Origin of the sequence: Limnothrix sp. FACHB-1083 (genome assembly GCF_014696485.1) — a bacterium.
GTDB lineage: Bacteria > Cyanobacteriota > Cyanobacteriia > CACIAM-69d > CACIAM-69d > CACIAM-69d.
The window spans coordinates 173,014-230,684 of sequence record NZ_JACJQD010000005.1 but is presented as its reverse complement, the minus strand read 5'-3'; the positions used below and the strand labels follow the sequence as shown (position 1 = coordinate 230,684).

Sequence of the window (57,671 nt, the reverse complement as noted above, 5' to 3'; positions counted from 1 at the left end):
AGATGCCTAGGATCTGGATGAATGCAAATCAAGTCATAACCTTCATGATTAGGAGGTGCTTTATAAGTCAAAATATTCCTACGCATTAAGTAGCCCATGACAAGATATTCAGAACTTGCTGAAACTACTGGTAGGCGAAGTGGAGATTTTTTATTCATTTCATTTTGATCTACTAATGTACATTGAGACATAGATACCTTTGGAAAATCTTGAAAGATATCTGAATAAGATTGACCAAATTGTTACTAAAAAGCTTGATTTTTAGGCAGAAAATAAAACTTCCTGTCTTGAATGTACTGTACTTGATATAATCGGATCTTGAATTAAGTTTTCTAGCAGAGAAATGTCTTCGCCCCTTAAATAATAATAACTTTGCGGAGGACGGAAATCATGCCATACTTTTCTAACTTCTTCTAGAGTTAGCTTATATGAAAAGGTTTTGATATGTTCAAGCCAAATTCCATAGCCCAAGGAAGACTTGTGGTAATAATTCTGAAACTCCTCAAATGAAACTCCTGCAGAATCCTGAACTTCTCTCCATAATTCTGTGATGCTTCCAGAGGTTATATTTTTCACTGCGAACAGTGCAGACAGCCTCTTCTTGGGAGCACATTCATAAATTAGCACAAAGTCACCCGGCTTAATTCTGGGCTTTACTTTCCGTAGTTCAACTGTTTTAATTCCATCCATCATGAGCTGAACGTACTTAGTATGAACTGAAATCAGTAACGTAGTTGGGTTGTTAATCATTTACTAGAAGCATTCCATTCATATAGATCTCTGAAAACTGTCTCGGGCTAATTTTATATGGGGATTGAAGAGGAGCCTGATTTTGAAGAATGTCGCGAACATGAGCTAAATGAATTGGATTCTGAAAGATTTCAGTATTACTGAACTTGATTGCCATGATTTTGCGAGATCCGTCAGGAGCCTTGGAAATTTCAATCAACTGACTGAGTTCATAGATTCCTAATCTTGAAAAACGATTGTATAGTCGCTCCGGGTAATCTACTAAGATTTCATCAATTTGTGAGCAAGCACGAATTGCTTGAGTTGATACATACTCACGATGTCGTCCTTTGCTGACGTACCACAGGATCCTTCCGCAAATATTGGGTTTCAATCCCCCTGTGGGAAGCTGACTGCGATAGTAAACTGATTCTGTGTTAAGAAACACTTCTGGATTGGAGGCTCCAAATAGGGTCTGATTCGCTAATTTATAATCAAATAGTTCCTTAGCCCACTTGGGAGTAATTGGAATAATAAAACTGGGCTGCTCTGCATCTAGTATTTTGAGTGGCCAGAGTAGTTTTTCTACATCTGAAATACTAATTGAGTCATTCAGAAAATTAGAATCAGACATTTTGGTAAGCAACATTGGCAATAATTTGTAGCTTCTATGAAGACTAGAAAGTTCTGCTAGTGCTCTTGACGCATTCTCTAATTCTGCTGAACATTGATAGTGTATTTTCACCCATTCTGAAGAATTGGGCAAAGCAATAAAATTGCTGTCTTGAAGTGCCAATCCAACATCTTCAGAGATGTGTGAATCCATGACTTTTGTGATAGCAATTTTATCTTGAACTGCTTGGGTAACAAACTGAAATAGGACATGTCGTAGGATGGTGTTAGAATAACTACTCTTCGTAGCCCTCAAGCATCTAATAACAGCTTCCTTTGACGAAGACATATCAGAAATGACAAGAGCTATTGGCCTTTTGTTGTGTGTAATTAGTTGTGATCTTAGGAGTCCTTGTGCAGAGTCATATAGGTATTTTCTAAAATTCTCCTCTGGTTCCGTTGAGTCTGATGAAGAAAAGATGCTCAGTAATAATGCTAGATCTGAAACTTCGGAAATCGTTTGGCTCTTAAACTCTAAACCAGCTAAGTGAACAGGCTGATATTGAACTTGTTTTAAAATATCATCTAGCCGAATCAACAGCTCTGAAGGCTTTAGAACAAGGATGCCAGAAATTTTTTGAATGGCTTCTTGGAGACTTAATAGATCTTTATTTAAAGTCAAAAATATTGGAACTCCTGCATTGACGCAACGAGTGATGTGCCGTAGGCATGACGCGATTTCTGGAATCGCACAATTTGTGAATGATAAAGACTCAAGAGTTGAAAGTACCTCGCCATCTTGAACGAGGGTGGACTTGATGAGATTGAACTTATCTACTGCCAACCTCTTTTTAACCTTCTCTTGCTGAGTTTTGAAGTCGCGATTGATCTCAGTGAATATTTCTTCAGTTACTCCAAGTACTACTTCTTCGTTAAGCCAATCAAGTTCAAGCAGTTCAACTTCACGATTAGATGATTCTCTGTTGCTTTTTTCTTCTCTTGAAGACAGCTCATAGAAAATCTGTGAATCAATTGCTACCCTTAAGCTTACTGAAAGATCCTCCTTTTTGAGATCAAATAACAATGGGTGATGATGATCAAGCCACCAATTAACTAAAGTGGATCCAGATTTTTTTCGCCCAGGCTTTTCAGAAATCGCCACATAGCCTAAGCGGGGCCACATCTGACTAATTGGATAATCTTTTCTACAAGACAGTTGAATTCCATACGCAATATCTTTGGTTTTTTCAATGAGGTAATCATTGAGTCTTTTTGCAATTCCTAAGCCTCTGAAGTTTTTATCAACGCATAAATGCATAATTCTGACATGACGATTACGCTTAGCAAGGTTATACATCAAATAGCCAACGCATTGACCGTCTTGGGTAACAGCAACTATTATTCCTAGACTCATTGCTTGCTCTATAAAAACTGACTCCGGCAAGAACCCAAGTGTTTGTTTATTGGCATCACCTAACGCGATAATGTCTTTCAGGTAAGGAGATTGTTCGTTAACACTCTGTATTGAAATGTTATTCATGATTTTTTGATTTGATCATACCTGCTCTGATTCTAGAACAGTTATCTGAATTATGCCAATCCTCCAGATGCACCATTCGGGCTAACCCAGATTTGAGTCTGTGATGCCGTTGCGATGAGTAGGCGAAGTGCAGCGGAAGTGTCTCCTGCATTTCGCTTTTGCTAGGAGTGTTGTGCAGCGGGGGGGCACTATTGGGGCATGTTACGCTTGAGGCGGAGCCTGAAATCTCGAAAATTCTCCGTAATTACTCGGATGACAAATCCAGTGCCATAATATTCTGAACATGACCAGATTCAACGATGACAACCCCCTAGGGGGCTAAACCCCACTGAACCCCCCGTTAACTCTGTAATAACGTGGATGGTCAGTTCCGTTGTTCCGTTGCAATCCAGTTCCTTTCCTTCTCTGGTGGTTCCCGAATTCGGCTTTTGCGGAGGGACGCATCTGGATTCTGCCCTGCCATGATCGCGCTCCCGCTTGTATCCCTTGTCGTAGTAGAGGTTGGCTATGGAGAATCAACCGTCTCCCAGCACAGATCGATCGGTCTCGGGACAGCCAGCAGCCTGGCCCCGGTCGATCGGCCTTAAGCCCCTGGGTCAATACCTTGTGGAGGCGGGTTTGCTCGCGCCCGCTCAAGTCACTGTTGCTCTGAATGATCAGAGTGTGACGGGGTTGCGGTTTGGGGAAATTTTGTCGAAACGGGGTTGGGTTCGCGAGCAAACCATCGAATATTTCATGGACAAAGTGATCGAGCCGGAACGTCGATCGCTCCGTCAGTCCATGGCTGTGGCAACCCAGCGCACCAGTGCCGCCCGGGCCGCCGCACCCGCCAGTCCCCACCGCAAAGGATTTGTGCGATCGGCCTCGACCTCGGTGGAACCTAACAAGCGGCCCCCGGCTCCCCCATCCGCCAGAATGCCGATTGCTGTGTCTGATCCGGCGGGCAGTTTCCGCACCGATGATGCTAGTTTGCGCCACCGCAAGCATTACGGCCCCACCAGCGCAAAAACCACGGCGGGCTTAACTCCACCACCGCCGCCGCCGCCTTCCTTTCCACCACCGCCGCCCCCACCCGATCGCCCCCGCGATGGTGAGGAGTCCCCGGAAATTACCACCTGTAATGGTGTGTCTGCGTCCGACGATTTTCGAGACGCGGCTGAGAACTTGGTCTGGATTGGCTAGCAAGTCGCTCAAGGTGAGTTAGAGCGCGACTAGGAATCATGAGGGCGTTTGGGTAGTGCCCTAATTTAGGCACGATCAGCTCGTGAAAGCCTTGCAATGTCAGCGCTCACTCGCTGTCAATTATCACCTCACAGGCACTCCCCAACTTCAGGCCATCCGCCCCAGCAGAGCGGGGCCTTTTTCCTATTTGGGTTAGCTTCCCAATTTGAAAGCCTCTAAGAACAGGCCGTAAACCATTCCTAATTTCAGTAAATTCAAAACCGACAGCCACAGGGGCGATCGCCCGCTGAAATCTGTAGCCCGAGCATTCCAGCGGCGATAGACCACAATGCTCACCACCTCGCAGAACACCGCCAAAATGCCCGCCATGGACAAGTCCCAGGCAGCCTCCTGGCCCGCTGTGGTGATCAAGGCGGAAGCCCCAAAGAACCCCACCAACACCGCCAAACACTGTACAGAAGTGCGCCGCCAAGGATTTTGGAGCCATCCTCCTAATCCCCGGGCGATCGCGCCTAGGAGGTTGTTGAGCCTGGTATCTTGCACGGTTTCAACGCCAGCTTCAATAGTGTTAACGCCGGTTCAATTCAATATTGCATCTCAATATCGCATTCCAATATCGCATCTCAGCATCGCCTCAACAGCGCCTTAACATCGAATCGCCACCAACTCGCCATCGAATTGCCACCAAGTCGCTACTAAATCAAGACTCAAACAAGACCCGCTAGCCGTCAGGTTCCCAGCTTGGCGGCTGCCAACAGCCTGCAATCATGAGCTGGCCAACCCTACCCCAAACAAATCTGGGGCCGATCCTGGACTGATTCCCAACCCATCCTGAGCAGTGCCGAAAAGAGCTGAGATCTAGGAATGGGATTTGGGAATGATGATCGGGAACCGCTTGGGGAATCGCATTTTCGGCTGAACTCTCAGTCAAAGCTAGTTAAATCCTGCTAAAAAGTTCCGGCGAATTTTTGCTTAGTCTTCTCCGGATGATCCACCGCGATCGCACCAAAACGCCGCTAAAATGACGGCAGTTTTGCGCACCCATCCCCGATGATTGCGCTACGGCAGTTGCACCTAGTGGTTTTCCCCGCCGATGCGGCCGGGTCGCTGTGCTCTGCTTTCCATGGTCAGAACGGTCAGATTGGTGTCTGGGCAGCCACCCCACACCGCACTCCCAGCGGTTCTCAGAGCCTCATCAAGTGGAGATCGCCCTGCCAGAGCCACCTGAGTGCCCCTGCCCGATCGCCCATTCAGTGCGCTACTCTCTCATCAACTCTCCGCCCTTGACCCCCTTTTGAGGAATTCCGTGTCCACTCGCCATTCCAACCGCGCCTCCTCACCCTTGACCGATCGACATCCCCAAACCAACGCTACCGATATGTCTCGCTCCCCAGCGCCGCAACCCAAGCCTCGGGCCAATCGCTTCCGCTGGTTCTGGTTGTTGTTTAGCCTCTTGGGCGTGGCCACCATCTCCGCAACCACGGGGGCGTTGCTGGCCGTTTCCCTCAGTTCCCCCAGCCTCAGTCAGCGGGAATTGAGCAAAGAGGAAAAGGCGGTTTTTGGGAACAATCAACCCATTTCCAGCCTGGGTCTGCAACTGCCGCAGCTCACCCGGCCGGTCAATATTTTGGTGCTGGGGATTAAGGTCATTACCTCCGACGTGGATGATAGCCTGAGTCGCAAGTATGGCTACCATGCGCTGGTGAACTCCTTTGAGGGTCTGTCGGACACGATGTTTTTGGTGCGGTTTGACCCCAGCCAGAAAAAACTATCGGTGCTGTCGATTCCTCGGGATACGCGGGCTTGGGTGGATGGCCTGGGGATGACCAAAATTAATGCTGCTAACAGTCGTGGGGGGCCGGCCCTGAGCGCCAAGGCGGTGAGCGAGCTGTTGGGGGGTGTACCGATCGACCGCTACATGCGGATTAATGTCCAAGGGGTGGAAAAGCTGCTGGATGCTTTGGGGGGCTTAACGGTCTATGTTCCCCGTGACATGAAGTATCAAGACGACAGCCAACACCTTTACATCAATCTGAAACAGGGACGGCAACACCTGAATGGGGAACAGGCGCTGGCGTTTTTGCGGTTCCGTCACGATGAGTATGGAGACATTGGCCGGGTCCAGCGCCAGCAGATGGCCATGCGCAGCCTGAAGGAACAGGCCCTGAACCCCACCACGCTGCTGAAGTTACCGGATATTTTGTCGGTGATTCGGGAGAATTTGGACACTAACCTCAGCATGGAGGAGATTGTGGCGCTGGCGGGCTTTGCCACCCAGGTCGATCGCCAAAATGTGCAAATGCTGGTGACTCCGGGGGATTACGGAGATATTGCCCGTTACGGCACGAGCTATTGGTTGCCCTACCCGAATCAGATTCGGGACATGATGGCTAAGCATTTTGAACATGGGGTCGGTTCCGGCGACAGTCGATCGATGTCGCAGGTGCGTGTGGCGGTGCAGGATGCCAGCGGCAATCCGGAGGCCGCTAGGGCGGTGGCGCGGCAATTAGAAGCGATGGGCTATCGCCAAACGTTTGTGGCACGGTCTTGGAAGGAAACGATCAGCACGACGCGGGTGATTGCCCAAAATGGGGATGCGGATACGGCGGAACAGGTGAAGGCAGCGATCGGGCGGGGTGATGTGCGGGTGGATAGCTCGGGCATTTTGGGATCCGACGTGACGATTCAAATCGGCAGCGACTGGCAAGGCACGGGTTCCAACGCAAATCCTTAAGCGTCCGTTCGCGGGGCCTCGCAATTGCGGCCGCTGCAATGGCCCTTAAAATGGCCTTTTTTCCATGGGTTTTGTCATGGCTGATGTGCGATCGCCCCTAGACCACTCACCACACCAGGAAGCTCAAGCCAATCGGGGGGATTTTCCAAGATCTTCCAGGTTGCGATGGCACTGGGAATCCCATTGGTGGTGGATCCTGGGGGCGATCGTGCTGGTGGGGGCGATCGTTCGATTTTGGCACTTGGGCCACCTGAACACCTTGGTGTTTGATGAGGTTTACTTTGCCCAGTTCGCCCGCGATTACTTGGTGGGCAAACCCGTTGAAGATGGCCATCCCCCCCTCAGTAAGTATCTGATTGCGATCGGGATTGCCATCAGTGAGCATTTTCAGTGGGGGCGCGACAACACCAACCAAGCAACCGGTTCCCTGCTAGCCACGGTCAGCTATCGCTGGCTGAATGCGTTGGTGGGATCTTTGATGCCGTTGGTGGTGGCCTGGTTGGCTTGGTTAATTTCCGGGCGGCGGCTGTTGGCCCTGGTGGCGGCGGGGGCGATCGCCCTGGATGGGCTGTTTTTGGTGGAATCCCGCTATGGGTTAAACAATGTTTACCTGGTGATCTTTGGCCTGTTGGGTCACTGTGGCTGGCTGATGGCGGCGCGGGCCATGGCCGGGCGATCGCGCTACCACTGGCAGGTGTGGGCCTGGCTGGCGGTGGCGGGCTTGGGGTTTGGTTGCACAGCCAGCGTGAAGTGGAATGGCTTGGCCTTTTTGGTGGGGGCTTGGGGCAGTTGGGCCCTGTGGCGAGTTTGGCATTGGCTCGATCGCCCTGGTTTCACGACCCGGCAATCAACCGAGCCGATCGAGAATGCCGAACCACCCGAGAGCATTGAAAACAGCCCCAGTTCCCGCACGGGGCGATCGGCTGCAAATCCCTTAACACTCCTTCAGCGCTTCAGCCCGATCCAAATGGGATTGATGTTGGGGCTGCTGCCGTTGGTGATTTATTGGCTGCTGTGGATTCCCCATGCCCAAATGAATCCCGGCAAAAGTATTTGGGAATTTAACCAAGACTTGTTGCGCTACCACCATCGGGTTGGGGGTGATGATGCCCATCCCTACTGTTCCCGTTGGTTCACTTGGCCCCTGCTGTTGCGCCCGATCGCCTATTTCTACGCCCGCACCAGCGGCCCCAACGCCCCGATCGATTATCAAAACCCGATCCCCAAGGATCTCCCGGCCGGCACGCCAACGGTTTATGACGTACATGCCCTGGGAAATCCACTGCTCTGGTGGCTGACGGCGGGGGCGTTGGTTGTGGCCCTGTGGTGGTTGGGGCGGTACTGGTGGCGATCGATCGCGCAACCGGCCGCTTTGGCGAACCCCTTGGTCAGCACCGATTATTTGGAAAGTCCCGTGGTGCGGTTGGGATCCCACCGCTGGCAATTGCGACTGATGTGGGAACGATCGGGCGCGATCGGGGCCGCCGCGCGATCGCCTGAAGTTTTGATGTTGACCTATTGCCTGGTGAACTACGGGGCGAACTGGCTGCCCTGGGCCAAGGTCTCTCGTTGCACCTTTCTCTACCACTACATGGGAGCGTTTGTGTTTTCGAGCTTGGTCTTGGCTTGGCTGCTCGATCGGCTCTGGCAATCCCGCTCCGATCGCCCCCTCTCGCTCGCCGCCATGATTTTGATTGGGCTGTCCTTTCTGTTTTGGCTGCCCGTTTATTTGGGCTGGCCCCTCACCCCCTTTGACTGGCAACTGCGGATTTGGGGAATTGAGGGTGTGCGCTGGTTGCCTTACTGGATTTAACGATCTTCGGGTGGGCCGCAGCGGGTCGATCGGGTCGATCATGATCAACCGTCGCGCCGCAGGAAGTCACAAGCTGCGCCTGGGTGTATCACCCCACAAGTTCCCCCGAGAATGCCAGAATCAAACCACCGTCCTCAACGATTCTGATGCCCGCGCGAAGGCTGCAACCCAGACTCGTTCAAGTCTCGGCACGTTTTTCATTTTTCATCGGAGCACTTTCGTCGGCTGCTGCAATTTGCTGCGCCGGTTTCTCTCAGCCGCAACAAATTGCAACATGGAAACCCAAGCGAGGCCTGGTTTTCCATTCCTGATCCTGACCACGCCCCACCCGCACCGTTAGACACCCTATGAAACTCGTGCAACCCATCCAGTCGATCCCGAAGCGGTTCCGACAACTACGCTTGCGCTGGTTGGTCGTGCCGCTCGTCCTGCAAGTGGCCGGGGCCGTTGGACTCACGGGATGGCTCTCACTGCGAAATGGCCAGCGGGCCGTGAATGACCTCGCGGCCAGGCTCAGTGGCGAAATTGCGGCCAAGGTGGAACAGCATGTGCAGGGGTATTTGGGCACATCCGAGCTGTTTTTGCGCATTGATGCTGCATCCGTGGCGGCGGGTAACCTCAACCTCAACGACTTCGCCGCCCTTCAGCGCTACTTTTGGCATCAGGTACACATCACACCGGAGGTCTCCACCCTCTACTACGGCAACGCGGAGGGCAATTTTTTGCAGGTTGAGCGCGGCAACCCTTCCACGGTCTCCGTGCGAACAACGGCAACGGCTCCCAACTGGAGAATTTACACCCTGAACAAGCAGGGCCAGCGCGATCGCTTCGTTAGCTCCCGGCCCTACGACCCCCGTAAACGCCCTTGGTATCGGGCTGCTGTGGCTCGGGGGGGCTTGGCCTGGTCGCCCATTTATGTGTTCACGGAGCCGCCGGTTTTGGGCATTACTCCGGCCTTGCCCGTTTACACCAGCAACCCCAGTACGGTGACCGCCAGTGGCACACCGCTGACCACGGAAACACTCAAGGGTGTGCTGGCGATCGACCTTCCCTTGGAGCAGCTTTCCACCTTTTTACGGGGTCTGAAGGTAGGGCGAACCGGAGAAATGTTCATTGTGGAGCGGTTGACCGGGGCCCTGGTGGCCACGTCATCTGAGGAACCCCTGTTTTTGCGGGATGCCCAAAACCAACCCCAGCGGCTGAAACCGGAGGAGAGCCGCGATCCTCGAATTCGGGCAGCGGGTGAGTTTTTGCGGGAGCGCTTTGGCACCTATCGCCAGGTCAGCAAGCGATATCAGGGCATTGTGCGACCGAAGGGGAGCGATCGTGTCTTCATCGATGTGTTGCCCCTGGAAAATGACTATGGACTTGACTGGGTGACTGTGACGGTTGTCCCCGAGCGGGATTTCACATCCCAAATTCAGGAAAATACCCGCATCACCGCTCTGCTCTGTTTGGGCGCTTTAGGCTTGGCCGTCTTAATGGCGATCGCCACCACGCGCTGGATTGTGGATCCCGTCAGTCGCATCAGCCGGGCCGCCGAGGCGATCGCTGAGGGTAATTTAAATCAGACCGCCGCCGCCAGCCCAATTCTGGAGGTCGATCGCCTGGCCGAGTCCTTTAACCGCATGGCCTTTCAGTTGCGGCAGGCCTTTGCCGCCTGGGAGGAAGCCAACCAAAATCTAGAGCTGAAGGTGCAACAACGCACCGCCGCCCTCACCCTTTCGGAAGCCAAGCTGCAAGAAAAGGAACGATATTTGCGGCTAATTCTCGACAGCATTCCCCAACATGTGTTTTGGAAAGATACCGATCTGGTCTTTCAGGGTTGCAACAAAAACTGGGCAGAAGCGGCGGGGCTGGAAAACCCTGAAGCGGTGATTGGGCTAACGGATTTTGACCTGGTGCGAGATCCAGAGGCAGCGGAGGCCTTTCGGGAGCAAGATCGCCGGGTGATTGAGAGCGATCGCCCCGTTTGGCACGCGATCGCCCCCAAGCAAAAACCGGGAGCCACGGGCGAAACCATTTGGCTAGATATCAGCAAAATTCCGATTCACGACAATCAACGCCGCGTGATTGGGTTGTTGGGGGTGGTGGAAGATATCACCTTACGCAAACAGGCCGAAGAAGCCCTGCGCCGGGAACAGGAAAAATCAGAGCGATTGCTGTTGAACATCCTGCCCCGCACCGTGGCCGATCGCCTAAAGCAAAATGTGCAGCCCGATGGATCCACGGAATCGGAACCGATCGCCCAACATTTTGAAGAAGTCAGCATTCTGTTTGCGGACATCGTGGGTTTCACGCCCCTTTCGTCCCAACTGCCCCCGATCGATCTGGTGACCTGGTTGAACCGCATCTTTTCCCAGTTTGACCACCTGGCAGAACGCCATCACCTGGAAAAAATCAAAACCCTCGGAGATGCCTACATGGTGGCGGCTGGGTTGCCCCTGCCCATGGAAGATCCCACTGCAGCCATGGCCAACATGGCGCTGGATATGCAGCGGGTGATTCACGGCTTTCAGGATGAGTTTCAGCAAACCTTGGGGCGATCGCTGGAAATTCGCATTGGCATGAACACCGGGCCCGTAATTGCCGGTGTAATTGGCATTCGTAAGTTTATCTATGACCTTTGGGGCGATACGGTCAACATTGCCAGTCGCATGGAGTCCCAGGGCTTGGCCAGCCGAATTCAGGTGACCGAAACGGTGTATCAGGCCCTACGCGATCGCTATGAGTTTGAATCCCGAGGCGAGATTGATGTGAAGGGCCGCGGCCCCATGCGCACCTATTGGCTCACGGGTCGCCAAACCACCGCTGTTGTGGATGTGGTGGCCGCTGCGATCGACGCTGGCCCAGAGTTTTAACGCACGCCCGCTTCAGAAAATCCTCATTAGAACATCCTCATTATTTGTTGATTAACCCCTGGTGATCGCTCCTCTGGGCCCGATCGAGGCCGAATTGGTGATCCTGACTTTCCCCCAACGGCCGCGAAGTAATCAGTTGGCGGATTCGATCGCTCGATCGAGTCCTTCCGTTGGCACTCACAGTCTTCCGTTGGAGAAGTTGGTTATGGCTTGCAAATGGACTTGCGCAGTGATGGGTTCGATCGCCCTTTTGGTCACCACCGCCACCCTGGCCCCCTTGCCCGCCCGGGCAGAAATGCCGGAAGTGGTGTGGATGGTGGGGCCCGCTGAGAATGTGGAAATTGTGACCGGCGAGATTCAAGATTTGGTGGGCGATCGGGTGCGACTGTTGCTGACCGATGGTTCCACTCGCTTGGTGGGCATTACCCAGCTCGATCGCACCCGACTGGGCCTCGATCCGGGAGATCAAATCACCTTGGCCTTGGTCGATGGTCGTTTCTTTGCCCAAGCCGTTGCCCTGGGAAACGATGCCCTCGTGATTCGCAATGGCTCCATTCAACTGGCCAATGCTGACAGCGCCTACGTCAGCACCAGTCAAGCCAGCGTGACCACGACCACCACCGTGCAACAACGCACCGTACAACGCAGCGGCCAACAAACCACTGTTCAACAAACCACCGTCACCCCCGATCGCCCCGCACAACCAATTCGCGGCATGTGGTAACTGCTGATTTGCTGATGAACCCATTGACGGGTCGATTTTTCCGTTCCTTGCTGTCCCAGGTTGCCTAGCTCAAAAGAACAGCACAACCCTAGAACCCCACACCTGCAAACCCATAAAAAACCAGCAACGCCCACGGATCAGCGGACTGATCGCGGGCGTTGCTGGATTTTTTTGAATTGGAAGCACCCAGGGCCGCACAAGGGCATCGCGCAAGAAGCGATCGCGCTTAGGCCCGTCGTTAGTCGGCTATTGAGCTTTTTGCTAATGAGAGATTGATGTGTCAACTGTGATGCACTCGATCGTCCACTGGCGCTGCGATGTAGGAGTCGATCGCCAAGGGAAGGTCAACAGTCATCACCCACCAATCAATAACAAATCACCAATTAATCCACGTTTCCGTGCATCCATCCCCCAAGACGATTTGCACCTTAACTTTGCCCGAATTGCAGAGCAGCCACGACCTCAAACGTCTGATTTCAGGCTCCACACAACGCGGGTTTCAGTTTTGTTGCCATGGACTTAGCGGGCCGCTGCGGCCACCATTCCCAAAGCAGGCACATCCCCTTCTTGATCGCCCCAGAGCCGAAGACTCGGGAACAGGAAGTGGTTTTCTTCAACGTATTGCGCTCCGAACAACCCTTTTTCGGCCCAAAAGTAGCGATCCGTGGTGTGTTCGTTGCGCTTCACCAACACCAAAGCGGGGGGATGAATTCCCTCTGCCTTAATGAATTTGCGAGCGGCCGTGACCGGCTTATCTTCGCCACATTCGATGCTATACTGTGGCACATTCTCAAGAATCCGTCGCCCTTCTTGCCGCCGACGGCTCTTGCGCTTGCGTCTCCTTGCCAACCTCCTTACCTCCCGTGCCAAGATAAGTGTAGTGACGGTTACAAAAGCCGTGCAAAGTATATCGCCTTTGCGCCAAAATTTCAACTTGTTTTAATTGATCGACATGAATTCAATTACAATGTTTTATTCTGTCGATTTCTTAGCAGTTTGATTGTGAGTGCTGGTCCATCCAGAAACCTAGAGACCGCCTGGATTTTGCACAATTGCCGCCCCAGGTTCTTGCGATCCCTCGCGGCTTTTTAATGGTTTTTAATCAGTTTAGATGGAGCAATTTGAATAGAAGCGGTTTGAGATAGCTCCAGCTTAAGGAGTTCTCAAGCCTTGGGGAGAGCAACGCCGTAATTCTTCACAAAGCCGGCGATCGCCCCATGCGGGAAACCGGGCGCGGCCGCTCCCCAGTCCCTGGCAACCGCGAATGTTCCCCGATGGAGGCCCCCAGGGGGGAGTGGCGAGCAATGGCGAGTTCAACCTTTTTGGCCCTGTGCCAAGCGCAGTTGGCCTTGATGGCGGAAACGCTGCACCTGGGACGGGGTGTGGTGTATTTGGCGCAGGATTGGTCAGGAACGGCGGAACCGGCTTGGATGCCGGTGTTGGAATATCCGGCTCGGGCCAAGACGCAGTTTTTGGGGGAAGCGGGAACGGGCCGATCGCGCAGTCGGGGCCGATCGCGGTTGCTGTCGGGGTCGGGCCCTTGGGCAGCGGCTCCGGCGGAGATCCCCTCTGCGATCGCGCCCGAGGCCGAGGTTAGTCACCAAGCGGGCGATCGGCCGGACGTGCTGGACTTCTCGATCGCGCCGGAAGCAATTCCCCCGGCGGCCAACCAGATCACGGATGCTGACCATTCAGCCTCTGCCCGTTCCACCAATTCCCATTCAGCCGTTGACCCCGCGTTGAATCCCCTATTCAATCCCCAACCCCACCCGGGCCGATTGGTGCTGCCCTTGGCCCGAGGGGGGATGATGTTGGGGCTGTTGGTGCTCGATCGCCCTAAACCTTGGACTCCCAAGGATCGCCAGCAGGCGGGGCGGGTGGCGGTGACCTTGGCGGCGGCCTGCGAACTCGATCGCCGCAATCAACTGTTGGAGGCGGCCTATCGCCAACAACAGACCACGCAACAGCGCCAGGCGGAATTACTACACAATTGGCTGCACCAGTTTCGCAATCCCCTGACGGCCATTCGGACATTCGGCAAGTTGGTGCTGAAGCGGTTGGGGGGCGAGGATCGATCACGCCCACATCTGGAAAGCTTGCTGCGGGAGGGCGATCGACTCCAAGGGATGTTGACGGACTTTAGCCAAGTGATTGATACGCCGGACTGGACAGGGGCAGCGGCCCCCAGTGCCGACCAGCCCTCACCGTCGGAGTTACCCGCCCCCGCCGAAAACAAAGCGGCCCTGCTGTTGCCGGGAGTGACGATCGCCCCTTGGCCAGTCGAGGCCTTGGTGATGGATGCGATTGCGGCGGCGGAAGCGGTGGCGATCGAACGCGGGCGATCGTTTCAAATGTCGTTACCCGCCGATTTGCCGCCGGTTTTGGCCGATGGCACGGCTTGGCGAGAGGTGTTTAGCAATTTGCTGGATAACGCCATCAAATACGCCTGCGATCGGGGTCGGGTGCAGGTGTTGGCCCGGGTTGCCGCTTGGCAAGATGCGCCCGCGGCCGGTTGGGGTCTGGCGCTGGTGGTCAGCAATCAGGGCAACAATATCCCGCCAGCGGATTTGGAGCGGCTGTTTCAGCGCGGTTTTCGGGGAATTCAGGCCGCCAGCCCGATTCCAGGCACGGGGTTGGGTTTGGCGATCGCCCGTCAGTTGATGACGCAGATGGGCGGCCGCTTGGAACTGTTTAGCCCCCCGATCGCCCTACCTGCTCGGTTGCGGTTGCGGGAAACTCCCGATCGACTCCTTCCCCCGATCGCTCAGGGAACGATGGCCGTGGCTTGGTTGCCCCTGGCGGAAACGAATTCACCGCCTCCTGAATTCACCTCCGAGTGAATCCCTGAATTAATAGCTGAATCCACGGCTGAATCCACCGCTAAACCGACTGGTTAATGGGCCGAATGCCCGCCGCACTGAATTGGGTGACCCAAAATTCTAAATCCGGATCCGGCAGGGCCGATCGCGCGGCAGCTTGGATTTCCTGGGCTTGGCTGGCGGATTCGGCCAGGGCAAAAACCGAGGGGCCTGAACCGGACATCATCGCTCCCAGCGGGGCCAAGCGATCGAGCAAGTCCCGCAACTGCGCAATTTGGGGATGGGCCGGCAACACCACCCGTTCCAAATCATTACGCAACAGGGGCCGCAACCCCGAAAGACCAGCTCGATCGCCCGCAGCCAAGGATTGGAGCGATCGCACGAGGGGCCCAGACTTGGCCGCCGTATGCCGAGCCGCTTGGGCCTCTGGAGTGCGGGCATATTCCGCCCCAAACTGAGCGCGATAGGTTTGATAGGCCCAGGGGGTGGAAACGCCCAAACTGCGGTACTTTGCCAACACCAACCACACCTGATCCACCCCCGCGAGGGGATCCAGCACCTCACCGCGTCCCGTGGCCAACGCCGTTCCTCCGCCCACACAGAAGGGCACATCGGATCCCAATTCGGCCGCCAACTCCTGCAACTCCCCTTGGGTGAGGCCCAAGCCCCAGGCCAAGTCCAGCCCCACCAACACCGCCGCGCCATTGCCCGATCCCCCAGCCAAGCCAGCGGCCACGGGAATTCGCTTTTCAATTTCGATCGACACGCCCCCACATTTGGCGAAGGCTTCGGGAAACCGCTCGCTCATCAGGGCTGCGGCCCGATAGGCTAAATTGCTGGCATCGTTAGGCACACCCTCGGCGGCGCACTCCACTTGGATTACGCCCTGCATTCCCGATCGCACATGGACGAGATCCGCCAAGTCAATGCTCTGGAACACGGTGGCCAACTCATGGAAACCATCGGGACGATCGCCCACAATTTCCAAATAGAGATTAATTTTGGCGGGCGATCGCAGCGAATAGGATTTCATCGGCACGCAAGCATCAGGACAAAAGCGTCCCCATTGTCTCAGAAGGGGCCCACGAGACCATCGATGGTTGATTAACCTGGCCTAGCTTTGGGGCGATTGGCGTGATCGGGGCGATCGGCGCGGCTTGCTCAACTGCTCCACACTCAGCAGCGTCACCCCAAGGGTCACCAACCCAATGCCCAGCCATTGCCCCCCGGCCAGCGATTCTTGGATCAAAATCCAGGCCGCCAGGGCCGTCAAAGCATTGCCCGAGGCGCTGAGAATGGCCGTCCAAGCAGCTCCCACCCGTTGCACCGCCAAGTTATTCAGCAGGTAGCCCCCTAAGGTCAACAGACCCAAAATGACTCCACCCAACAGCAGGCCGCCCCAAGTCCCCGGCAACACCTGCACCGTCACCGCCTCCGGCCGCGCAATGAGTCCAAAGCAAGCCAACACAAACACCCACAGGAAGGAAACCAGGGTGAACGGCACGGGATGCAAGGTTTTGGTTCCCCATTGCACCGTGAGTAGATAGCCTGCGAAGGCTGCGCCGGCCGCTAGCCCGCTGGAGAGACCCACCCAGTTATCGCCTGCGGTCGGGCCCCCCTCGGGCAGGGCCAAGCCGCCCCCCAGCAGAATCAGGGCCGTGAGAAACAAGCGCAGGGCCGTGGGGCGATCGCCCAATAGCCACCAGGACAGGGGCAGGGTAAAGACGGGGTAGAGAAAAAAGAGGGTGACCGCCAAGCCCGTCGGCAAATTCCCGATCGCCACATAGAGCAGCACTTGGGACACAAACATGAAAAAGCCGTTCAGCAAGATCATTTGCCAAGACCGGCGATCGCGGCTTTGGCACAGGTGGCGAATTTCCTGCCAAGTGGCGGGATAAAGCCAAGTGGCCAGCGCTGGAAACACCAGGACGATCGCCAGGGTGCGCAACAGCAAAATCAGCAAAGAATTGCCCAGCCCCGGCGCAATGATGCCGGGTAGGGTCACCACCCCTAACAGGGTTTCCGGAGCATTGCCCGTAAACAACAGCTTCAGGGCCACATTGAACAGGGCCAACAACAGGGCCGCCACCAGGGCCAACAGCCAGCCCGGTTGCCGCAGGGTCTGAGGATGGGGGACGGAGGGTTTCACGGCCACAAGGGGGGGAGGGAACAACACAGGAGCCGGATCGGACAAGGGGGCGATCGGGGAAGCGGGCCGATCGGGCGCGGTTGATTCAGGATCAGGAACCCCAAGCTCAGACCCAAGGGAATCGGATGCGAGAGCATTGGGTGCGATCGAGGTTTCCCAACGAGCCATCACCTGCTTCAACAACAATTCCCCCTGCTGTTGTCGCCGGGCCAATCGGCTGAGTCGTTGGGCCAGCGCCTGTTCATAGGCCGCTAAGTCTTGATGGAGATGGGTGAAAACTTGGGCCAGGGTTTGATCCAGCGCCATCAATTGTCGCTCAATCGCGGTGCTACTGAGACGACCATGGATCACCACGGGCGAGCCGATCGCCTCGCCGGAATCCCTGGGCCGCAATTCCTGAGCCAAGGCCTGAAACCGTTGGTCGATCGCCCTTTTCAGGTGGGATCCCATGTGTTGAGCCAGTTGTTTTGCCCACTGTTGGGCCCAAGCTTGGCTGGTGGGATCCAACAGAGATTGTCCCGGAGCGGGCTGTGCTCGCAGTTGTTGGCGATAGCGAGCTAGGCGATCGAGATCCAACAGTAATTGGGTTTTCTCGGCGCTCAGGCGATCGAGGTCTTGGGCAAGCTGGTCAAGTTGCGATCGCTGAAAAATTTGCAGTTGCTCAATCACTGCCGACCAATCCGGTGCTGATTCTGGGGCGATCGGGGCCAGGCTCGATCGATCACCACGGGCATCTTTTGCCGCCGACCCAGGGAGATGCGAATTGGAATCGAGGCCCATGGGGTCGATCGTGGGTTCTTCAATGGGCAATGTTGGTTGCTCCGATGGGCCCATGGAGATGGCTCAGGTCAGTGGCTCAGGTCAGTGGCTTTGCGGTTGAACAGCTCCGCATTTTGCGCCTCTAGCATTGCTCAATCATGATGGCTCAATCCTGGGCCAATTGGGCATGGTCGTCTTGGGCCTGGCCCAGCGGGACAGCCTTAAGCGGGCCCGGTGGTGGCCGATGTTCCGAAATGTTGGAAGCTGGCCGATCGCCCGATCGGTTTGATCGCCCCTGAATCCACCACCCAGGCGATCGGCTGCTGGGTTAACGCCTCTGAAAACGCCTCAGGATCCGCCTCTGGAGCCACCATTTCCCCCACAATGGCCGCCGAACCGCCCAAGGACTGCACCAAATCAGCAGCCAAATCCGGCGGTAAACACAGGACTAATTCAAAATCTTCGCCCCCGTAGAGCGTCCAATGGCGGGCCCGCGCCAGCCCCACCGCCGCCACCAACCCTGCCGGCATTGGCAGCCGATCGCCCCACAGTTTCGCCCGCAGGCCGCTGGCTTGGGCCAATTGCACCACCGCATCGGCCAACCCATCACTGGAGTCCATGGCAGCCAGGGGGCGATCGGCCAGCCAGGGGCGCAGTTGATTCAGTTGATCCAACTGAGCAATTACGTCCAAGCGGGGGGTTGGGTATTGGTGGGCCCGAATCCAGGTCGATCTCGCTGCGGCCGAAGGTTCCGCAGCCTCTGGGGGCCAATCAGCTAACAGCAGGGCCAACCCCGCACGGGAAGCCCCATGTTCACCCGTCACGACGATCGCATCTCCCGGTTGGGCCGCGTGGCGCTGGAGGGATCGATCGGGCAAAACCGACCCGATCGCCGTGATGGCCAGTGTGGCCACAGTCGATCGGGTCACATCCCCCCCCACAATTGCCCCGCCAAATTGGGCTAAGCAATCGGCCATCCCCCCATAGAGAGACTCCACCCAGTCGATCGCACAATTCCCCGGCAGAGACAGCCCCACGGTGATTGCCCGAGGCGTTGCCCCCATGGCCGCCAAATCGGACAAATTAGCCGCCACCGCTCGCCACCCGATCGACCTAGGAGGGGTGGTGCGATCGCTAAAATGCACCCCGTCCACCAGCACATCAGTTGTGACCACGAGCGATCGACCCTCGGGCCAGTCCAACAGGGCCGCGTCATCACCCACCACCGAGCGATCGCAAAAGGCAAACAACCGCGCCAGTAACCCCGCTTCCCCCACATCCGCCAACCGCAACGATTCCACCGCGTCCATAAGCTCTCGCACTGACTCTAAACGCACCCAACCCAACCATAATGACCCCGCAACCTAGGCAACCCAAGCAACCCAGCTAACCGGAATGGTTCCCAACGCCCAAAGCAAAGTCCCCCTTGGCATCCAGGCCAAGCGGGGACTCAATCCTTGGGGAGGGGTTCGCTGCAAGACAGGTTCTGAGCAAACGGCATCACTCAGAACCCGCCGCACCTAACTGGGCTGCACCAGATTTTCCAACCCATCCACCACCGTTGCCTTCACCACCTGGTCACCGGGGCGAATCTTATCCAACACCGCCTTGGCATCGCTAATCGAGTAGCCAAATACCGCATAGCGACCATCCAGCAGGTTGGCCCCGGCGGGGGTCAGTTCCGGTTCAAACAGGAAGAAAAACACCTGAGACGAACCGCCATCGGGATCCGGTTCTGGTCGGGCCATGGCCAGGGCCCCATAGGACGAGAAGGGCAGCACGGGCAAATCGCCATAGCGGCCCGCATCTTCGAGCGTGATGCCGTAGGTGGGTTCTTTGTCGCCGCTGGCCAGAATTTCTAGGGGAATGGCGCGATATTCGTTGTTTTTGGGATCAATGAAGCCTTCAGCGGGGCCAGCCGGATCGCCAAATTGCAACACGTAGGAATCTTCGGCACGGGTGAAGGGCAACCCGTCATAGAACCCTCGCTGCACCAAGTCCACAAAGTTGCCGGCCGTGACGGGGGCGCTGTAGCCATCCACCACCACAGTGACGCTGCCTTTGCTGGTTTCAATCTCGATCGTGGCGCGGCCCTTCAGTTGGGGCAGGTTGGCATATTGAGCAGGCACTTCAAAGGGGAAACCCTGCACCATATCCGCTTCGATCGCTCCCACTGCGTCCAGAATCTCCCGGCGCAGTTCCCAAACCGTGGACTTATTTTTGGTTTCCACGGCGGCCTGGGCCTTGGCGATCGTCTCGCTAATCTGATCAAGCTTTTGGGCTGCGGCTTCCTGGCGATCGGGACGAACAGCCGCCAAAATCTGGTTGCGCTTGTAGGTCACCGTCCGATCGGCCGTTTTCAAGCTGGTGGCCACGGGACTCCAACGCTTAGCCCGCAAGGATCCAGCGATCGATTCCACCTCCGACTGCACCTTGCGAATCGGCACATTGTCGATCGGCAAGGAATAGCGCAGCAGGGCCTTGCCGTCAGTGATAGCATTCCCGGCCGGCAGTGCTGCCCAAGCGGGAGCCGCCCCGATCGTCCACAGCACCATCACCAGGCTCAGGGCGATCGCCCAACCGCCCATCCACCCTTGCTCCCGTCGTTGCAGTTGTCGATCGACCACCGCTGTCCAGGTTTCGATCGTCTTCGCCCACCCGGAGCGGGTTTGCCCTGCCTTAAGTCGCCTTGGAATAGCCATGATCGAAGATAAATCGAGGTCAATCGAAGTGAATAAAAAATATGGCTGCTTGACGGCTGGCTGACGGCTGGCTGACCACTGGCTACACCGGCAATTGCGCCAGCCCACCCGCAAGCCAGCCCCCAGGTACTCGCAAGGAAGCCCTAAACCCTAGCCCGCAAGCCCTCAAACCATCGCAACAGCCCCAGCGCGATCGCCCGTTTCCATGGGCGCATCGGGAGACTGCCAATCTTCCAATCTTGCCATAGCCCGGTCGATTCCAGATTCCTAGGCCCAATACCCAACGGCCCCAAAAAGCGGTAGAGTGTATCCCGTCCTATGCCCGCCTGCGGTGCTTTGTAAACCAGCTTCCGATGATTTCCAGTAACGATTTCCGCCCCGGTGTCACGATCGAGCTAGACAATGGTGTCTGGCGAGTTGTTGAGTTTTTGCACGTCAAACCCGGCAAAGGCGCAGCGTTTGTTCGCACGAAGCTGAAAAACGTGCAGACCGGTAGCGTGGTTGAGCGCACCTTCCGCGCAGGGGAAACGGTTCCACAAGCGACCCTGGAAAAAAGCGACATGCAGCACACCTACATGGACGGTGAGCAGTATGTGTTCATGGACATGAAGACCTACGAGGAAATGAACATTTCCGCCGCCCAAATTGGCGATCGGGTCAAATACCTGAAAGAAGGGATGGAAGCCCAGGTGGTGACCTGGAACGGCAAGGTGATTGAAGTGGACTTGCCCAACACCGTGGTTCTGGAAGTGGTGGAAACGGATCCCGGCGTGAAGGGCGACACTGCCACCGGGGGCCAAAAGCCCGCCAAACTGGAAACCGGTGCAACGGTCATGGTTCCCCTGTTCATTTCCGTGGGCGAAAAATTGCGGATTGACACCCGCGAAGACAAGTACCTTGGCCGCGAAAATTAATTTCCTTCTGAAGCTCCTGGCGATTGGGCCCTGGAACGCCACGACCGATCGCCAGGGGCTAGGCAATTAGTGTTACAACCGATACTGAATCAGCCCCTACCCTTGGTCTGGGCAACCCTTGGGAATCTCCAGGCGATCGTCCTCAGACCAGGTAGCTCTCTAAACTAAATCCTGACTAAATCCTGCATTTTGCATTGCCTTGGTTTGCATTGCTTTAGATTGCCTAGATTGCCTCTTTTTCAACTCGGAGCCTGGGCCCAAGGCCCCATGGACGGCTCTTTTTTGAATCCCTTTAACGCTTTAACATTCTGCGATTAGGAGCGAGACGACCCGTGCCGCTGGACTTTGACGAATTGCGGGAACTGCTGCTGGTTCTGAACCAGACGGATATTGCCGAAGTGACGCTCAAGCAAGGTGACTATGAGCTGACGGTGCGAAAGGCAGTGGCGGCGGCAGCAGCAGGCACGGCGATCGCCCCGGTGGCCATGGCAGCGGCCCCGATCGCCCCGGTCGCGGCCCCGGTGACCACGGCCGCCCCCCTGGAGCCAGCAGCGCCGCCCGCCTCGCCACCGCCCCTCAACGATCCCAAACTGCTGGAAATCAAGTCCCCGATGGTGGGCACGTTTTACCGGGCCCCGGCCCCCGGCGAGCCGCCCTTTGTGCAACCGGGCGATCGAATCACTTCGGGGCAAACGGTTTGCATCATCGAAGCCATGAAGCTGATGAACGAGCTAGAGGCCGAAATCAGCGGTGAAGTGGTGGAAATTTTGGTGGAAAATGCCCAACCCGTTGAATTCGATCAAGTTCTGATGCGGGTGCGGCCCGCCTAAATCACCTGCCCCCATCAAGCGCATGGATAGCGAACCCAGCAACCCCAATTTTCCGGCCGATGACTCCTCCAGCGGCAACCTGCGATCGAGCCTCACGGAATCGATCGACCTAGCCGAATGGGATTGGCTGAAGCCCCACATCGGCCGCGATGCCGTCATTGTGGTTACGCCAGATTTGGACTTGGCCGAAGTGGGCGAGGCCCTGGCCAGCGACAACACCGCCGTCGTGCAGCGCTGGATTGATGAACAGGCGATCACAAAACCCACCCAAGCCGAACTTGCGGAGTGGGATCGATCGGGCGATGTTCGTTTTCAGGCCATGATTGTTGCGCCCTTTGTGCTGGTCAAGCTGATCACTGGCTAGGTTTGCCTCATTCCTGTAGCCAGGTCACCGGACTGTGTTACCGGACTGTGTTACCGGACTGCATCACCAGACTGTGTTACCGAACTGTTTTCGGAATTACCAGACTGTTTTCGGAGCAGATCACGGAGCTTCAGAGCACAGCTATTTCCCGGGATGAAACCCTACAAAACCCAGCGGAAAACCGGGGTATACTAGGATCGCCCCGAAGCTATCTCGATCGACTCGCCGATCAACGATTCAGATCCATGATTCAGATCTCAGATCAACGATCATGAGGCGATCAGGCGCTTAGGGATCCAGCCTCGCTCCTAGGTTCTCCACCCGTGGAACTGTCATCCAAAAGCGAATATGCCCTTCTGGCCCTGTTGCAACTCGCCGATCGCTACCAAGACGACGAGCCGTTGCAAATCCGCCAAATTGCTGCCGATCAGGACATTCCCGATCGCTACCTTGAGCAACTCTTAGCCACCCTGCGCCGAGGCGGTTTGGTCAAAAGCCAACGCGGGGCCAAAGGCGGCTATCTGCTGGCGCGATCGCCCTGGACGATCTCGCTACTGGATGTGCTGCGATGTTTAGAAGGAGCCGATGCCAACATTGCCGACGACGGCGGGCGCGATCGCCCGCTCGAAAGCGCCATTATTTACGAGATTTGGGTTGAAGTGGATCAAGCCGCCAACGACGTGCTGCAACGCTACACCCTCCAGGATCTCAAGGATCGTCGAGATGCCCGCAAGCAACTTGACCTGATGTATTACATCTAGGCTCTGGGGATCATGGCTGCCCAGGGGCAATCAAGAGCACTGAAAAAATCCTTAGAAGGCTCGGGATATTTTGGGTTGCTTGCGGTTGCTTGATTTTTGCTGAATGGCTGGCTGAATGGCCGGATGATTCGACTGATCTACTCACTGCCCAATGCTTCGTTGTTCGATCCGACCCGTGCCATAGGGGCGATCGACCCCCTCAGACCTGACGAGAGAGTTCCAGCCAGATGCCCATGAACGTCGCCAACAACATCACCGAACTGATTGGCCGCACTCCCCTAGTTCGGCTTAACCGCCTGCCCCAAGCGGAAGGCTGCCTGGCCGAAGTGCTGGTCAAGCTGGAAAGCATGAACCCTTCCGCTTCGGTGAAAGACCGGATCGGCATCAACATGATCGAAGCCGCCGAACAGGCCGGCACGATCATTCCGGGTAAGACCGTTTTGGTGGAACCCACCTCCGGGAACACGGGGATTGCCCTGGCCATGGCCGCCGCTGCCAAGGGCTATCAACTGATCCTGACCATGCCGGAAACCATGAGCGCCGAGCGGCGGGCCATGCTGCGAGCCTACGGGGCACAGTTGGAACTCACGCCGGGCATTGAAGGGATGGGCGGTTGCATTCGGCGAGCCCAGGACATTGCCAACACGGTTCCCAATGCCTATATGTTGCAGCAGTTCCGCAACCCGGCAAATCCAGATATTCACCGCCGCACCACCGCTGAGGAAATTTGGACGGATACGGACGGCAAGATTGATTTCTTGATTTCCGGTGTGGGCACGGGCGGCACGATTACGGGCGTGGCGGAAGTGATTAAGCAGCGGAAACCGGACTTTCAGGCGATCGCGGTGGAGCCGGCCAACAGTCCGGTGCTGTCCGGCGGGCAACCGGGCCCCCACCGAATCCAGGGGATTGGCGCGGGGTTTGTGCCCGAGGTGCTGAAGGTGGATCTGATTGATGAAGTAATTACGGTGACCGATGACGAGGCGATCGCCTATGGTCGTCGGTTGGCGCGGGAGGAGGGCTTGCTCTCGGGGATTTCTTCGGGAGCAGCGATTTATGCGGCAATTCAGGTGGGTCGCCGCCCGGAAAATGCGGGCAAGTTGATTGTGGCGATTCAGCCCAGCTTTGGGGAGCGCTACCTGAGCACGCCGTTGTTCCAAGACGCGGAGCCGGTTACGAATATTCCGTTGTAATGAGGATTAATCCGGGTAGGGGCGTACAGCGGTACGCCCCTACAGGGTTGATCGGTCTCGATCGACCCGAATGGGGATGATTTTGATCACGCCGTAACCGTGGATGGTTTTAGCGACCCCTCCTCATTCCTACAAATCTGGGAAAACCGCTTGGACGGCTGGATGTTCGATCCGGCCGTCTTTGATGTTGAGGCCCTTCGCCAATGCTGGGTCGCGATCGAGCGCGGCCAGACCGTGATCCGCCAGGGCCAACACGTAGGGCAAGGTGCTGTTTTCCAGGGCTTGGGTGGAGGTGCGAGGCACAGCACCCGGCATATTCGGCACGCCGTAATGCACCACGCCGCATTCGGTGTAGGTGGGATGGCTGTGGGAGGTGGGACGCAGGGTTTCGATGCAACCGCCCTGATCGACGGCCACATCAACAATCACAGCTCCGGTGGGCATCTGTTCCACCAGCGATCGCCCCACTAAGATCGGGGCCCGCCGCCCAGTCACCAACACTGCGCCGATCAGCAAGTCCGTTTCGGGCACAACGGCTTCGATCGCGGCGCTGCTGCTGTAAAGCAATTCCACCCGCGAGCCAAACAGGGTTTCCAGATAGTTCAGGCGATCGACATTCACATCCAAGATCCGCACCTTGGCCCCCAAGCCCACGGCCATCTTGGCGGCTTCGGTGCCGACCACGCCGCCACCGAGGATCGTGACGCGGCCCGGCGCAACCCCCGGCACACCGCCCAGCAAGACTCCGCGCCCGCCCTGTTGTTTTTCCAGGTAGCGGGCCCCAAACTGCACGGACAACCGACCGGCGATCGCACTCATGGGGGCCAACAGAGGCAGGCGGCGATCGGGGGTTTCCACGGTTTCGTAGGCGATCGCACTGATCCCCGATTTCAGCAAGGCTTCGGTTAAGCGCCGCTCCGCCGCCAAATGCAAATAGGTAAACAACAGCGGCGTAGTTTTCAAGAAGCCATATTCACCGGGCAGCGGCTCCTTCACCTTCACTACCAACTCGCAGTCCCAAGCCAAATCCGCTTCGGGTACAATCCGCGCCCCAGCCGATCGATAGTCCTCGTCGCCAAACCCCGCACCGGCACCGGCCTGGGTTTCCACCCGTACCGAATGCCCCCGATCGACCAACGCCCGCACACCCTGGGGAGTCAAACCCACCCGAAATTCCAGATCCTTAATTTCCTTGGGAACACCGATTTCCACGGGGACTACCTCCTGTTGAAGCGGTCGTGAGTGGCTAAACGCGCCCGATCGCCCCGTTGCTGTTTTGTTGCAGAAACCTTAAGGGTTTTGCCCCAAAATCAAAAATCACGTGCGATCGTGCATTTGCATGGGATCCCCTCTAAGCTAACGGCTCGATCGGGGATCAAGGTGTGCCCCTCGTCACAGATGCCATTTCCAGAGCGCAAGGCTTCATTGGCAGAGACTCGGCCCGGCCCGCATCCGGGCGATCGCGCCAACCCCTATGCTGGTCAAGCATCCAATTTTTGATTAACAAACCAGCCAACCATGACCATTCAGTGGCAAACCGTTAAAACCTACGAAGACATCCTCTACGTCAAAGCCGACGGCATCGCCAAAATCACCATCAACCGCCCCCACAAGCGCAACGCCTTCCGCCCCAAAACGGTGTTTGAGCTGTACGAAGCCTTTTGTGATGCCCGCGAAGATGCGGCCGTGGGCGTGATTTTGCTGACCGGCGCAGGCCCCCACACCGATGGGAAATATGCCTTCTGTGCCGGTGGGGATCAGAGCATTCGCGGGGAAGCGGGCTACGTGGATGAGGCTGGCGTGCCCCGGTTGAATGTGTTGGATTTGCAGCGACTGATTCGATCGATCCCCAAGGTGACGATCGCCCTAGTGGCGGGCTATGCGATCGGGGGCGGCCATGTGCTGCACCTGCTCTGTGACTTGACGATCGCCGCTGACAACGCGATTTTTGGGCAAACGGGCCCGAAAGTGGGCAGCTTTGACGGCGGCTTTGGAGCCAGCTATCTGGCCCGAATTGTGGGTCAGAAAAAAGCCCGCGAAATTTGGTTTTTGTGTCGGCAATACGACGCGCAACAGGCCTTGGAGATGGGTCTGGTTAACACCGTGGTTCCCGTGGCGGAACTGGAAGCAGAAGGCCTGCGCTGGGCCCAAGAAGTGCTCGAAAAAAGCCCGATCGCGATTCGTTGCCTAAAAGCCGCTTTGAATGCCGATTGCGACGGGCAAGCGGGCTTACAGGAATTGGCTGGAAATGCCACCATGCTCTATTACATGACCGAAGAAGGCAGCGAGGGCAAACAGGCCTTTCTAGAGAAGCGATCGCCCAATTTCCGCCGCTATCCCTGGCGACCCTAAGCCATAGCAGGGAACCTTTTTCGGGTTTCTGAGTATCAGGCTCACCCTTGCCCAATTGACACAAAATCCGATCTAAAAAAATGAACCAGGAGCATCTTAGTCTCCTGGTTCATTTTTCGCTTTTGAATGATTGATGACATGGCGTTTACCCAGTCGCATCTATCAGTCACCTATGGTGGGTCAAAGTTGGTCTTAATCGTTGTTTCAGTCCCTATTTCAAACCCGGTCGCGATCTTTAAGTATTCATCCTGAAAGCGGAGCAAGATCCTAGGGAATTACTACCGGAAAATCGCCTGATTGGCTAGGCACTGAATTGAGGGCTTGATGCACCCTGAAGCTAGCATCCATCAGCCCTTGATTGCCAACGGCATGACTGATCCCCTAGGCAATGGAAGCAGAAGCATTCGATCGCAAAACCGGCGTAGTGGCCGCCAGGGCCGCTTCATTTTTAAATTCCACCGTCGCCACGATTGCCACGCCCGTTTCTGCGGGGCTGTGAACCAACCGCTCTAACGATTCCCAAGATGGAGCGAATGCTGGCATTGCGAGCGGACAAGCCTTCCAGCCCGCACGAACCACTGCATCAAACTGACCGCAATATCCACCACGTCGCCCTTCTGGGGTGTAGTAGCGACAATGGCGGCAAGCAGAAACTTGGAAGGGCGTAGCACTCATATTTTGCACTGCCAACGCAGAGCGCCGCTGAGAATTTGCTAACTTCATTATGGAATTGAGACGAATTGCTGTAAAAGTCCTTAAGACCTAGATCTACTCTGAGATTCAGCGATCCCAAACACTTTTAGAAATTTAGATTATCTTCAGCTTCCACTTTGGCTTTTTCAGAAAGTTTCTTCAGAAGACCATTGATTTTCCTGAAAAATCAGTTAGGGGATCAAAGAAAAATCACTTAAAATCAATCGTTAATCATTTTGAAGAGTTTTTGTCAATTACTTTAAAAAGTCTTTAAAAAGGGTATGCGCTTTCTCTGATGGCGCTAGGAACCTGGGTTTTTAGTAATGGTAGGTTATGAAAGTCTAGGAGTGAATGGTTACCTAGAATACCGTTTCCCAAGAGATGTCATCATACAAAACGCAATATTTGGCAACATCTCTTGAAATTGACGAAGGCAGGACATTCGAGATCAATTTTTTTTGGACATACTGTTGGCCTCATTGCTCGATCGGGAAGCCATTTGGATCTGCGATGAGTTTGGGATTGGGATCAATCGAGTTGAGCTATTTTTGATACCTTCTCCAGGAAATTTCGCAAGAAACCCTCCCAGAATTTTGGTGAGCAAATCCTGCAAGCAAATCCTGCGCCAGGTTTTGAGGCTTCCATGAAACCAGTGCCCGCATTTCACTGCTTGCATTGATTCGCATTGATTTCGCGTTGATATTGAATTGGTCTTGATCTGTATTCACCCACATTCATATGATTGTGGAGTTGTGGTTTTTCTGTTCCTGTGCTTCTGGCTTGGATTTCTGGCTTGGGGTTTCTGGCTTGCGCATCGAGCTTCCAACTGCAAGCTGAATACAAGCTGATCTCAAGATCCAGAGCCGGGTGAACGGTCTTGAGACCAGCGCTCAACCATGCACAAACTACAAACTCCCCAGCGCTCTAATTCCGCTGGCGGGGTCGATCGCCCGCAATGGGGACAGCAATCATAGCGCTTCAGTTGACTTTGCACGGAAGCGGCCCACTGGGTGAACGCTTCGGTGGCGGTGGCGGGTCGGGGTCGATCGGGAGGGTGCTGGGATCTTTGGGGTGATCGGGCAGTGGCAGCGGGCCCCAGGGCGATCGACTGAGACCGATTTTCAAACCAGCGGGCCGTAGAAAATCGCGCGTCGGTCAGGGGCGGGTTGAAAGGAGGCGTGATCGATTGGTTGATTTTGGCGATCAGGCGCGATCGCTCAAACATCAGGGTTTGGGCCCAAGCCGGATTGGACACCGCCACCCACAGCACCCCCTGATGCACGGAAATGGGGCGGGTGTGACCGGCCAAGGCCTCGCCCACAATGACTCGCCATTGCTGACAGAGTTGCAGGAAAGATCGGTTTGACTGCCAAGCCGGGTGTTGGTCAAGCCGTTTGAGCAGTCCATCGATCGGGTCAAAGGCCATGGAAGGTACGGGGGAGCAAAGGGGTTAATCAGCAGAGATTGGGGAAATCACCGGGATCGATCGAACCAGTCAGCCTTGTGAATCCAGCCCATGGCCCTGCTCAACAATTCCGTGAACCCAATCACAACTCACGGCTCAGAATCAGTTCGATCGGGTTAAATTCGATCAGGTTCAACCTGCGTTGAACCTGCGTTGAATCTGCGCGGATTGGGTTCGCTCAGGCTGCATCAGCTCAGATCACATCAGATCACAGCGGCTCAGATCACAGCAGCTCAGATTCAGAACCCGTGGGAAAGCCTTATGGGTTAAGCAAACAGCGTTTAATCTGGACAAACGCTTCGCAAAATCTAAAATAGGCGAGAAGCAAGCCCGCTGAGAGGATGTTTGAAAAATGTCTTGAAGCCCCAGTCAAGCCCCAATTGTCGTCGGGGCAAGGGGCTTAAGCCCCTTGTCTGTGTCGATCGCTATCGATCGCTATTGATCGCTGGGGGAAGCGGTGTATCCATTTTGGCTTTTCAGACACCCTCTGAGGCATCCGTTTAATCTTTCCTGGTCACATCTTTCCTGGTCACGTTGAACCATTTGGGTGATTATTAACCCTGCACCGAGGAGCCTCGAAACCGCTATGAAATTCCGCCCAGCGCGCCAACAACCCGCGCGATCGGAGACCGAGCCAACCCTGCACCGTCGCCTGTCCTTGGCGTTGGAATGCATGGAGTTGGACTTAGACGCGGAACTCGCGCGCTATCGCCGCCTGCGGGGCCCTCGCCAAGGCATTGTTCGCCGCTTCTTTCTGAAGCCCCCGGAACGGGCTGGAGAACCGCCCCTGTTGGCTTCTGCGGAGGCGCTGGAGGCTTCTGGGGCCCTGAGCTTGCCCCCTGTGCCTGATACTAGCGATTTGCAAGCGGCTTTGGCTCAGCAAAACCGCCGCCCGGCTTCGCCTCGATTGCTGACGGCGGCGGATGAGTTGGGCGAGGATGCACCCTTGGCGGCGAAGTCCGTGGTGCAGGCGGCGATGCTGCTGGAGGGGGCCCAACCGGTTGCCAATGGCAATGGCTGGGATCGGCGGCGGGTGCGTCGGAGACAGGAACCCACCTGGACGGGGATTGGGGTCGGAACGATTTTGGTGATGCTGTCGGGCACAATTTGGACTTACTACAGCAACTATCCCGACAGTGACGGTTGGCTAAAGGTGGGTGGATTTTTGGAACGAACGGGCCGGGCGATCGGGCTGAATCAACCGGCCACTCGATCGCCAGAGCCGGTTTTGGCAGAATTGCCCCCTGCGGAACCTACTCCTTTGCCCACGGCTCCCACTGGGGTCACGGTGGATTTGACGCGGGATGAATTTGCTGATTTGAGCCTGGAGAGCCTTTCGGTTTTGGGCGATCGCCCGCCAATGCCCACGGGAACGATCGGGGCCACCGCGCCCGCTGGGGCTAACTTGGCCCCGCAACCGGCCCCCAGCCCCTTGCCGTTTCCCCAAGCCCAGCGTGCTCCAGCCAATCCCCCAGCCAATCCCCCAACCAACTCACCCGCAGCCCCAGCGGTGGCTAATCCGAGTACGGATGGGCGTTGGTATGTGGTGGGGCCCTACAGTGGCCCCGCTAGCCTGATTGCCGCGCGCAAACAGGTGGCCGATGCCTATGTGCGGGAATTGTCGATCGGGCGGCGAATTCAGTTTGGGGCCTTGGACAATGCACAACAGGCCAACCAGCTCATTCAGCAACTGAAGGCGGCCGGAATTCCCGCCACGGTCTATCGCCCCGTTGCCCCCAGACCAGCCGCTAGCCCAGGGGCCAAACCTAGCCCGAATGCGAATAGCGCCAATCGCAACCAACCCAATAATCGCAACGCCGCAAACCGTAACCAGCCCAATAGTCGCAATCAATCTGCGGCTGGCAACCGCTCCCAATCCAGTTCCAGCCCGAAGCCCAGTCCCTGAGCCAATCCGTAAACCAGCTAGTCATCGGCCGGTTCAGTCAACAGTCAGCAAGCAAGTCAGCATCAGCCAGCAAATGATTATCAGTTGAGCGGTAATTAATCGGTTGAGCGGTAATTGATCAATTGCTGACCAACCGCAACGGCATCGCCCCCCAAAGGCCCCACCGAACGATCGAAGCGATAGGATCGGGGCAAGAGCCAGAAGGAGATCGAGCGTGGGACTATTGCAGCGACTTGGGAAACTGGTGCGCGCCAATGTGAACGCGGCGATCGCCCAGGCGGAAGATCCTGAACAGGCCTTGGATCAGGCCCTGATGGACATGCAGGATGATTTGGTGCAGTTGCGCCAAGCGGTGGCCCAGGCGATCGCCACCCAAAAGCGCACGGAGCGCCAACGGGAGGCCGCCGCCCGCGCCGCTGAGGATTGGTATCGACGGGCCCAACAGTTGCTGAATGTTGGTGACGAGCCAGGGGCCCGATCGGCCCTGAGTCAGTGTCACGGTCAGCAAGACGCAGCCGCCCACTTTCAGGAACAGTGGGAAACCCAACGGGACACGATCGCCCAACTGCGCAACACCCTGCGGGATTTGGAAGCCAAGCTGCTGGAAACTCGCACCAAACGCGATTTGTACGTGGCCCGCGCCCGATCGGCCATGGCCACCCAACGAATGCACGACACTCTGAATTACCTGAGCCGGCCCAACAATCCGCTGGAGCGTTTGGAGTCTTGGACTATGGAACTCGAAGCTCGTGCCCAGTTGTCCCAGACCGCCGGTCGCGATCCATTGGAACAGGCCTTCCAAACCCTAGAGTCTGACCAGCGCCTAGAGCGGGACTTAGAGCAACTGAAAGCCCGTCGCCCCCCGGAGCTTCGATAATTTCGATAATTCAGCAGCATCACAAATCCGCCCTCGGGCAATTCCCGGCAGCGATTCCCAGCGGCGATTCCCAAACCTCCTAGCCGCCAAAATCCCCGGTTTTGGGCAATTGCACAGGGCCCGGGCCCCTCAGCCCCCCAATAGCCGATCACGGCGGGAGAGCTAACCGAACTTGCCATGGGCTGCTGATTTTCGGTATCTAGGCTAATAGGACGATCGCAACTGCCGGGCTTGATCACGCGGCCGTTGACCGATGGAGTTGGTAGTTTGGATAAAGCAGTTGGCCTTGGGGCCAAGCTTCCCAATCCCGATCGCTTCCCCGATTTAACCAGCAGGAGAGCCACCGTCATGGGCCTTTTCGATCGCGTCAGCCGCCTGATTCGGGCCAATGTCAACGACCTTGTGAACAAAGCCGAGGATCCCGAAAAAATCCTTGAGCAATCGATCATCGACATGCAAGAAGACCTGGTGCAAATGCGCCAGGCCGTTGCCCGGGCGATCTCCGCTCAACAAAAAATTCAGCAGCAATATAACCAGGCCCAAAGTGAGGCCAACCTGTGGCAACAACGCGCCCAACTGGCTCTGCAAAAAGGCGATGAAAGCTTGGCTCGCGAAGCCCTCAACCGCAAAAAGGTGCAGGCAGAAGCCGCCACCGCCCTCAAGGGCCAACTGGATCAGCAAGTGGGGATGGTGGATCAGCTCAAGCGCAACCTGATCGCCCTGGAAGGGAAGATTTCGGAAGCCAAAACCAAGAAAGACATGCTCAAGGCCCGGGCCCAAGCCGCCAAGGCCAACGAGCAACTGCAAGGGGCCCTCAGCTCCATGAACACCGGCAGCGCCATGTCCGCCTTTGAGCGGATGGAAGAAAAGGTGCTGGAAATGGAAGCCCGCTCCACGGCAGCGTTGGAACTGAGCGGCGTTTCGTTGGAGCAACAATTTGCATCCCTGGAAGCCGGTAGCGATGTGGATGATGAACTGGCGGCAATGAAGGCGCAAATGTTGGGTGGTTCCTCAACGCCAGCGGGGGCCCTGCCGGCCAGCAATGCCGCACCAGCTACGGAGGCAAAAGACGCGGCGATCGATGCCGAGTTGGAAGCCCTGCGCCGCCAGCTCAACGACACCAATTAGGCAGGACACTAAAACCATCAAGCCAAAACCGCGATCGAGTCCGGGTGGGGGCGTGCGGCCGTGCGCCCCTGTGGCATTGCCCATGCAGTGGTGAATCAACGCATTTTGCGACCTAACCCGCAGGCGGCCGCCCCCTCGAAATATTGCCCTTAATATTGCCCTTACCGCCAAGACACCTGTGGATTTAAGATGCAAAAGGCGAATTTTCAGAAGCAAGGACAACGATCGTGAGTCAAGTGCGAGTCATTTCGGATGCCGAATTTGAAAGCGACGTGCTGGGAGCCTCGGGAACGCCCGTTTTAGCGTATTTTTGGGCATCTTGGTGTGGGCCTTGCCGGTTGATGAGTCCGAGTGTGGAATGGGCGGCGACCACCTGGGGCGATCGGCTCCAGATCGTGAAATTGGAAGTGGATCCTAACCCTGTCAGCGTCAAACATTGCCAGGTGGAAGGGGTGCCCGCCCTGCGACTGTTTCAGGATGGCCAATTGCTGGACACCAGCGAAGGGGCCCTGACCAAGGAGAAGTTGGCGGATTTCCTCAAGCCGCATGTGGGTGCAGTGCCCAGCGCGGTTTGAGGATCATCGCAGCAGCATCCTGAGGCTTCAATCCATGCAATTTGCCGATCGACTAAAACCGCTGCAATTTAACGTGTTTGCGGAAATGGATCGGGCGAAGGCTGCGGCGGCTGAAACCCACGAGATTGTGGATTTATCGCTGGGATCGGTGGACTTGCCCACTTCGCCCCACGTGCTGGCGGCGATCGGGGAAGCGCTTCAGGATCCCAGCACCCACGGCTACCAACTCTTTCGCAATACGGCGGACTTCCGACAGGCGGTGGCCGATCGCTACGAACGGCAATTTGGCCTGGCGATCGACCCGGAAACGGAAGTGCTGGCCTTAATTGGCTCCCAGGAAGGAACCGCTCACTTACCCCTGGCGGTTTTAAACCCGGGGGATGTGGCCCTGTTGGGCGATCCGGGCTATCCCTCCCACTATGGCGGTGTGCATTTGGCGGGTGGTGAGGTTTATCCGATGCCGCTACTGGCAAAACATGGCTATTTGCCCCAGTTTGACCAAATTCCGCCGGCCGTGGTCGATCGGGCACGGCTGATGGTGCTGAACTATCCCCACAACCCAACCACAGCGGTGGCTAACCTGGACTTTTTCCGGCGGGCGGTGGCGTTTTGTCAGCAGCACGGCATGGTGTTGATTCATGACTTTGCTTACGACGGGATGGCCTTTGGCGATCGCCCGCCGTCGGTGCTGCAAGCGGATCCAGAAAAGACGGTTTCGATCGAGTTTTTCACCCTGTCCAAGGCCTTCAACATGGGCGGCTTTCGGGCGGGCTATGCCATCGGTAACCGCGACCTGATTTCGGCCCTGCGCAGTGTCAAGGCCGCCGTGGACTTTAACCAATACCAGGGCATCTTGAGGGGGGCGATCGCAGCGCTTCAGGGGCCCCAAGCCGATGTGCAAGAACGGTTAGCCATTTTTCGCGATCGCCGGGATGCGTTTGTGGCTGCCATGAATCGGATTGGTTGGCCCCTGGAAACGCCCCAAGCAACTATGTTCGCCTGGGCTAAGTTGCCGCCGCCTTGGGAAAACCAGTCGATCGAATTCTGTAAGCAACTGGTGGCTGCCACGGGAATCGCCGTGGCCCCGGGGGTGGGCTTTGGCCCTTCCGGCGAAGGTTATGTGCGTTTTGCGCTGGTGCAAACCCCGGAACAGTTGGCGCTTTCGGTCGATCGCATCGCCGCCTTTCTCAAAACTACTCTCAAAACTGCCGCGTCTGCATAGACCGCTTCACCAGCCGATTGCCAGGGCTAACCGCAGAGGTTGACCTGAGTGATCGACTGCTCGAAAGCTGCTCGAAAACCAGTCAAAAGTAGGTCAACAGTAGATCAATACACATTAGATCAATACATAGACCAATTTTTCGCCCTCAGTCCCTACCAAGGATTGCTGAAAGTGCGCACCGGTCGCCCACCGATGTTGGATTGGGATGGCTGCGTCACGGGTTCCGGAGCCACGGTCGGCTGGCTGGGCGGCGGGGTGATCGCGGGGCTGTTGGGAACCGTGTTGTAACCGGCGTTTAAGGGCACACCGGAACCCGTGGAACCATAGCCCGGCATCGGAGCCGTTGGGATTTTGGGCAAGGTGCTGCCCGCCGTTGCCGGGCCAGAACCATAGCTGGGATAACCGGTGGGGCTGCCAAAGCCGCCATAGTTCACATTGCCGGCCCCGGCATTGGGAACCGCCACATTCGGTAGCGCGGGATTGGTTGTGCCGCTGCCGATGGTGGAAGTTGTGCCGCTGGAACCCGTCACGGGAACCGTCGGAGTGGTGGTGTTAGGGCTGGTGGTGGGGGTTGTGCCGCTGGAATCGCTGCTGCCATCACCGTTGTTGAGGTAGAGGCGATCGAGCGCCGCTTGCAGGGGACTCACGGGCTGGCCGGTGGTTGTCCCATTGCCATTGAGCATGGTCGAGCTTCCCCCCACGCTGTAGGTGCTGCCATTGGCACTGGCAGCCCGAGGGTCATTGTTCAAAAATTGATTCACCGCCCTTGGGGCCAAACCGCTGCCCTCGCCACCGCGCGATCGACTGCCCACGGGGCCCGCCGAACCGCCACTGAGCAACTGCAAAATATCCGCCAGCTCAGAGTTGGTATTGTTCGCCGTTTTTTCTTCATTCTGGCGATCGCGGTTATTGCGATTGTTCCGGCGCTGGTTTTGGGGCAGGGTTAGCTCCGTTGCCAACACATTAGACGAGTCAATATCAGCCGCCACCGAATCATCATCGGGTTGGGACTCCAGAATCGAGAGCCAATCCACCTTGTCTGGCTCAGGTTCGGCATTAGTCCAGCGATCGGGATTTTTCCAAAAAACCCAAGCCCCCAAGGTCGCCATCGAAATCGCCATGGCCGGCAACCAGATGAAGGGTTCACCCAACCAGCGCAGATTTCTCAGCACCAGCGTTAGGCTGAAGGTTTCGCGCAGTTGCGACACCCAACCCTCATGGGTTCCTGGCTCATGGGTTCCTGAGTGCGCCTTGTGGCCATGATGACCCGCCGGGTGATGGCTCGATGGGTGATGGCCCGATGAGTGATGGTGATGCTCGGACATAGTTAGGGTCACCGGAGCAGGATCAGAGAGTGGTTGGAGCGTCGGTCGGGGTTGGGGAGGCTGAACGAGAGCCGCTGGACAGAGACGGCGGAGAAGCGAGCGAAAACCCTAGACGAGAACGAGCCTTGGAGCGATGGCCCAGTTTTAGGTAACAATTACTGCTTTCATTCTATCGGGTCTGGCAACCCTGCAGCCAGGGCCCAACCCCAAAGCCCCTCTGTCGCTGGGGCCCGCCCCCTCAATTCGCCATTACCCAAACGGAGAACCGACACCAGCGATCGCCCCAAACGGCCCAACCTTGGTTTAGGGTGGCTTCTGGCTGATCAGTTGCTGGGAATCCCGAAAGGTTTGGTTGGATGAAAAACGCATGGGCTTGGATAGGGGCGCGATCGGGCGATCGGCGCTGGAGCATGGTGCTCAGTGGAGCCATGGCGTTGTTTTATGGCTGGCAGTCGGTGCAGTGGGCCACACGCAATCCCTATATCGTGCAAGACGATGTGCGCCAGCATGTGTTTTGGGCCTTTCGTTACCTGGATCCGGGTCTCTTTCCCGGCGACTGGATCGCTGACTATTACCAATCCGTTGCTCCCCTGGGCTATCAGTGGCTCTATCACGGCGCGGCCCTCCTCGGCTGGGATCCCCTAACGGTCAGTAAATATTGGCCGGTGATTTTGGGGCTGGTGACCACGGCGCTGACCTGGCGCGTGATGATTCGGCTGTTGCCCGTGCCGTGGGTGGCCCTGCTGGGCTGCATTTTGGTGAATCAAAGCCTGTGGATGGAGGATGATTTGGCCTCATCCACGCCGCGAGCCTTTGCCACGCCCCTGGTGTTGGCGGTGATGGATGCGCTGCTGAGTCGATCGCTCTGGGGCTGTTTAGGGGCGATCGCCCTCAGCGGTTTGTTTTATCCGATGGTGGCGGTGGTGGCGGCGGCGGCCCTGACTGTGAATTTGGGTCGGCGCTGGTGGGCCACCCGTCGGGGGCGATCGCATCCCGAAGCCCTGACTCCCCTGGACTGGCGCTTGGCGATCGGGGGCATTGCCATGGCCATTGCGGTGTTGTTGCCGGAACTGTTCACCAGCAGCGATTTTGGCCCCGTAATCAGCCGATCCCAAGCCGCCGCCCTGCCGGAATTTAACTTTGTGGGCAATGAATACGGGCGATCGTTCTTTTTTCACCCCAATCCGCTCATTTTTTGGCTGTTTGCCCCCCGTAGCGGCTTTCTGTGGGTGGGATTTGTGCCCCCGATCGCCCTGGCGGCCTTGGCCTTGCCCCGTTGGTTGAGCCGGGCCGCTCGCGCCCGTCAATTTCCCCTAGCCAGTCGCCTTTCGCCTCACTTAGCCCTGCTGGGGGATTGGGTTTGGGGTGGGTTGGGTCTGTTCCTCGCGGCCCATGCCCTGCTGTTTCGGTTGTATTTACCCAATCGCTATGGCTATGTGCCCTTGCGGGTGGTGTTGCCAGTGGCGGGGGCGATCGCCCTGGGCCTGTGGCTCGATCGGCAAATGCAAGCCACCCAATCCCAAAAACCGCGCTGGTTCTGGCCCCTGGTGAGCCTCGTTCTCAGCCTGTCGATCGTTGTGCCCATGGTTCCTAACTTGGCCGTGTCCAGCCAATTGCAAATGGAAGGACGCATGGCCGAAGTCTATGAATTTCTGCAAAAACAACCGAAGGACACCCTAGTGGTTTCTCTATCCAAGGAAGCGGATTTCATTCCGATCTTTGCCCGGCGATCGATTCTCGCCAGCCGCGAGTTCGCCCTGCCTTACCATTGGGGCTATTACCGAGTTTTGCGCCAACGCATTGAGGACACTATCCGCGCTCAATACACCAGTAACCTATCGGAGGTGCAAGCTTTTTTGCGGAAATATCAAGTGGATTTTTGGTTATTAGAACCCTGGTCACTCTCAAAGTCTGACTTGGCAGATAACACTTGGTTACAGCAATTTCAGCCGCTCATCCAAGACGTGAGCGATCGGCTCGATCGCGGTGAAACTCCAGCTTTGGAACGGGCGATCGCTCCCTGTTCTGTCCTCGAAAACAAGCGCCTTCAACTGCTCGATTCTCGCTGTATTTTGCAACTTCCATCACAACCCTAGGGCGTATTTTCATGCGCTTCAATCAGCGGCATGATTAAGGCTCCTAGCTCGATTAATGGCATTCAAAATATCAAGTAAATAGGCATCATCACGATTCATAAATACTGACTGCAGTATCCAAAATTTCTTGGCGACGAATCCAGTTATCACCTTCTTGAATTGCCTCTTTGATGACCAGATCAACAGGGCGATTAAGCAGCTCTTCGAGTTGATGCTTGATTCTAGCGAGGGTCAACAACCCCTGAGGCGCATCGGGTGCGAAGGAAATCAACAAATCAATATCGCTATTTTCTCGGAAGTCTTCTCGCAAAATAGAACCAAACAGAGCTAGTTCAGCAATTTTCCATTGCCGACAGACCTCGGTTAATTGCTCCTCAGAAATTGCAAGGCGGTTAATTGAAATCATACTAGCTAAAAATATCGGCGACCTTGAGGGTAAAGTCAGCAAATAAGGGCGAGGTTAATTCGTCTTCGGCAAAGAGGGTAAAGACCAGCTCTAAACGGGCTTGCGATCGCCGATAAATCTCAACGGTTTGTTGTTGCCAATCCACGATCCAATATTCCCGCACACCGACGCGGGAATAGAGCTTTAATTTCACCTGGCGATCGCGCGCAATATCTTGGGAGGACTGGGAAGCGACCTCAACGATCAGCTCGGGAGCCGCTGTGAAATGACCGGCCTCATCAACACAGCTTGCGGCTCGCTCGTCACTAATCCAAATTAGATCCGGAATGACGTTTTGTTCTCCCGCAAAAATCAGCCCCGGTGTTTGCAAAGCTTCTCCGGTACGGTTGTCTACATCCTGGGTGGGGAGCGATCGACAGAGGCGCGTTAAAACTCGCTGGTGTTTCCAGTGGGGGGCGCGGGTCACGTATAGGTCTCCGTCGATGATTTCGTAGCGATCGCCGGTGTTGGGGAAGAATTCTAAATCGGCGGTTGTCCACCGATTTTTCGGGTCAGCATTGGCAACCATGGGGGTTATTGCTGGGTCGGTTGAATGTGGTTCAAAGGGAGCTAAATATAATGTCGATAACAAAAATCGTGGGGAGCAAGGGGCTTAAGCCCCTTGTTTTCAACGATCACTGGGGCAGGCAGGAGGTCAATTCCGGCTTTTGAAATATCCTCTTAGTCTAAATAATCTGATTTCACTCCAATATTCGTTTGAGTAAATCTGGAGCAATCCGAAAACCAGCTTGATGAATAAGATTGTTGATTGCTACTGGCAAGGATTCAAGCTGACCGTCTTGTTCCGCTCGGAGCAAAATTCCCAAAATACCTGTTACTTGCAATCCCAAAGATTTAGCTGTTTTTCGACCTTCTCGCTCGTCCAAGAGTATCCAGTCAGCGTTGAGTTCTAGCGCGAGGGAAATTGCTTCGGATTCTCCTTGATCGAGAGTTTGCTTTAGCAGTCGAGTCAAGGACTGATCGTGAGCTTCTTGAACTTCAATCCATCCTGAGGCGATCGCGTCTTGAATAATCGCAGACCCAGGACGATTTTCGCTGATTTTTAGTTCTTCTACAACAGCTTTGGGAATGAGGACTTTGCCAAATTGCTGTTGCAAAAGAAAAAGGTGATTAATGATGGCCAAGTTCAAAATTGGCGAGGTGTTGCTAACGACTAGCATAAGCGAGGTCATCGTCTAGTTCTTCATGGCTGTAATGTCGCAGAATTCCGCGTTGGGCAAGCAGTTGGCCGAAGTCGTATTTATCCATTTCAGCAAGTTCGCGAGCTTTACCGAAGGCCAGCAGGTTTTGGGCATAGAGGGCGATCGCGAGTTCGCGCCGTAGTTCACGCTCGATGCGGGGTTCTGGTAGGCGAATGGCTTGAACAATTGAATCGGGAATTGAGAGTTGTAGTCCCATGATTTTTGGGCGATCGCCTGCTGCCTGTTGGTCTGTGGTTTGCGGCGATCTTAGCACCGCTGAAAGGAGGGAGGCAGGGCGATCGCCGGTAGCGGTTGGCTAAAATAGTGAGGACTTGGGTTGCCGCTGTCGAGGTTGGGGATACATTCACGGTTTGGAGGTTGTCGATGCAAATCACGATTACTTTGCCGCCGGATTTGGAGGGGTATTTGCTGCGCCAAGCGGCCCAGGCTAATCTCCCTTTGCCGTTGATTGTGCTACAGATTCTTCGGCAGCTAGTCCAGATGCCACCAGTTATCACGACTCAGTGGCCGGAGGCTGTTTTATCTTATGAGCCAACTCCCGATTTTCCTGAGTTTGAGTCCTATCGCAGCGAGTTGATTGATCCCCAAGAAATAGAGTTATTTTGATGCGTTATCTTTTGGATACTTGCGTCATCAGTGACTTTATTAAGGGTGATGCGGCAACAATATTTCGATTTCAGAACACTTCACCGACAGATATTGCAATTTCGGCAATTACGGTGATGGAGTTGCGGTATGGTTTAGCGATTAATCCACAACGATCGAGCAAAGTTGAACCAGTAGTTACCAGCATTATTTCATCGGTAACTATATTGCCGTTTGGGCTTGCTGAAGCGGAACGAGCGGCTGAAGTTCGGGCTATTTTAAAATCGCAGGGTCAGCCGATCGGGGCTTATGATGTGTTAATTGCGGCGACGGCGCTTGCACATCAATTAATTATGGTGACGGCTAATCAGCGAGAGTTTGAGCGAGTTCCTGGGCTGGTGGTTGAAAATTGGCGACAGTCAGCTTAAGGGTTACTGAAGTGTTACTAGAACTCAGCAGTTTTTTGTCGCATTAGCATTGCTAGTTCGTAGTTTGCTGTACTAGGTCTGGGGCAGCATTTTGGTGACTATCCACCGAGGGATTGAAGCGAATTCATGGACAAGCAACGACTTCAGATATATCGGAATCTTGTCTGGTTAATTCTACATAAACCAGATGAAGTGGAGTCTGTGTTACATCAAAATTCAAATCTGATAAACATAGGTTTCTGGAAAAACCTCAAACTTATGATTGTTCAAAGCCAGCACATTGATTCCCAGCCTAATAATTTATTAGAAATTCTTGAGGAGGCTTGCAGCCTCTTTTTAAAAGAATCTTCTTGTGAAACAGCCAACCCAATCATCAAAACCTCATCCGCTCTTCGACTTGCTTTATTGCAAACCACTGCATCTCAAACTGAAGACACATTATTTCATGATGCATTGGATGACGATCCAGACTTCAATTATGAATATGCAGTCCTAGAATTACCAGTTATATTCAATGAATGCATTCATAAATCCTCAATCAGTGAACATGAGTTCATCGCAACAATTTTCTATAATTTTGGACGTAAAATGATAGATGCTAGGACTTCAAACCCTCGTTTCAGAGTTGAAGTTGCTATTCAGTGCATTACACTCAGTCTCAAAATATTCACAAAAGATAACTTTCTTCTCGACTGGGCAATGGCTTGTAATACTCTTGGATTGGCATATCAGAATAGAATCTCAGGAGATCCTCTAAATAACTTAGAGTCAGCGATTTGTCTTTATCAAGATTCTTTAACTGTAAGAACAATCAAAGACTATCCTAATCAATGGGTAATAACGCAATACAACTTGGCGACTGCTCTAAAGCTATGGGGCAAAGAAAAAGATATCGATGTTTTTGATCAAGTCTTGGTAATGTATGAATCTGCATCACAAGTTGCACAGAAGCTGGGCGAAAATACGATATGGTTGAGAATTCAAAACAATCTAGCCTTGCTATATAAAAATAAAGGAGAAAGGTATATTTATAAAGCGATAAAAATTTATGAAAATATACTCAGTGCATCATTGCAAGATTGGGGAAGCTCCAATGCTTGGGCAATAGCGCTTGTAAATCTTTCTGATAGCTATACAGCACTGTTAAATCTTTCTTCTATAACTCAAGAAGAAAAAACTACAGTTGCCATAAAATTGATTGAATCTGCCAAGAAATCTCTGAGTCTTTTTGTGAATACAGGTTTTTCACAAGAGCTGGCTGTCATCTATAACAATCTGGGGGTCGCATATGATTTGTTTTATAAAAATGGAGAAACAGATCAGCTTTCAAAAGCCATTGAATGGTATCAAAAAGCTTTGGATTTGAGAAAAATAGAAATTTCTCCAGCTACTTATTGTCAAACAGCACGAAACTTAGGACATCTATTCTTTCAAAATCTCCAATGGAAAAATGCTGCTGAATCTTATGAAAAAGTTTTAGTGGCATCAAACCAGCTCTATACAACAGAGTGTTTTCTTCTCAGTAGTCAAGCTTCTGAGTTACGCAAAAATGGCCGTGTCCCACGCTTAGCTGCCTACGCCTACGCCAAAACCGGTCAACTCGCCAAAGCACTCGAAACGATCGAACGCGGCCGCGCCCGGGGCCTCAGCGAACGACTCCAACGCGATCGCGCCGACCTCGCACAACTCCAACAACAGCGCCCCGACCTGTTCGATCGCTATCGCGACATCACCAACCAACTGCAAAACCTGGAAAGCCTCCAACGCGAACAGCAAGTCCGCGATCGCCAAGCCATCACCCCCGAACAACACCGCAACGAAGCCCAAAAACTCCGCCAGGACTTGACCGAGGCGATCGCCCAAATTCGCCAAGTCCCCGGCTATGAAACCTTCCTGCAAGCACCCAGCCTCGCAGAGATTCAACAAAACCTCAGCACCGAAGCACCCACCGTCTACCTGATTCCCACCCCCAACGGTAGCCTCGCCCTAATCGCCACCCCCCAGGCGATCGACCCGCTCTGGCTCGATGCGTTCCCCGAAGCCACCCTCACCGACTTGGTGCAAACCTGGCTCAACGCCTCCCGAAATCAACGCAACGACTTCCCCGGCTGGCTGGAGGCGATCGACCAGGGAACCCGCCAACTGTGGGATCCGCTCATGGCTCCCCTGATCGATCGCCTCAAACAACACAACCACACCCAAGCGATCCTGATTCCCACCGGCTTGCTCGGGTTGTTGCCCCTCCATGCCGCCTGGACACCCGACCCCAACCGCCCCACCGGCCGCCGCTACGCCCTTGATGAGCTGACCTTCACCTACGCCCCCAACGCCCAATCCCTCGTAGCCGCCCGCGCGGTGGCGAATGCCTTGCGGAGCAATATCGCCCAGCGATTCCCCGACAGCCACCTCGATTCAATCCTGGCGATCGACAATCCCCGCCAAGACCTCCCCAGCTCCGAACGGGAAGTCCTGGCCGCCGTCAAAACCTTTCCCCGCCCCACCGTCCTACGGCACGAAAAAGCCACCACCGCCACCGTTGCCGCCAACCTGGGTCAACAGGCGATCGTCCATTTCTCCTGCCACGGAACCGTTGACTTCAACGAACCCCTCAACAGCGGACTGCTGATGAACGACAACCTGCTGACCCTGCGCGAGCTGTTTGCCCTCAAGCTCACCGAAGGCAACAAACATGGCATCCGGCTGGCCATCCTTTCCGCCTGCGAAACAGGCCTCCCCGGCCTGGACTTAGCCGACGAGGCGATCGGCTTGCCCGTCGGATTGTTGCAAGCAGGCGTGGCCGGGGCGATCGCCTCCCTCTGGGCCGTGAGCGACCTCAGCACCGCAATCCTGCTCACCAAGTTCTACGACCTCTGGCGCAACCACCACCTCACCCCACCCGACGCTCTCCGCCAAGCGCAACAATGGCTCCGCGCCGCCACCCTTGCCGAAATTCGCCAGCTCACAGGCATCGGGTTGCGAGGAGCTGAACACCCATTTACCCACCCCTACTACTGGGCAGGCTTCAGCTACACCGGCATATAATCCAGACATGAATCCCCGAGTCCACAGCGTTATTCCACGCAGCAATTACACACTTGAAATTCAGTTCACCAATCAAGAAGTGCGAGCTTATGATTGCTTATCGCTCTTAGATTTTGGCGTGTTTCAGGAACTCAGGGACGAAGCTTATTTTCGGAAAGTCAAGGTGTTCAATGGCACAGTTACTTGGCCCAATGAGCAAGATATTTGCCCAGACACGCTTTATCTAGACTCTATCCCTGTACCGATCACAGCCCAGCCACTGTCAGCATGAACACCACCTACGATCGCGACTTTTATGCTTGGACACAGGAGCAAATCGCGCTGCTCCAAAATCGTGATTTCGGGGCGATCGACCTCCCAAATTTAATCGAAGAACTCGCCGCCATGGGTCGCCAAGAACGCGAACAGCTCGTCAACCGCTTAGGTGTTCTGATTGGTCATCTCTTGAAATGGCGCTATCAGCCTGAGATGCGAACCAACTCCTGGATCGGCACGATCCGTGAGCAGCGGCGACGCATTCAGCGACTCTTGAAAAGTAACCCTAGTCTCAAACCTTTTTTATCCGAAGCTTTTGCCGAAGCCTATCCTGACGGGCGCGATCTAGCCATTCAAGAAACTAACCTTGCTGATTCTATATTGCCCGAAACTTCGCCATTTACGTTGGAGTTTATCTTGTCAGATGAATTGGAATTCAGCCCATGATTCGACCGATTAAGCTACCGGAAAGCTGTTTATTTTCCGACTACTTTAAGCTCAATGCCTACCCTGAAGAAATTTTGGCAAATTTCGGCTATGGCTTTGAACTAACTGAGCTGACATTACCCCAAGCGGAATCATTGCCCTTGGCGATCGAGCCGCTACAATTACGGCTCAAAAAAACCATGCACCTGATTCGAGCGGATAACGAAATGGCTCGGCGGGAGTTTTTGATCGCACCCTTGCTTACGGAGGTAGTACTGGCCACCAATAGTCAATTGCGGGTTAGTTATCCAGTGGAAGTCAGTAACCAACTACGAGGCTCGATCGACTATTTTTTGCAGTCACGCGATCGCCTGCTCGTGATTGAAGCCAAGGATGAAAACCTAGAGCGCGGATTCAAGCAGCTCGCCGTTGAGCTAATTGCAATTGCCCAAGAAAACCAAGAAAGCTTAGTTCTGAAACCCCAACTTTGGGGAGCTGTTTCAATCGGGAAAATTTGGCAATTTTCGTTGCTCGATTTTGAGAAAAAAGTGATTTATCAAGATCTAAACCTCTATTCAATCTTCACGGAATTGGAACATCTACTCCGAGTCTTGATTGGCATTCTAATGCATTAGCTCAGAATCACAAATGCCACACTAAAATTCTCAATTTGATTCATCTTCTAACCTGTCTTGATTAAAGCCCTCGAAACCGATGCTCTACACGGACGAAGATTTATTTGAGGCTGCTCGCACGATTCGCAGCGAATTACCGGATTTGTTGGCTCCCGAAACTGCAAAAAGCCTAGACAGTCGCCTCGCTGAACTGCTGAATCAAGTACCTTTTGATCTGCGCGATCTACATTACGAAACCATCAGCGCGATCGCTACTCAAATTGAAGAGTACCTAAACACACATGAATCTACAAAAACTTGGCTGCAATCCTTTCTGATTGACTCATCCAACAACCAACGCAAAAGTTTTGAAGCCCTTCCCGGGAATGCCAGCTACGTTGCGACCGATAAATATATTTGTCCCCACGGCGACTATCGCTGGTCACGGCGCAGCGTTGGCCAACCGATTCCCCGTTGCCCAACCCATAATCTTTCCCTAATCCCGATCGCTGAATTTCAGCAGTTACGGTCTAATCCAGCGCAGGAGAACCCATGACTGCCAAGGTACTCGAAGGCGCAGGCGGCAAGGTTGCAGAACAGTGGATTTCGAGTCTGCTGACTTCTGCCATTGTCTTTTGGGCGGGGGGCTTAGTGGCGGTTATTCAGCGATTTGGCTGGCAACCCTTCACGGATTGGTTCACCAAACAGCCGGAACCATTACAGTTGGCTTTGTTGGTGGCCGTGCTGGGCGGGGCGATCGCCTCAGCAGCCGTAGTGGAACGGTTTCAACTGATGGCACTACGCGGCCTTGAGGGCTATTGGCATCCTATTTTTACTGGGTTTAAAGATCACTTCATTCGTCAGCAAATCAAGGTCAAGGGAAAACTTGAATCACAATTTCAAGACTTAGATAATCGCCCAAGACTCACCAGTCGCGATCGCCAATTACGTGTCAAACTCGATCGCCAACTCAGTGATTTTCCTGTCCAAGATATTGATGTTATGCCCACGCCGTTGGGGAATATCTTGCGGGCGGCGGAGTTGCGATCGCTCGATAAATATGGGTTGGATGCAGTAATTTGTTGGCCGCGATTGTGGCTGTTGCTGCCTGAATCCGCCAAAGCAGATTTACAGGCAGCGCGGGCCGAGCTGAATGCCACGGCCCGGCTGTGGATTTGGAGCTGGTTATTTTTCATTTGGGCGTTTTGGGCTTGGTGGGCAGCACTAATCGCCCTGTTCTCAATTTGCTTTGCCTATCACTGGGCGATCGCCGCGGCCAAAACCTATGGCGACTTGATCGAAGCGAGTTTTGATCTCTATCGTGGCTTGCTCTACGAGGCTTTGCGATTACCCTTTCCGAAGCAAGCAGACCAAGAACCGGCCGCCGGACGGATGTTAACTCAATATCTTTGGCGTGGTACTTTGCCAGAGTCCTATCAATTCATTGCAACTTCAGAAATTTCCCCAGTAATTGATCAATAGAAATTCGCACATGAAAACTAATTTCATGGCTTTGCTATCTCAGGCGATCGAGCATAGTTGTCTCCCGGATCCCGATCGCAACAAATGTAGGCGAAAGGCTGGGGCACGATCGCAGACCCGTAATAATTGACGGCGAGGGGGATAATGACCATTCAATCCCCCGATCGCCCCGTGTTGCGGCTGCCAAATCTGTCATCGGGCAAGGCTAGGAAGCCTTGGGAAATTCGTATCGCTTCAGCTCTGTGGTGGTTTGTAGCGCATTGCTGGCATCCCAAATTTGCCACTTCACTGGCCCAACACGATCGGCATACCACATCACCTTGCGGAATGCTGTTCCCGCTTTTTCTCCCGTAATTTCCACCCGAATTGTATTAAATTTGCCCGCTGGAACCGTGACCTCTTCCGCCGCCGCTGCCTTGAAGGATTCGGAGGCGTTCGTGGTGGCTGCACCCACCTGCTGACCAGCCCAAGACCATTGATCGCCTACCTTCGGTGGATTTTTTAAAATGGGCTTGATTGGATCATTAACCGTTTCGTTGGTTATGCCATTACGAGCCAACACAAACTTAATTTCCTTGACCCAACCTTCACCCTTGAGATAGAGCAAATTAGATGGCCCAAATCCTAAATCTTGTTCAGTGGTGTAGCGCATTTGCGAGCCGTCGCGATCGGCCCCAATCACCTTGATTAGCAAGTTGCCCGTTGTGCCCTGTGCTGCATTGGTCGTGGCATATTCCCAACGACCATTCAAGGGAAAAGGGTAATAGTCGGGTGGAGGTGGCGCGGCCTGCAGTCCCGTTGCCGTCAGCAGCGCGATCGCCAGTCCCACCACAAACCCAACAACCCAACGGCCGCCCACGAACTCCCCTAGCCGCTGCCAATTCATGGGGCTAGCTTGGTGCTGGGTTTGAGGCGGTCTCTGTTGTGTAATCTTTAGCCGGAAAAATATCATTTCAGATCCAGAACAACTACTCCCATCAAGATAGGCATTACCTGCCCGGTTGCACAGGAAATATGTTGATCTGTTAAGCACTAACCCAATCAATAAAAATGAGGAGACCTTTTTTGTAATGTCTGATGATTTTGGTTTTGAAATTTTAAGTTTTTGACTTTAAGACTTTAAGTATTAATGAGACTTTGGTTACTAAAGTTTGGGTTGAATTTTGTTGAACCTCAGGGGTTTTCAGACTTGAGTCAACTGGACTGAATTGGAGCACGTTGGATAGATCAGCGGCTTCAAGGTTGACGTAACAACCCGCCCAGCAAACCAACAGGAAACGGGTGGGCCGATCGCCCGGACTAACCCACCCGATCGCGCGTTGGAAACCTAGCTCAAGTGCGATCGCACCACGGCGGCCAGGCGATCGGCCCAATGGCGCACCAAATCCGCTTCAGCCGCTTCCACCATCACCCGAATCACCGGCTCCGTGCCCGAAGCCCGCACCAAAATCCGGCCCGCATCGCCCATTTGGGTTTCGGCCTGGGCGATCGCCTCGGCCACGGGGGTGCAATCTTGCCAGCCCAACCGGCGTGCGCGATCCTCAACCCGCACGTTTTCCAGCAGTTGTGGATATTTCTGGAAGCTGTCATCGACCCAGGAGGTGAGCGATCGCCCGGACTGCTTCACCAGGGCCGCCAAGTGCAGCGCCACCAACGTACCATCGCCGCTAACGGCATAGTGGCGGCAAAGGATGTGACCCGACTGCTCACCGCCGAGCATGTAGCCGCGATCGAGCATCGCCTTTTGCACGTATTGATCGCCCACAGCCGTGCGAATCAAGTTGCCGCCCTGCTTTTGCCAAGCCCGCTCAAAGCCCAGGTTAGCCATCACCGTCGAAACGATCGTCGCTTCCGGCAGCTTGTCGCTCGATCGCAGGGTTTGCCCCCAGAAATAGAGGATGTAGTCGCCATCGACCACGCGCCCTTGACCATCCACTGCCAACACGCGATCGGCATCCCCATCAAAGGCGAAACCCAAATCCGCTTGATGCTCAACCACCGCCGCCTTCAGGGACTCTAAGTGAGTTGAGCCGCAGTTCACATTAATTCGATCGCCGTCCGGTTCCCCGTGCAGGACGATCACCGTTGCGCCCAACTCCTCAAACACCGCCGGGGCCACCTTGGCGCTGGCTCCCCAAGCCGTATCCAACACCACCTTCAAACCCGCCAACGGGCGATCGCCCCAGCCCTCTTGCTCTAGGGTTTGTTCCAGGGACACCGCATAGCCGCGCACCAGCTCGGGCCGGAAATAGCCGCGCCCGCAACCGGTCACGGGTTCCAAGCCGGGCAATACGTGGTGACGCAGGGCCGATTCAATTTGTTGTTGGGCTTCCTTGGCCAGCTTGTGCCCATCGGGGCCGAAGAACTTCAAGCCGTTGTCGCCGGGCGGGTTGTGGCTGGCGGAAATCATCGCGCCCCCGATCGCCCCGGTCGCTTCCACCAAATAGGCCACGCAGGGAGTCGGGCAGAGACCCACATTCCACACCTCCAGCCCGGCCGCCGTCAGCCCCGCCGTCAGGGCCGCCGCCAGCATTTCGCTGGAGTTGCGGGAATCTTGGCCCACGACAATCGCCCCTTTGCCCGATCGCGCCGCAAACACACGCCCGGCCCAATAGCCCACATGCAGCGCCAAGCTCGCGGTCAGCACCTCACCCACACGCCCGCGAATCCCGTCGGTTCCAAACAGGGGCACGCTCTCGGGAATTTCCAGGGGCGACAACCCATGCAGATTCAGATTCAAGCTTGGTTGCTCCAAATCCTGGGGTTTTTGGTTCAACCCGAGTTCGCCCGATTCGCGACCCAACCGAACAGGAGACGTAACCATAATTGCGCTCACTCCACACCAAGGGTTTGTGTTGCTTTCCACACCAAATCGATCTCGCGTCCGCACGATCGACATAGTTCGCAACTCGCCTGAAGGATAGCACGGGCCGATCGAGCGGTTGGATCGCCCCCGATACCATGGCGCTGTTTGGGGGAGTGAGTAAACTTAATGCAGATGTGAGGCGCGATCGCCCCGGTTTTCCCCCAGCCCGGAGGATTCGATCGCATTAAATCAATCAAATCAAAAGAGCATTCGATCGGTAGGACGTATGGAACCCACAACATTGGCATTCGCAGGCATCGCGGTTCCGATGGCCAATCAGCCCCCCGTTTTCAACGCGCCGATCACGCAACATTTCAGTTAAGAGCAACCGACAAACAAAGCCATGATCGACTATCGCCAAATCATTACGATCGAGCCGGATAAACGAGGTGGAAAGCCATGCATTCGGCGTATGCGAATTACGGTCTATGACGTGCTGGGTTGGTTGGCGGCGGAGATGACCTTTGAGGAAATTTTGGATGATTTCCCAGAGCTGACAATGCAGGATATTTTGGCTTGCTTGGCCTTTGCAGCCGATCGCGATCATCGACTTGTGGCGATCGCGGCATGAGACTGTTATTCGATCAAAATCTGAGCCGAAAACTGTTGGGACGACTGGCGGATCTGTTGCCGGACGCGAGCCATGTGCAGTTGGAAGGGCTGGCGGAAGCCCCTGACAGTGAAATTTGGGAGTTTGCGCGCAATCGCGGATTTTGCATCGTCACCCAGGATGCGGACTTTGCGGAACGCAGTCGGCTCTATGGTTCGCCGCCCAAGGTGCTGTGGTTGCGTTGCGGCAATGCTCCAACGGCTAAGGTGGAATCGATGCTGAGGTCAGGGATTGAGGCGATTCGGGAATTGCTCACGAATTCTGAGATTGATTGTTTGGAGTTGCACGAGCCATGAGCGATCGGCCCGAAATCCAGCAGGGCATCATTGCTAACGATCAAGCCACGGTCAACATTGGCAAGGTTGAACAGACAATGGGCGATCGCATCGAGCAGAACCACAGTGGTTCGGGCGATAACGTTGCGCGTGATAAGCACGTCCATGTTTACCCGTCAGCCCCACCGCCGAAACCGACTGGGGATGGGCCGCCGACGAATTTGCAGGATCGGGGGGTGGCGCGCGATCGCTTCTTTGGACGTGATCAGGTGTTGGCAGAGTTGCACCAGTTGCTCCAGAAGGGAGATCACCGGGTGGCGATCGCCAGTGTGGATGGCATGGGCGGCGTGGGCAAGAGTGAGCTGGCGGTGCAATATGCGCGGCAACATCTGCACGAAACCTATCGCGGCGGGGTGGTGTGGCTGGCGGGGGAACGGGCGGGGGTTGAGCTGCTGAACTTTGCCCGATCGCGCTTTTTCCCGACGGTGGATCTGGCGGAGTTGGGTGATTTGCCGGAGCAGTTGGCCTATTGCTTTGGCCATTGGCCGGCCCAGGAAGTGCCGCCGGAGTCGGTGTTGTTGATTTTTGATGATGTGACGGACTATCGCACCCAAGTGGCGGCGATTTTGCCGAGCGATTCGCGATTTCGGGTGTTGGTCACGACGCGGGCGCAGTTTCAGGGGGTTGAGCGGCTGGAGTTGCCGGTGCTGACCCCAGAGGCGGCGCTCCAGTTGCTTGAAAGCATTGTGGGAAGGGAGCGGATCGCAGCGGAACCCAAGACGGCGGCGGCGCTGTGCGAATGGCTGGGCTATTTGCCTTTGGGGATTGAGTTAGTTGGTAGCTTGCTGAAGTTGGAGCCGGATTGGTCGATTCAGTCGGTTTTAGAGCGGCTGAAACGGGAAAAACTTCGGCATGAAGCGATGAGCAAAATTGAAATCGCTTTCAACATCAGTTGGCAGCAGCTTGCCCCCGCGCCTCAGCAATTGGCTGTGCTGTTGGGTTGTTTTGGCAATGGCCCAATTCCTTGGGAGTTGGTGGAGGCGACTGTTGTCCGCTGTGAAACCCAGCCCCAACCTCAACCCCGTCGCCAACGCAAGCGCGATCGATTGTGGCAATGGATCACCCAGAAACCGGCTACTCCCTTGGAGCAGTGGTGTTTGCTGTTGAATCGCGACCAATTAACCCAAGCCCGTCGCCGGTTGGTTGAACTGAGTTTGCTGGAGCGAACAGGCCCGGAAGAATACAAATTGCATCCGCTGATTCGGGAGTTTTTCGCAGCCAAACGGGCGGACTGGCCCGAGGGCGGGGCGCTGCAACAGGCGTTTTTGGGGCAAATGGTGAGCGTGGCGAAAACGGTTCCGTCAACGGTGACGCTGGCTGACTTGGCGCGTACCCGCCCCGCCTGGCCGCACTTGGAAACGGCAGCGGCGGCCAGTGGCGAGATTGCTGATGACGATTCCACTTGGCCCTTCATTGCCCTGGCGTGGCTGGCGATGGGGCAGGGTCTCTGGGCTGAAGCCGAACAGCACTACAGTGACTGCTTGAGCACCACCGAACGCCGCTTCGGCCCCGACCATCCCAAGACCGCCGCCAGCCTCAACAACTTGGCAGAACTCTACCGATCCCAGGGACGGTACGGGGCAGCGGAACCCCTCTTCCGGCGATCGCTGGAAATCTGGGAGCGATTGCTGGGAGCCGACCATCCCGACACCGCTTCCAGCCTCAACAACTTGGCAGAACTCTATCGATCCCAGGGACGGTACGAGACAGCGGAACCCCTATACTGGCGATCTCTGGAAATTTGGGAGCAAGTGCTGGGAGCCGACCATCCCGCCACCGCCTCCAGCCTCAACAACTTGGCATTACTCTATCGATTCCAGGGACAGTATGAGGCAGCGGAACCTCTCTACCGGCGATCGCTAGAAATCCGTGAGCGATTGCTGGGAGCCGACCATCCCGACACCGCCACCAGCCTCAACAACTTGGCAGAACTCTATCGACTCCAGGGGCGGTACGAGGCAGCGGAACCCCTCTATCAGCGATCACTGGAAATCCGTGAGCGAGTGCTGGGAGCCGATCATCCCCACACCGCCCAAAGCCTCAACAACTTGGCAAACCTCTACGCAGCCCAGGGCCGGTACGAGACAGCGGAACCCCTCCTCCGGCGAGCGTTGGAAGTCCGTGAGCGAGTGATGGGAGCCGACCATCCCGACACCGCCCAAAGCCTCAACAACTTGGCAGTGCTGCACTATCACCAAAATCGTTGGGGTGAAGCCGAGCGGCTGTTGCTGCGTGCTTTGGAGATTCGGGTGCAGAAGTTGGGTGAAGCCCATCCCGACACCCAAGGCAGCATCCAAAGTTTGTACGGTCTGGTGCAAGCCACCCTCCAGCAAGGTTGCGCCGCCGAACTCTCCGACCACCCCCTCACCCAATCCATCCTGCAACAACTCACCACCCGCGACGGGTAGGGTGCATGGGAGAACGCTCGGCCGTCAACGACCATTACCCCTGATCTCCCATGCACCGCCACCCATGCCGCATTCAACGACGCTCCCAATCGGTTGGGCCGCGCTCAATCCTCGGTGCATGGGAGTACCAAGCAACCCTTTCGTGACCCCTTTGCCTTGCTCCCATGCACCCTACCCGTCGTCCATTGACGCAGGCTAACCGACTCGTGATCCCCAGGGGCGATCGACGGTGCGTGGGAGCCAAACCAGCCAAATCGTTACCCCGCAAGCGTTCTCCCACTCACCCTACGCGATCGCCCCATTGACCCCAAAATCCCGTGGGGGCGCATCGCCATGCGCCCTCCGATACGCGAGATCTCCGCAAACCAATTCGTGTCAAGCGATCAGCCCTGGCGGAGGGCGTACAGCGGTACGCCCCTACCCGACCCCGCCCCATTACCGCCGACAACCGACCCGCGATCGCGCCGCCGAACTCTCCGACCACCCCCTCACCCAAGCCGCATTCAACAACCCTTAAAGCCAGAGTAAATTCCATGACCACCACTACCTCGATCGAGCCATCAGAAGTTCTCAGTGATCGCTACCCGCTAGGTCAATTGGTCATTGGTATCGTTGAGCATCACGCTCCCTTCGGCATTTTTCTAAACATTAATCATCCCATTGCTAAAGGTTTAATTAAGCTGCCTGATTTTCTCGATCAAGGCATTATGAAACCAGCAATGTATCCACCTATTGGCGCGAAAGTTGGGGCGATCGTCGTAGGCTACAACGAAAGCAATCAATGTGAAGTTTATCTAAGCGCTCGCCCCACAGTGCTTCATCAAGCCCTTGTACCACTCAATCTGTGTCCTTAGTGTGGATCGATGGGGCCAATGCTCCTGAACAAGAGACGGCTGCGTGAGCGCTGCATTCTTGACCTCAAAACCCCACAAAATCACCCAACGAGGCATCCAATGGCAACGCCCGCAATCCTAAACGCTATCCCCCACCTGCTCCAGGCTCCCTCCAACCAAATTTGGAGTAGCTACGACCCGATCGCCGATGTTCTCTATCTCAGCTTTCGTAAACCCCAAAACGCCAACGACAGCACGCTCGAAGACAACATCATTTATCACTATCACAACGAAATCTTGGTCGGCTTAACCATCCTGAACGCCAGCCAGAATCAGACCGCATAACCCGATCGCCCCATTGCCGCCGACAACCGACTCGTGATCCTGAGGGGCGATCGCGCCGCCGACCTCTTTGATCGCCCCAATCACCCCGCCGCTCCAAATTAAGCCAGGGTTAATCAACCGTTTGCGAGCTACGATCGCCCTAAGGACAGATCCACCCCCAGCGATCGAGCGAGGAAAAGCCATGGGTAGTTACCGGCAAACGGCGATCGGGATTTTTGGAATCGGCATGGCCCTCATGGCCAGCCCCGTCCATGCCGAACCGGCGATCGTTCCCGCCAACGACGGCCTGGGCACTACCGTTCAACAACAGGGCAACCAATACAACATCAACGGCGGAACCCGATCGGGCGATAACCTGTTCCACAGCTTTCAGCGGCTGGGCCTCAGTCCCCAGGAAATTGCCAACTTTTTGGCCACACCGGACTTGCGGGCGATCGTCGGGCGCGTCACTGGGGGTGAACCGTCCGTGATTGAAGGGCTGATTCGGGTCTCCGGCGGCCAGCCCAATTTATATCTAATGAATCCTGCGGGGATCCTGTTTGGGGCTGGGGCCCGGTTGGATGTGCCCGCCTCGTTTATGGCCACCACCGCCGATCGGCTGGGCTTCAGCGATGGCGGTTGGTTTTCTGCCCAAGGATCCGTGGACTTTCGCGGCTTGAGCGGTTCCCTGCAATGGCTGGATTTTGTGAGCGATCGCCCGGGTCATCTGTTGAGCTGGGGTTCCCTGGCCGTGGGCGAAGGACAAAATCTGTGGCTGTTGGGCGGTGGTTCCGTGGTGTCCACGGGCCGGCTGCAAGCGCCCGGGGGCAACGTGACCGTGGCCGCCATTCCCGGCACGAATCGGGTCAGAATCGCGCCCGATGGATCCACCTTGACCTTGGAAGTGGCCTTGCCGGAACCGGGGGCGATCGGGGGGCGATCGCTGGCGGAATTGTTGGCCGGTAGCCCCACCGCCGCCGCATCCCAGTTGGTGATCAATCCTGATGGCTCGGTGCTGTTGCAGTCTGCCGCGTCGGGGCCTGTGGCCTTGCCCGATCGGGGTGTGGTGGTGGCCGGAAATGTGGACAGCGCCCGCTCCACCGGCCCCGGCGGCAGCATCACGATCGGGGGCGATCGGGTGGGTCTGGTGGGGGCTAACTTGGAAGCCAGTGGCCCCCAGGGGGGCGGTCGGGTGCAAATTGGTGGCAGCGAACGGGGCAGCGGTAATCTGTTCAGCGCTTGGGCCACTTGGGTCGATCGGGCCAGCCAAATTCAGGCCAACGCCACCGATCGAGGGGCCGGTGGTCAGGTGATTGTCTGGGCCGATGGTTTGACTTGGTATAGCGGGGCGATCGCGGCCCGGGGCGGCCCCAACGGTGGCCCGGGTGGTTTTGTGGAACTGTCGGCCAAGGGGGAACTGGCCGTGCGGGGAACGGTGGATCTGACGGCTCCCTTGGGCCCCTTGGGCACGCTGCTGCTGGATCCTCAGGACATTCGGATTGTGCCTGGTGTCCTGGGCAGTGATGATTCACAACTGAGTAGTAATGTGCCCTTTGGCCAGCCAGAAAATCAGATTCTGCGCACCGATCAAGGCTTTTTTACGGGGCCGCCCGCTCCCGTGGACTTCACAATCAGTGAGGGGCGCTTAGAACTGTTGTTGAGCACCGCTAACCTGATCCTGGAAGCGGAGCGGGATATTGTGCTGGAAAATTTGCTTGACGATCGCCTGAGTCTGCGGATGGCCAATGGTGGGTCGGTGCGGTTCACGGCGGGGCGCGATGTGCGGTTTTTGGATTCCGCCGATGTGTTGAGCACCTTGGGCGCACCAATCACCATCCAAGCGGGCGAGGCGATCTCGATCGGGCGGCTGGAAACCCAGGGCGGGGCGATCGACCTCTCGGCCGGCTCCAGCATCACCACCGGCTCCTTGCGCACCACCGGTAACGAAGGTGGCCCGATCACCCTCAATAGCAGCAGCGGCTCCATCACCACGGGCGACATGAACACCATCGGCGGGGCGATTAACCTGTCTGCGCCAGGTAACCTGACCACGGGCGCAATCTCCAGCCAGGGCCCGATCGGGGGGCAAGTGACATTGCGCACCTCGGGCGGGGCGATCGCCACCGGAGCCATCACCAGTAGCGGCAGTCAGTCCGGCGGAGCAGTCACGCTCAATGGCAGCACGGGGGTGACGGTGGGGGGCAATCTCCAGGCGATCGGCAACAATGGCAGCGGCGGCGGCGTGACGATCGACAGCAGCGGCCCGATCGCCCTCAGTGGCGACCTGTCCACCAGTGCTCCGGTGATTGGCGTGGCCGGCAATGTGGCGATCGCCAGCAGCAACAACAGCGCCGCGATCGCCGGTTTGATCACGGCTGCGGGCAACGGCGGCGGCAACATCACCCTCACGGCCCAACGGGCCCTCAGCTTTGGCAGCCTCAGCACCCAGGGACAAAATGCCGCCGGTAGCATCACGCTGATCAGCGCCACCGATCAGATCAGTGGGGGCAACCTGAACGCCAGCGGTAACAGCCAAGGCGGCAATCTCCAGGCCCGCGCCCGCACCGGCATCAGTTTGGGAACCCTGAATCTCAGCGCCATTGGGGGCAACGGCGGCAACGCCAACCTCACCCTCACGGGCCCGGGCGATGTGCAAATCACCAGCCTGAACGCCCAAGGGGGGAGCGATGGTCGGGGTGGCAGTGTGGACATTGTGAGCACGCGCTTTTTCCGGGCCCTGGGGGCCTTCATTGATCGATCGGGTGTTTTGACCAGCATCGCCACGGGCGGCAGCCAGGGAGGGAATGCCGTCCGCATCACCCATGGTGGCGGTTCCCAAACGCCCGTTGTGCCTTTGGTGGTGGGCGAAACGCCCAGCAGCGGCGGCAATGGTTTGGCCGGTGGCGTATCCACCGGCAGCAGCACCATCAGCACCGGTTCCTTTCCGGGCCCCTTCACCCAGGGCAACATCGAATTCATCACCACGGGCGAGCCAGTTCCCACCCCCACGCCCACACCGACTCCTTCTCCCAGTCCCACCCCTAGCCCCACGCCAACGCCTTCTCCGAGTCCCACGCCGACCCCTTCTCCAAGTCCCACGCCGACTCCTTCTCCCAGTCCCACGCCGACTCCTTCTCCGAGTCCAACTCCTTCTCCGAGTCCCACGCCGACTCCTTCTCCGAGTCCCACGCCCACGCCCGTTGTGGAGCCAGAAGCGGAGGGCGATCGCCCTGACCCGGAAGCGGGGCGCATCGTGCAGCAACGGCCCATGGGCACCGGGGGGCGATCGGGGGACAATTTGGCGGCCATTGAACAGGTGGTCCGTCGGCAAATTATTGACCACCTGAAAGGCGGCGCTTCGGATCGGGCGGCGGTGGAAATCGATCGACTCTATACCACCCTCACCAACGGCTATCTGGGTCGGGCCCTGAGCAACGATGTGCAGAGTTTTCCCGACCTTCAGGGCACGT

52 protein-coding genes (2 of these 52 only partly in view) are annotated in these 57,671 nt (G+C 55.9%); 32 read left to right on the top strand and 20 right to left on the bottom strand.

Annotated features, from left to right (window positions below; genetic code table 11):
- The 3 genes from H6F46_RS08820 to H6F46_RS08810 all read right to left on the bottom strand — a co-directional run.
- Positions 1–191, bottom strand: the beginning of a protein-coding gene (locus tag H6F46_RS08820) for a hypothetical protein (protein ID WP_242027856.1). It extends 352 nt beyond the left edge of the window; the window shows 191 of its 543 coding nt (coding positions 1–191); the start codon lies at positions 189–191; the stop codon falls past the left edge of the window.
- 70 nt (positions 192–261) lie between these two features.
- Entirely contained in the window at positions 262–750 is a 489-nt protein-coding gene (locus H6F46_RS08815) for an ASCH domain-containing protein (RefSeq protein ID WP_255508938.1), read from the bottom strand.
- Complete coding sequence (locus tag H6F46_RS08810; protein ID WP_190354350.1) at positions 743–2,881, bottom strand: GNAT family N-acetyltransferase; 2,139 nt, start codon at positions 2,879–2,881, stop codon at positions 743–745. Before H6F46_RS08810 ends, H6F46_RS08815 begins: the two co-directional genes overlap by 8 nt.
- Before the next feature lie 507 nt (positions 2,882–3,388).
- Here H6F46_RS08810 and H6F46_RS08805 point away from each other — a divergent pair.
- Complete coding sequence (locus H6F46_RS08805) at positions 3,389–4,063, top strand: hypothetical protein (protein ID WP_190354352.1); 675 nt, start codon at positions 3,389–3,391, stop codon at positions 4,061–4,063.
- Between the two features lie 192 nt (positions 4,064–4,255).
- Here the strand turns inward: H6F46_RS08805 and H6F46_RS19820 are convergent, their stop codons facing one another.
- Complete coding sequence (locus H6F46_RS19820) at positions 4,256–4,606, bottom strand: DUF565 domain-containing protein (protein ID WP_190354353.1); 351 nt, start codon at positions 4,604–4,606, stop codon at positions 4,256–4,258.
- A 763-nt stretch (positions 4,607–5,369) separates the two neighbouring features.
- Between H6F46_RS19820 and H6F46_RS08795 the strand changes: the two genes are divergently transcribed.
- The 4 genes from H6F46_RS08795 to H6F46_RS08780 all read left to right on the top strand — a co-directional run bounded on the left by H6F46_RS08795 (position 5,370) and on the right by H6F46_RS08780 (position 12,195).
- A complete protein-coding gene (locus tag H6F46_RS08795) occupies positions 5,370–6,797 on the top strand; it encodes an LCP family protein (RefSeq protein ID WP_347278295.1) in 1,428 nt (475 codons plus the stop codon).
- Between the two features lie 64 nt (positions 6,798–6,861).
- Entirely contained in the window at positions 6,862–8,610 is a 1,749-nt protein-coding gene (locus H6F46_RS08790; RefSeq protein ID WP_190354355.1) for a phospholipid carrier-dependent glycosyltransferase, read from the top strand.
- A 347-nt stretch (positions 8,611–8,957) separates the two neighbouring features.
- Entirely contained in the window at positions 8,958–11,471 is a 2,514-nt protein-coding gene (locus H6F46_RS08785; protein WP_190354357.1) for an adenylate/guanylate cyclase domain-containing protein, read from the top strand.
- A gap of 61 nt (positions 11,472–11,532) precedes the next feature.
- Positions 11,533–12,195, top strand: coding sequence for a hypothetical protein (locus tag H6F46_RS08780; protein WP_190354359.1), 663 nt, complete (start codon positions 11,533–11,535; stop codon positions 12,193–12,195).
- 519 nt (positions 12,196–12,714) lie between these two features.
- Here the strand turns inward: H6F46_RS08780 and H6F46_RS08775 are convergent.
- A complete protein-coding gene (locus H6F46_RS08775) occupies positions 12,715–13,044 on the bottom strand; it encodes a DUF3155 domain-containing protein (protein WP_099534815.1) in 330 nt (109 codons plus the stop codon).
- A gap of 455 nt (positions 13,045–13,499) precedes the next feature.
- On the opposite strand from H6F46_RS08775, the gene H6F46_RS08770 reads away from it, so the two are divergent.
- Positions 13,500–15,035 carry a sensor histidine kinase KdpD gene (locus H6F46_RS08770; RefSeq protein WP_190354361.1) on the top strand — a complete coding sequence of 512 codons (1,536 nt, stop codon included), beginning with the start codon at positions 13,500–13,502 and terminating at the stop codon, positions 15,033–15,035.
- A gap of 40 nt (positions 15,036–15,075) precedes the next feature.
- Here the strand turns inward: H6F46_RS08770 and ispE are convergent, their stop codons facing one another.
- The 4 genes from ispE to H6F46_RS08750 form a co-directional block, all read right to left on the bottom strand.
- Positions 15,076–16,047 carry a 4-(cytidine 5'-diphospho)-2-C-methyl-D-erythritol kinase gene (gene ispE / locus H6F46_RS08765; RefSeq protein ID WP_190354363.1) on the bottom strand — a complete coding sequence of 324 codons (972 nt, stop codon included), beginning with the start codon at positions 16,045–16,047 and terminating at the stop codon, positions 15,076–15,078.
- 81 nt (positions 16,048–16,128) lie between these two features.
- The gene (locus H6F46_RS08760) at positions 16,129–17,997 is read right to left on the bottom strand and encodes an EamA family transporter (RefSeq protein WP_190354365.1); all 1,869 of its coding nucleotides are present in this window, start codon (positions 17,995–17,997) and stop codon (positions 16,129–16,131) included.
- Between the two features lie 146 nt (positions 17,998–18,143).
- Positions 18,144–19,259 carry a thiamine-phosphate kinase gene (gene thiL / locus H6F46_RS08755; protein ID WP_347278296.1) on the bottom strand — a complete coding sequence of 372 codons (1,116 nt, stop codon included), beginning with the start codon at positions 19,257–19,259 and terminating at the stop codon, positions 18,144–18,146.
- 183 nt (positions 19,260–19,442) lie between these two features.
- The gene (locus tag H6F46_RS08750) at positions 19,443–20,510 is read right to left on the bottom strand and encodes a peptidylprolyl isomerase (RefSeq protein WP_190354526.1); all 1,068 of its coding nucleotides are present in this window, start codon (positions 20,508–20,510) and stop codon (positions 19,443–19,445) included.
- A 467-nt stretch (positions 20,511–20,977) separates the two neighbouring features.
- On the opposite strand from H6F46_RS08750, the gene efp reads away from it, so the two are divergent.
- From efp to cysK, 5 genes are all read left to right on the top strand, one after another.
- Positions 20,978–21,538 carry an elongation factor P gene (gene efp, locus H6F46_RS08745; RefSeq protein WP_099534808.1) on the top strand — a complete coding sequence of 187 codons (561 nt, stop codon included), beginning with the start codon at positions 20,978–20,980 and terminating at the stop codon, positions 21,536–21,538.
- A gap of 332 nt (positions 21,539–21,870) precedes the next feature.
- Positions 21,871–22,368: an acetyl-CoA carboxylase biotin carboxyl carrier protein gene (accB, locus tag H6F46_RS08740; RefSeq protein WP_099534809.1), complete on the top strand. Its 498-nt coding sequence runs from the start codon at positions 21,871–21,873 to the stop codon at positions 22,366–22,368.
- A 22-nt stretch (positions 22,369–22,390) separates the two neighbouring features.
- Positions 22,391–22,732 (top strand): DUF2288 domain-containing protein, encoded by a 342-nt coding sequence (locus H6F46_RS08735; RefSeq protein WP_190354367.1) that lies wholly within the window; start codon positions 22,391–22,393, stop codon positions 22,730–22,732.
- Positions 22,733–23,055: 323 nt separating this feature from the next.
- Positions 23,056–23,493, top strand: a complete 438-nt coding sequence (locus H6F46_RS08730; protein WP_099534811.1) for an Rrf2 family transcriptional regulator — start codon at positions 23,056–23,058, stop codon at positions 23,491–23,493.
- 233 nt (positions 23,494–23,726) lie between these two features.
- Complete coding sequence (cysK, locus tag H6F46_RS08725; RefSeq protein WP_190354527.1) at positions 23,727–24,686, top strand: cysteine synthase A; 960 nt, start codon at positions 23,727–23,729, stop codon at positions 24,684–24,686.
- 129 nt (positions 24,687–24,815) lie between these two features.
- Here cysK and ald read toward each other — a convergent pair whose 3' ends face one another.
- Positions 24,816–25,898, bottom strand: coding sequence for an alanine dehydrogenase (gene ald / locus H6F46_RS08720; protein WP_190354369.1), 1,083 nt, complete (start codon positions 25,896–25,898; stop codon positions 24,816–24,818).
- 306 nt (positions 25,899–26,204) lie between these two features.
- Between ald and menB the strand changes: the two genes are divergently transcribed.
- Positions 26,205–27,038: a 1,4-dihydroxy-2-naphthoyl-CoA synthase gene (gene menB, locus H6F46_RS08715; RefSeq protein ID WP_190354371.1), complete on the top strand. Its 834-nt coding sequence runs from the start codon at positions 26,205–26,207 to the stop codon at positions 27,036–27,038.
- A 381-nt stretch (positions 27,039–27,419) separates the two neighbouring features.
- Here menB and H6F46_RS08710 read toward each other — a convergent pair whose 3' ends face one another.
- Positions 27,420–27,713 carry a hypothetical protein gene (locus H6F46_RS08710; RefSeq protein ID WP_143473156.1) on the bottom strand — a complete coding sequence of 98 codons (294 nt, stop codon included), beginning with the start codon at positions 27,711–27,713 and terminating at the stop codon, positions 27,420–27,422.
- An 868-nt stretch (positions 27,714–28,581) separates the two neighbouring features.
- Positions 28,582–29,157, bottom strand: a complete 576-nt coding sequence (locus H6F46_RS08705; protein WP_190354373.1) for a DciA family protein — start codon at positions 29,155–29,157, stop codon at positions 28,582–28,584.
- Between the two features lie 625 nt (positions 29,158–29,782).
- Here H6F46_RS08705 and H6F46_RS08700 point away from each other — a divergent pair.
- From H6F46_RS08700 to H6F46_RS08680, 5 genes are all read left to right on the top strand, one after another.
- On the top strand, positions 29,783–31,102 hold the full coding sequence (locus H6F46_RS08700; protein ID WP_190354375.1) for an SPOR domain-containing protein: 1,320 nt from the start codon (positions 29,783–29,785) through the stop codon (positions 31,100–31,102).
- A 214-nt stretch (positions 31,103–31,316) separates the two neighbouring features.
- On the top strand, positions 31,317–31,979 hold the full coding sequence (locus tag H6F46_RS08695) for a PspA/IM30 family protein (protein WP_190354376.1): 663 nt from the start codon (positions 31,317–31,319) through the stop codon (positions 31,977–31,979).
- Positions 31,980–32,327: 348 nt separating this feature from the next.
- Positions 32,328–33,107 (top strand): PspA/IM30 family protein, encoded by a 780-nt coding sequence (locus H6F46_RS08690; protein WP_190354528.1) that lies wholly within the window; start codon positions 32,328–32,330, stop codon positions 33,105–33,107.
- A gap of 224 nt (positions 33,108–33,331) precedes the next feature.
- On the top strand, positions 33,332–33,682 hold the full coding sequence (locus H6F46_RS08685) for a co-chaperone YbbN (RefSeq protein ID WP_099531524.1): 351 nt from the start codon (positions 33,332–33,334) through the stop codon (positions 33,680–33,682).
- A gap of 34 nt (positions 33,683–33,716) precedes the next feature.
- Entirely contained in the window at positions 33,717–34,904 is a 1,188-nt protein-coding gene (locus H6F46_RS08680) for an LL-diaminopimelate aminotransferase (RefSeq protein WP_190354378.1), read from the top strand.
- Between the two features lie 152 nt (positions 34,905–35,056).
- On the opposite strand, the gene H6F46_RS08675 is transcribed toward H6F46_RS08680, so the two are convergent.
- Positions 35,057–36,241: a hypothetical protein gene (locus H6F46_RS08675; RefSeq protein WP_190404992.1), complete on the bottom strand. Its 1,185-nt coding sequence runs from the start codon at positions 36,239–36,241 to the stop codon at positions 35,057–35,059.
- Between the two features lie 344 nt (positions 36,242–36,585).
- On the opposite strand from H6F46_RS08675, the gene H6F46_RS08670 reads away from it, so the two are divergent.
- Positions 36,586–38,325: a hypothetical protein gene (locus H6F46_RS08670; RefSeq protein ID WP_190354382.1), complete on the top strand. Its 1,740-nt coding sequence runs from the start codon at positions 36,586–36,588 to the stop codon at positions 38,323–38,325.
- Between the two features lie 88 nt (positions 38,326–38,413).
- Here the strand turns inward: H6F46_RS08670 and H6F46_RS08665 are convergent, their stop codons facing one another.
- From H6F46_RS08665 to H6F46_RS08650, 4 genes are all read right to left on the bottom strand, one after another.
- Positions 38,414–38,731: a nucleotidyltransferase family protein gene (locus tag H6F46_RS08665; protein ID WP_190354384.1), complete on the bottom strand. Its 318-nt coding sequence runs from the start codon at positions 38,729–38,731 to the stop codon at positions 38,414–38,416.
- A gap of 1 nt (position 38,732) precedes the next feature.
- Entirely contained in the window at positions 38,733–39,299 is a 567-nt protein-coding gene (locus H6F46_RS08660) for a Uma2 family endonuclease (protein WP_190354386.1), read from the bottom strand.
- Between the two features lie 172 nt (positions 39,300–39,471).
- Positions 39,472–39,963 (bottom strand): DUF3368 domain-containing protein, encoded by a 492-nt coding sequence (locus H6F46_RS08655; protein WP_242027854.1) that lies wholly within the window; start codon positions 39,961–39,963, stop codon positions 39,472–39,474.
- On the bottom strand, positions 39,938–40,189 hold the full coding sequence (locus H6F46_RS08650) for a UPF0175 family protein (RefSeq protein WP_190354529.1): 252 nt from the start codon (positions 40,187–40,189) through the stop codon (positions 39,938–39,940). Before H6F46_RS08650 ends, H6F46_RS08655 begins: the two co-directional genes overlap by 26 nt.
- A gap of 167 nt (positions 40,190–40,356) precedes the next feature.
- On the opposite strand from H6F46_RS08650, the gene H6F46_RS08645 reads away from it, so the two are divergent.
- The 8 genes from H6F46_RS08645 (at position 40,357) to H6F46_RS08610 (ending at position 46,825) form a co-directional block, all read left to right on the top strand.
- Positions 40,357–40,599, top strand: coding sequence for a hypothetical protein (locus tag H6F46_RS08645; protein ID WP_190354388.1), 243 nt, complete (start codon positions 40,357–40,359; stop codon positions 40,597–40,599).
- Positions 40,599–41,006, top strand: coding sequence for a type II toxin-antitoxin system VapC family toxin (locus tag H6F46_RS08640; RefSeq protein WP_190354390.1), 408 nt, complete (start codon positions 40,599–40,601; stop codon positions 41,004–41,006). Before H6F46_RS08645 ends, H6F46_RS08640 begins: the two co-directional genes overlap by 1 nt.
- 1,479 nt (positions 41,007–42,485) lie before the next feature.
- Entirely contained in the window at positions 42,486–44,048 is a 1,563-nt protein-coding gene (locus tag H6F46_RS19545; RefSeq protein WP_190354392.1) for a CHAT domain-containing protein, read from the top strand.
- Between the two features lie 7 nt (positions 44,049–44,055).
- Positions 44,056–44,319, top strand: a complete 264-nt coding sequence (locus H6F46_RS19815; RefSeq protein WP_190354393.1) for a DUF2442 domain-containing protein — start codon at positions 44,056–44,058, stop codon at positions 44,317–44,319.
- Complete coding sequence (locus H6F46_RS08625; RefSeq protein ID WP_190354395.1) at positions 44,316–44,750, top strand: DUF29 domain-containing protein; 435 nt, start codon at positions 44,316–44,318, stop codon at positions 44,748–44,750. The genes H6F46_RS19815 and H6F46_RS08625 overlap by 4 nt, the downstream gene beginning before the upstream one ends.
- Positions 44,747–45,364: a hypothetical protein gene (locus tag H6F46_RS08620; RefSeq protein ID WP_190354397.1), complete on the top strand. Its 618-nt coding sequence runs from the start codon at positions 44,747–44,749 to the stop codon at positions 45,362–45,364. The genes H6F46_RS08625 and H6F46_RS08620 overlap by 4 nt, the downstream gene beginning before the upstream one ends.
- Positions 45,365–45,443: 79 nt before the next feature.
- Complete coding sequence (locus H6F46_RS08615) at positions 45,444–45,899, top strand: hypothetical protein (RefSeq protein ID WP_190354399.1); 456 nt, start codon at positions 45,444–45,446, stop codon at positions 45,897–45,899.
- On the top strand, positions 45,896–46,825 hold the full coding sequence (locus H6F46_RS08610; RefSeq protein ID WP_190354401.1) for a hypothetical protein: 930 nt from the start codon (positions 45,896–45,898) through the stop codon (positions 46,823–46,825). The genes H6F46_RS08615 and H6F46_RS08610 overlap by 4 nt, the downstream gene beginning before the upstream one ends.
- Positions 46,826–47,030: 205 nt before the next feature.
- Here the strand turns inward: H6F46_RS08610 and H6F46_RS08605 are convergent, their stop codons facing one another.
- Both H6F46_RS08605 and glmM read right to left on the bottom strand, forming a co-directional pair.
- Entirely contained in the window at positions 47,031–47,711 is a 681-nt protein-coding gene (locus H6F46_RS08605; protein WP_190354402.1) for a hypothetical protein, read from the bottom strand.
- A gap of 441 nt (positions 47,712–48,152) precedes the next feature.
- On the bottom strand, positions 48,153–49,649 hold the full coding sequence (glmM, locus tag H6F46_RS08600; protein WP_190354404.1) for a phosphoglucosamine mutase: 1,497 nt from the start codon (positions 49,647–49,649) through the stop codon (positions 48,153–48,155).
- Positions 49,650–50,037: 388 nt separating this feature from the next.
- Between glmM and H6F46_RS08595 the strand changes: the two genes are divergently transcribed.
- The 5 genes from H6F46_RS08595 (at position 50,038) to H6F46_RS08575 (ending at position 54,222) form a co-directional block, all read left to right on the top strand.
- Complete coding sequence (locus H6F46_RS08595) at positions 50,038–50,262, top strand: DUF433 domain-containing protein (RefSeq protein WP_190354531.1); 225 nt, start codon at positions 50,038–50,040, stop codon at positions 50,260–50,262.
- Positions 50,259–50,597 carry a DUF5615 family PIN-like protein gene (locus H6F46_RS08590; protein WP_190354406.1) on the top strand — a complete coding sequence of 113 codons (339 nt, stop codon included), beginning with the start codon at positions 50,259–50,261 and terminating at the stop codon, positions 50,595–50,597. The genes H6F46_RS08595 and H6F46_RS08590 overlap by 4 nt, the downstream gene beginning before the upstream one ends.
- Complete coding sequence (locus H6F46_RS08585) at positions 50,594–53,044, top strand: tetratricopeptide repeat protein (RefSeq protein ID WP_199291465.1); 2,451 nt, start codon at positions 50,594–50,596, stop codon at positions 53,042–53,044. The genes H6F46_RS08590 and H6F46_RS08585 overlap by 4 nt, the downstream gene beginning before the upstream one ends.
- Before the next feature lie 533 nt (positions 53,045–53,577).
- On the top strand, positions 53,578–53,898 hold the full coding sequence (locus H6F46_RS08580; protein ID WP_190354408.1) for an RNA-binding protein: 321 nt from the start codon (positions 53,578–53,580) through the stop codon (positions 53,896–53,898).
- A gap of 99 nt (positions 53,899–53,997) precedes the next feature.
- A complete protein-coding gene (locus tag H6F46_RS08575) occupies positions 53,998–54,222 on the top strand; it encodes a DUF2283 domain-containing protein (protein ID WP_190354410.1) in 225 nt (74 codons plus the stop codon).
- Here H6F46_RS08575 and H6F46_RS08570 read toward each other — a convergent pair.
- Positions 54,184–54,405: a hypothetical protein gene (locus H6F46_RS08570; protein WP_190354412.1), complete on the bottom strand. Its 222-nt coding sequence runs from the start codon at positions 54,403–54,405 to the stop codon at positions 54,184–54,186. The genes H6F46_RS08575 and H6F46_RS08570 overlap by 39 nt on opposite strands.
- Between H6F46_RS08570 and H6F46_RS08565 the strand changes: the two genes are divergently transcribed.
- Positions 54,404–57,671, top strand: the 5' portion of a protein-coding gene (locus tag H6F46_RS08565) for a CHAT domain-containing protein (RefSeq protein ID WP_190354414.1). 1,097 nt of this gene lie beyond the right edge of the window; the window shows 3,268 of its 4,365 coding nt (coding positions 1–3,268); its start codon is at positions 54,404–54,406; the stop codon falls past the right edge of the window. The genes H6F46_RS08570 and H6F46_RS08565 overlap by 2 nt on opposite strands.

Excerpts from the sequence above, each read along its gene's own strand:
- H6F46_RS08705 (WP_190354373.1), bottom strand. The coding sequence starts at position 29,157 with ATGGCCTTTGACCCGATCGATGGACTGCTCAAACGGCTTGACCAACAC.
- H6F46_RS08650 (WP_190354529.1), bottom strand. The coding sequence starts at position 40,189 with ATGGGACTACAACTCTCAATTCCCGATTCAATTGTTCAAGCCATTCGC.
- H6F46_RS08640 (WP_190354390.1), top strand. The coding sequence starts at position 40,599 with ATGCGTTATCTTTTGGATACTTGCGTCATCAGTGACTTTATTAAGGGT.
- H6F46_RS08620 (WP_190354397.1), top strand. The coding sequence starts at position 44,747 with ATGATTCGACCGATTAAGCTACCGGAAAGCTGTTTATTTTCCGACTAC.
- H6F46_RS08590 (WP_190354406.1), top strand. The coding sequence starts at position 50,259 with ATGAGACTGTTATTCGATCAAAATCTGAGCCGAAAACTGTTGGGACGA.
- H6F46_RS08735 (WP_190354367.1), top strand. The coding sequence starts at position 22,391 with ATGGATAGCGAACCCAGCAACCCCAATTTTCCGGCCGATGACTCCTCC.
- H6F46_RS08585 (WP_199291465.1), top strand. The coding sequence starts at position 50,594 with ATGAGCGATCGGCCCGAAATCCAGCAGGGCATCATTGCTAACGATCAA.
- H6F46_RS08645 (WP_190354388.1), top strand. The coding sequence starts at position 40,357 with ATGCAAATCACGATTACTTTGCCGCCGGATTTGGAGGGGTATTTGCTG.
- H6F46_RS08790 (WP_190354355.1), top strand. The coding sequence starts at position 6,862 with ATGGGTTTTGTCATGGCTGATGTGCGATCGCCCCTAGACCACTCACCA.
- H6F46_RS19815 (WP_190354393.1), top strand. The coding sequence starts at position 44,056 with ATGAATCCCCGAGTCCACAGCGTTATTCCACGCAGCAATTACACACTT.
- H6F46_RS08605 (WP_190354402.1), bottom strand. The coding sequence starts at position 47,711 with ATGAATTGGCAGCGGCTAGGGGAGTTCGTGGGCGGCCGTTGGGTTGTT.
- H6F46_RS08665 (WP_190354384.1), bottom strand. The coding sequence starts at position 38,731 with ATGATTTCAATTAACCGCCTTGCAATTTCTGAGGAGCAATTAACCGAG.
- H6F46_RS08690 (WP_190354528.1), top strand. The coding sequence starts at position 32,328 with ATGGGCCTTTTCGATCGCGTCAGCCGCCTGATTCGGGCCAATGTCAAC.
- H6F46_RS08810 (WP_190354350.1), bottom strand. The coding sequence starts at position 2,881 with ATGAATAACATTTCAATACAGAGTGTTAACGAACAATCTCCTTACCTG.
- H6F46_RS08805 (WP_190354352.1), top strand. The coding sequence starts at position 3,389 with ATGGAGAATCAACCGTCTCCCAGCACAGATCGATCGGTCTCGGGACAG.
- H6F46_RS08660 (WP_190354386.1), bottom strand. The coding sequence starts at position 39,299 with ATGGTTGCCAATGCTGACCCGAAAAATCGGTGGACAACCGCCGATTTA.
- H6F46_RS08750 (WP_190354526.1), bottom strand. The coding sequence starts at position 20,510 with ATGGGCGGTTGGGCGATCGCCCTGAGCCTGGTGATGGTGCTGTGGACG.
- ispE (WP_190354363.1), bottom strand. The coding sequence starts at position 16,047 with ATGAAATCCTATTCGCTGCGATCGCCCGCCAAAATTAATCTCTATTTG.
- glmM (WP_190354404.1), bottom strand. The coding sequence starts at position 49,649 with ATGGTTACGTCTCCTGTTCGGTTGGGTCGCGAATCGGGCGAACTCGGG.
- menB (WP_190354371.1), top strand. The coding sequence starts at position 26,205 with ATGACCATTCAGTGGCAAACCGTTAAAACCTACGAAGACATCCTCTAC.
- H6F46_RS08615 (WP_190354399.1), top strand. The coding sequence starts at position 45,444 with ATGCTCTACACGGACGAAGATTTATTTGAGGCTGCTCGCACGATTCGC.
- H6F46_RS08655 (WP_242027854.1), bottom strand. The coding sequence starts at position 39,963 with ATGACCTCGCTTATGCTAGTCGTTAGCAACACCTCGCCAATTTTGAAC.
- cysK (WP_190354527.1), top strand. The coding sequence starts at position 23,727 with ATGAACGTCGCCAACAACATCACCGAACTGATTGGCCGCACTCCCCTA.
- efp (WP_099534808.1), top strand. The coding sequence starts at position 20,978 with ATGATTTCCAGTAACGATTTCCGCCCCGGTGTCACGATCGAGCTAGAC.
- H6F46_RS08815 (WP_255508938.1), bottom strand. The coding sequence starts at position 750 with ATGATTAACAACCCAACTACGTTACTGATTTCAGTTCATACTAAGTAC.
- H6F46_RS08625 (WP_190354395.1), top strand. The coding sequence starts at position 44,316 with ATGAACACCACCTACGATCGCGACTTTTATGCTTGGACACAGGAGCAA.
- H6F46_RS08710 (WP_143473156.1), bottom strand. The coding sequence starts at position 27,713 with ATGAGTGCTACGCCCTTCCAAGTTTCTGCTTGCCGCCATTGTCGCTAC.
- H6F46_RS08610 (WP_190354401.1), top strand. The coding sequence starts at position 45,896 with ATGACTGCCAAGGTACTCGAAGGCGCAGGCGGCAAGGTTGCAGAACAG.
- H6F46_RS08575 (WP_190354410.1), top strand. The coding sequence starts at position 53,998 with ATGGCAACGCCCGCAATCCTAAACGCTATCCCCCACCTGCTCCAGGCT.
- H6F46_RS08580 (WP_190354408.1), top strand. The coding sequence starts at position 53,578 with ATGACCACCACTACCTCGATCGAGCCATCAGAAGTTCTCAGTGATCGC.
- H6F46_RS08680 (WP_190354378.1), top strand. The coding sequence starts at position 33,717 with ATGCAATTTGCCGATCGACTAAAACCGCTGCAATTTAACGTGTTTGCG.
- H6F46_RS08760 (WP_190354365.1), bottom strand. The coding sequence starts at position 17,997 with ATGGGCCCATCGGAGCAACCAACATTGCCCATTGAAGAACCCACGATC.
- H6F46_RS08570 (WP_190354412.1), bottom strand. The coding sequence starts at position 54,405 with ATGGCTTTTCCTCGCTCGATCGCTGGGGGTGGATCTGTCCTTAGGGCG.
- H6F46_RS08670 (WP_190354382.1), top strand. The coding sequence starts at position 36,586 with ATGAAAAACGCATGGGCTTGGATAGGGGCGCGATCGGGCGATCGGCGC.
- H6F46_RS08700 (WP_190354375.1), top strand. The coding sequence starts at position 29,783 with ATGAAATTCCGCCCAGCGCGCCAACAACCCGCGCGATCGGAGACCGAG.
- H6F46_RS08770 (WP_190354361.1), top strand. The coding sequence starts at position 13,500 with ATGGCGAGTTCAACCTTTTTGGCCCTGTGCCAAGCGCAGTTGGCCTTG.
- H6F46_RS08785 (WP_190354357.1), top strand. The coding sequence starts at position 8,958 with ATGAAACTCGTGCAACCCATCCAGTCGATCCCGAAGCGGTTCCGACAA.